Source organism: Aquimarina sp. AD1 (assembly GCF_003443695.1).
In the GTDB taxonomy this organism is placed as follows: Bacteria; Bacteroidota; Bacteroidia; order Flavobacteriales; family Flavobacteriaceae; genus Aquimarina; species Aquimarina latercula.
In genome coordinates this window covers 5,400,046-5,457,716 of the sequence record NZ_CP031966.1, presented here as the reverse complement: position 1 = coordinate 5,457,716, position 57,671 = coordinate 5,400,046, and the positions used below count along the sequence as shown (strand labels likewise).

Annotated in this window: 45 protein-coding genes (2 of these 45 only partly in view); 23 read left to right on the top strand and 22 right to left on the bottom strand. The window is 31.9% G+C overall.

What is annotated here, in order from left to right:
* The 4 genes from D1815_RS23490 to D1815_RS23475 form a co-directional block, all read left to right on the top strand.
* A protein-coding gene (locus D1815_RS23490) for a shikimate dehydrogenase (RefSeq protein WP_118389798.1) crosses the window boundary here: on the top strand, window positions 1–469 show its 3' portion. Its footprint begins 260 nt before the window's first position; 469 of the gene's 729 nt are visible here — the last part of the coding sequence; its start codon lies beyond the left edge, outside the window; its stop codon occupies window positions 467–469.
* Between the two features lie 139 nt (window positions 470–608).
* Window positions 609–2,639 carry a DUF349 domain-containing protein gene (locus D1815_RS23485; RefSeq protein WP_118389796.1) on the top strand — a complete coding sequence of 677 codons (2,031 nt, stop codon included), beginning with the start codon at window positions 609–611 and terminating at the stop codon, window positions 2,637–2,639.
* A 3-nt stretch (window positions 2,640–2,642) separates the two neighbouring features.
* Window positions 2,643–3,269: a class I SAM-dependent methyltransferase gene (locus D1815_RS23480; RefSeq protein WP_118389794.1), complete on the top strand. Its 627-nt coding sequence runs from the start codon at window positions 2,643–2,645 to the stop codon at window positions 3,267–3,269.
* A 266-nt stretch (window positions 3,270–3,535) separates the two neighbouring features.
* Complete coding sequence (locus D1815_RS23475) at window positions 3,536–6,982, top strand: starch-binding protein (protein WP_118389792.1); 3,447 nt, start codon at window positions 3,536–3,538, stop codon at window positions 6,980–6,982.
* Window positions 6,983–7,207: 225 nt separating this feature from the next.
* On the opposite strand, the gene D1815_RS23470 is transcribed toward D1815_RS23475, so the two are convergent.
* From D1815_RS23470 to D1815_RS23420, 11 genes are all read right to left on the bottom strand, one after another.
* On the bottom strand, window positions 7,208–8,572 hold the full coding sequence (locus D1815_RS23470) for a RagB/SusD family nutrient uptake outer membrane protein (protein ID WP_027392213.1): 1,365 nt from the start codon (window positions 8,570–8,572) through the stop codon (window positions 7,208–7,210).
* 12 nt (window positions 8,573–8,584) lie between these two features.
* On the bottom strand, window positions 8,585–11,593 hold the full coding sequence (locus tag D1815_RS23465; RefSeq protein WP_118389790.1) for a TonB-dependent receptor: 3,009 nt from the start codon (window positions 11,591–11,593) through the stop codon (window positions 8,585–8,587).
* Between the two features lie 494 nt (window positions 11,594–12,087).
* Window positions 12,088–13,494: a RagB/SusD family nutrient uptake outer membrane protein gene (locus D1815_RS23460; protein ID WP_027392215.1), complete on the bottom strand. Its 1,407-nt coding sequence runs from the start codon at window positions 13,492–13,494 to the stop codon at window positions 12,088–12,090.
* Between the two features lie 26 nt (window positions 13,495–13,520).
* A complete protein-coding gene (locus D1815_RS23455) occupies window positions 13,521–16,544 on the bottom strand; it encodes a TonB-dependent receptor (protein WP_118389788.1) in 3,024 nt (1,007 codons plus the stop codon).
* Window positions 16,545–16,892: 348 nt separating this feature from the next.
* Window positions 16,893–18,329 carry a helix-turn-helix domain-containing protein gene (locus tag D1815_RS23450; RefSeq protein ID WP_162144479.1) on the bottom strand — a complete coding sequence of 479 codons (1,437 nt, stop codon included), beginning with the start codon at window positions 18,327–18,329 and terminating at the stop codon, window positions 16,893–16,895.
* A gap of 509 nt (window positions 18,330–18,838) precedes the next feature.
* Window positions 18,839–20,350: an AraC family transcriptional regulator gene (locus D1815_RS23445; protein WP_118389784.1), complete on the bottom strand. Its 1,512-nt coding sequence runs from the start codon at window positions 20,348–20,350 to the stop codon at window positions 18,839–18,841.
* 228 nt (window positions 20,351–20,578) lie between these two features.
* Window positions 20,579–21,352 (bottom strand): nucleoside triphosphate pyrophosphohydrolase, encoded by a 774-nt coding sequence (gene mazG, locus D1815_RS23440; protein ID WP_118389782.1) that lies wholly within the window; start codon window positions 21,350–21,352, stop codon window positions 20,579–20,581.
* Window positions 21,353–21,670: 318 nt separating this feature from the next.
* Window positions 21,671–22,615, bottom strand: a complete 945-nt coding sequence (locus D1815_RS23435; RefSeq protein ID WP_118389780.1) for a nitronate monooxygenase family protein — start codon at window positions 22,613–22,615, stop codon at window positions 21,671–21,673.
* Window positions 22,615–22,788, bottom strand: a complete 174-nt coding sequence (locus D1815_RS24120; protein WP_118389778.1) for a T9SS type A sorting domain-containing protein — start codon at window positions 22,786–22,788, stop codon at window positions 22,615–22,617. The genes D1815_RS23435 and D1815_RS24120 overlap by 1 nt, the downstream gene beginning before the upstream one ends.
* 25 nt (window positions 22,789–22,813) lie before the next feature.
* A complete protein-coding gene (gene mnmA / locus D1815_RS23425; RefSeq protein WP_118389776.1) occupies window positions 22,814–24,001 on the bottom strand; it encodes a tRNA 2-thiouridine(34) synthase MnmA in 1,188 nt (395 codons plus the stop codon).
* A gap of 143 nt (window positions 24,002–24,144) precedes the next feature.
* Window positions 24,145–24,831 (bottom strand): toxin-antitoxin system YwqK family antitoxin, encoded by a 687-nt coding sequence (locus D1815_RS23420; RefSeq protein ID WP_118389774.1) that lies wholly within the window; start codon window positions 24,829–24,831, stop codon window positions 24,145–24,147.
* A 255-nt stretch (window positions 24,832–25,086) separates the two neighbouring features.
* Between D1815_RS23420 and D1815_RS23415 the strand changes: the two genes are divergently transcribed.
* Window positions 25,087–26,079 carry a fasciclin domain-containing protein gene (locus tag D1815_RS23415; RefSeq protein ID WP_118389772.1) on the top strand — a complete coding sequence of 331 codons (993 nt, stop codon included), beginning with the start codon at window positions 25,087–25,089 and terminating at the stop codon, window positions 26,077–26,079.
* A gap of 70 nt (window positions 26,080–26,149) precedes the next feature.
* Here D1815_RS23415 and yidC read toward each other — a convergent pair whose 3' ends face one another.
* From yidC to ruvX, 5 genes are all read right to left on the bottom strand, one after another.
* Window positions 26,150–28,033 carry a membrane protein insertase YidC gene (yidC, locus tag D1815_RS23410; RefSeq protein ID WP_118389770.1) on the bottom strand — a complete coding sequence of 628 codons (1,884 nt, stop codon included), beginning with the start codon at window positions 28,031–28,033 and terminating at the stop codon, window positions 26,150–26,152.
* A gap of 101 nt (window positions 28,034–28,134) precedes the next feature.
* Complete coding sequence (locus tag D1815_RS23405) at window positions 28,135–29,769, bottom strand: CTP synthase (RefSeq protein WP_027392225.1); 1,635 nt, start codon at window positions 29,767–29,769, stop codon at window positions 28,135–28,137.
* A gap of 205 nt (window positions 29,770–29,974) precedes the next feature.
* A complete protein-coding gene (locus D1815_RS23400; protein WP_027392226.1) occupies window positions 29,975–30,394 on the bottom strand; it encodes a DUF5606 domain-containing protein in 420 nt (139 codons plus the stop codon).
* Between the two features lie 103 nt (window positions 30,395–30,497).
* Window positions 30,498–31,088, bottom strand: a complete 591-nt coding sequence (gene def / locus D1815_RS23395; protein WP_027392227.1) for a peptide deformylase — start codon at window positions 31,086–31,088, stop codon at window positions 30,498–30,500.
* A gap of 45 nt (window positions 31,089–31,133) precedes the next feature.
* A complete protein-coding gene (gene ruvX, locus D1815_RS23390; protein ID WP_027392228.1) occupies window positions 31,134–31,544 on the bottom strand; it encodes a Holliday junction resolvase RuvX in 411 nt (136 codons plus the stop codon).
* 125 nt (window positions 31,545–31,669) lie between these two features.
* Between ruvX and D1815_RS23385 the strand changes: the two genes are divergently transcribed.
* Window positions 31,670–32,485 carry a 2,3,4,5-tetrahydropyridine-2,6-dicarboxylate N-succinyltransferase gene (locus D1815_RS23385; RefSeq protein WP_027392229.1) on the top strand — a complete coding sequence of 272 codons (816 nt, stop codon included), beginning with the start codon at window positions 31,670–31,672 and terminating at the stop codon, window positions 32,483–32,485.
* 72 nt (window positions 32,486–32,557) lie between these two features.
* Window positions 32,558–33,622 carry a glycosyltransferase family 9 protein gene (locus D1815_RS23380; RefSeq protein ID WP_118389768.1) on the top strand — a complete coding sequence of 355 codons (1,065 nt, stop codon included), beginning with the start codon at window positions 32,558–32,560 and terminating at the stop codon, window positions 33,620–33,622.
* On the opposite strand, the gene D1815_RS23375 is transcribed toward D1815_RS23380, so the two are convergent.
* Window positions 33,619–34,440: a glycosyltransferase family 2 protein gene (locus tag D1815_RS23375; RefSeq protein ID WP_027392231.1), complete on the bottom strand. Its 822-nt coding sequence runs from the start codon at window positions 34,438–34,440 to the stop codon at window positions 33,619–33,621. The genes D1815_RS23380 and D1815_RS23375 overlap by 4 nt on opposite strands.
* Before the next feature lie 66 nt (window positions 34,441–34,506).
* Here D1815_RS23375 and D1815_RS23370 point away from each other — a divergent pair, with 66 nt between their 5' ends.
* The 5 genes from D1815_RS23370 to D1815_RS23350 all read left to right on the top strand — a co-directional run bounded on the left by D1815_RS23370 (window position 34,507) and on the right by D1815_RS23350 (window position 40,489).
* Window positions 34,507–35,268, top strand: a complete 762-nt coding sequence (locus tag D1815_RS23370; RefSeq protein WP_118389766.1) for a glycosyltransferase family 2 protein — start codon at window positions 34,507–34,509, stop codon at window positions 35,266–35,268.
* A 176-nt stretch (window positions 35,269–35,444) separates the two neighbouring features.
* Complete coding sequence (locus D1815_RS23365) at window positions 35,445–37,820, top strand: TonB-dependent receptor (protein WP_118389764.1); 2,376 nt, start codon at window positions 35,445–35,447, stop codon at window positions 37,818–37,820.
* An 11-nt stretch (window positions 37,821–37,831) separates the two neighbouring features.
* Window positions 37,832–38,698: a DUF4249 domain-containing protein gene (locus D1815_RS23360; RefSeq protein ID WP_118389762.1), complete on the top strand. Its 867-nt coding sequence runs from the start codon at window positions 37,832–37,834 to the stop codon at window positions 38,696–38,698.
* A 10-nt stretch (window positions 38,699–38,708) separates the two neighbouring features.
* Window positions 38,709–39,746, top strand: a complete 1,038-nt coding sequence (locus D1815_RS23355; RefSeq protein WP_051336014.1) for a sensor histidine kinase — start codon at window positions 38,709–38,711, stop codon at window positions 39,744–39,746.
* A complete protein-coding gene (locus tag D1815_RS23350) occupies window positions 39,743–40,489 on the top strand; it encodes a LytTR family DNA-binding domain-containing protein (RefSeq protein ID WP_027392235.1) in 747 nt (248 codons plus the stop codon). The genes D1815_RS23355 and D1815_RS23350 overlap by 4 nt, the downstream gene beginning before the upstream one ends.
* A gap of 105 nt (window positions 40,490–40,594) precedes the next feature.
* Here D1815_RS23350 and D1815_RS23345 read toward each other — a convergent pair whose 3' ends face one another.
* From D1815_RS23345 to D1815_RS23335, 3 genes are read right to left on the bottom strand one after another with little or no spacing between them, the layout of a single operon-like run.
* A complete protein-coding gene (locus tag D1815_RS23345; RefSeq protein ID WP_158594499.1) occupies window positions 40,595–41,647 on the bottom strand; it encodes a glycosyltransferase family 4 protein in 1,053 nt (350 codons plus the stop codon).
* Window positions 41,648–41,680: 33 nt separating this feature from the next.
* Window positions 41,681–42,478: a lipopolysaccharide kinase InaA family protein gene (locus D1815_RS23340; protein ID WP_118389760.1), complete on the bottom strand. Its 798-nt coding sequence runs from the start codon at window positions 42,476–42,478 to the stop codon at window positions 41,681–41,683.
* Window positions 42,479–42,483: 5 nt separating this feature from the next.
* Window positions 42,484–43,134 (bottom strand): bifunctional 2-polyprenyl-6-hydroxyphenol methylase/3-demethylubiquinol 3-O-methyltransferase UbiG, encoded by a 651-nt coding sequence (locus D1815_RS23335; RefSeq protein WP_027392238.1) that lies wholly within the window; start codon window positions 43,132–43,134, stop codon window positions 42,484–42,486.
* Between the two features lie 210 nt (window positions 43,135–43,344).
* Between D1815_RS23335 and D1815_RS23330 the strand changes: the two genes are divergently transcribed.
* The 7 genes from D1815_RS23330 to D1815_RS23300 all read left to right on the top strand — a co-directional run bounded on the left by D1815_RS23330 (window position 43,345) and on the right by D1815_RS23300 (window position 50,186).
* On the top strand, window positions 43,345–44,274 hold the full coding sequence (locus D1815_RS23330; RefSeq protein WP_118389757.1) for a glycosyltransferase family 2 protein: 930 nt from the start codon (window positions 43,345–43,347) through the stop codon (window positions 44,272–44,274).
* A 1-nt stretch (window position 44,275) separates the two neighbouring features.
* The gene (locus D1815_RS23325) at window positions 44,276–45,382 is read left to right on the top strand and encodes a glycosyltransferase family 4 protein (protein ID WP_118389755.1); all 1,107 of its coding nucleotides are present in this window, start codon (window positions 44,276–44,278) and stop codon (window positions 45,380–45,382) included.
* A 107-nt stretch (window positions 45,383–45,489) separates the two neighbouring features.
* On the top strand, window positions 45,490–46,059 hold the full coding sequence (locus D1815_RS23320; RefSeq protein ID WP_027392241.1) for an L-threonylcarbamoyladenylate synthase: 570 nt from the start codon (window positions 45,490–45,492) through the stop codon (window positions 46,057–46,059).
* A gap of 8 nt (window positions 46,060–46,067) precedes the next feature.
* Window positions 46,068–47,489, top strand: a complete 1,422-nt coding sequence (locus tag D1815_RS23315; protein WP_027392242.1) for a CCA tRNA nucleotidyltransferase — start codon at window positions 46,068–46,070, stop codon at window positions 47,487–47,489.
* A 31-nt stretch (window positions 47,490–47,520) separates the two neighbouring features.
* Window positions 47,521–48,549, top strand: a complete 1,029-nt coding sequence (locus D1815_RS23310) for a heme A synthase (RefSeq protein WP_027392243.1) — start codon at window positions 47,521–47,523, stop codon at window positions 48,547–48,549.
* A gap of 56 nt (window positions 48,550–48,605) precedes the next feature.
* Window positions 48,606–49,115 carry a hypothetical protein gene (locus tag D1815_RS23305; protein WP_027392244.1) on the top strand — a complete coding sequence of 170 codons (510 nt, stop codon included), beginning with the start codon at window positions 48,606–48,608 and terminating at the stop codon, window positions 49,113–49,115.
* Window positions 49,116–49,127: 12 nt separating this feature from the next.
* Entirely contained in the window at window positions 49,128–50,186 is a 1,059-nt protein-coding gene (locus D1815_RS23300; RefSeq protein ID WP_027392245.1) for a nucleoid-associated protein, read from the top strand.
* A gap of 19 nt (window positions 50,187–50,205) precedes the next feature.
* Here the strand turns inward: D1815_RS23300 and D1815_RS23295 are convergent, their stop codons facing one another.
* Both D1815_RS23295 and D1815_RS23290 read right to left on the bottom strand, forming a co-directional pair.
* Complete coding sequence (locus D1815_RS23295) at window positions 50,206–50,901, bottom strand: hypothetical protein (RefSeq protein ID WP_118389753.1); 696 nt, start codon at window positions 50,899–50,901, stop codon at window positions 50,206–50,208.
* Window positions 50,902–50,973: 72 nt separating this feature from the next.
* Window positions 50,974–52,041: a hypothetical protein gene (locus D1815_RS23290; protein ID WP_027392247.1), complete on the bottom strand. Its 1,068-nt coding sequence runs from the start codon at window positions 52,039–52,041 to the stop codon at window positions 50,974–50,976.
* Window positions 52,042–52,181: 140 nt separating this feature from the next.
* Between D1815_RS23290 and D1815_RS23285 the strand changes: the two genes are divergently transcribed.
* The 4 genes from D1815_RS23285 to D1815_RS23270 all read left to right on the top strand — a co-directional run.
* Window positions 52,182–53,081 carry an ABC transporter ATP-binding protein gene (locus D1815_RS23285; RefSeq protein ID WP_118389751.1) on the top strand — a complete coding sequence of 300 codons (900 nt, stop codon included), beginning with the start codon at window positions 52,182–52,184 and terminating at the stop codon, window positions 53,079–53,081.
* Window positions 53,082–53,085: 4 nt separating this feature from the next.
* Window positions 53,086–53,925: an ABC transporter permease gene (locus D1815_RS23280; RefSeq protein WP_027392249.1), complete on the top strand. Its 840-nt coding sequence runs from the start codon at window positions 53,086–53,088 to the stop codon at window positions 53,923–53,925.
* Between the two features lie 27 nt (window positions 53,926–53,952).
* A complete protein-coding gene (locus tag D1815_RS23275) occupies window positions 53,953–57,372 on the top strand; it encodes a T9SS type B sorting domain-containing protein (RefSeq protein ID WP_118389749.1) in 3,420 nt (1,139 codons plus the stop codon).
* 77 nt (window positions 57,373–57,449) lie between these two features.
* Window positions 57,450–57,671: the 5' portion of a T9SS type B sorting domain-containing protein gene (locus tag D1815_RS23270; protein WP_118389747.1), read on the top strand. It continues 2,259 nt past the right edge of the window; the window shows 222 of its 2,481 coding nt (coding positions 1–222); the start codon lies at window positions 57,450–57,452; its stop codon lies beyond the right edge, outside the window.

The following is a 57,671-nucleotide window of genomic DNA, read 5'->3' as shown; positions in this document are numbered from 1 at the left end:
GTTTAACAAAGACGGAAAACTAACAGGTTATAACAGCGATTATTATGGTTTTACAGAATCTTTAAAGCCATTATTAAATGAAAAAATTAAAAAAGCTCTAATCCTAGGAACCGGAGGAGCATCGAAAGCAATTGCTTTTGCATTAAATAAATTAAATATAAAACACAACTTTGTATCTCGAAACCCTGATTTCAAAGAATTGAGCTACAATGATCTAGATGAAGATATTATTAGAGAATTTAAATTAATTATAAATTGTACTCCATTGGGGACACACCCTAATGTAGAAAGTCACCCAAACATTCCTTTTGAATATTTAAGCGAACATCACGTTTTATACGATCTTATTTACAATCCAGAAGAAACCACCTTTATGAAAAAAGGAAAAGAATATGGAGCGAAAACTAGTAATGGTTTACGTATGTTAATACTCCAAGCCGAGAAATCTTGGGAGATCTGGAATCAATAATTTTTCATTTCCTATATCAGAATTATTATATATTTCCTACAAATGTAATTCCTAAAACAGCTCATTTGCTTTGAGTTTATATAAGATGTTAGTATCTTAGTCAATCGTTAAGCTCAGACAAACAAAAACATTTTATATAATGTCCACACACGATAACCTGCCAGAAGCAGATGGAAACGAAGAGAACAATACAAAGGCTATAGAAGAAAAAACTGTCGCAGAAGTTACTGAATCACAGTCAACTCAAGACGATCAATCTGAAAAAGCTACGGTAAAAGAAAAGACTGCTACAGAAGAACTACCTGTAGAAGAACCATCTACCGAAGAAATTACAGCTACTGAAGAAATAAAAAAAGAAGAGGTTATCTCTGATTCTGAAAATGAGATCCAAAATGAGATGGATCAGGCAGTAGCAAAAGATAGTGAGGATGAAAGCAAGTTAGAGCGACACGATATAGAAAAGAAAGACTATCATGCAATGAGCAAAGATGAGCTCATATCTGAATTACGCCACCTGATTAAAAGCGAAAAGATCCAGGCAATAAAGGAGCATGTGGAGGAAATTAAAACTGAATTTAATGCTAAGTTTAATGAGGAAGTAGAGCAGAAAAAAGATGAATTTTTAGCAGATGGTGGCAATATAATTGACTTCTACTACTCAACACCATTAAAAAAAGAGTTTAATTCTGTTTATTTTGATTATAAAGAAAAAAGAAATGCATATTACCAAAATTTAAAGAAAGATCTACAAGTTAATCTTCAAAAAAGATTGGACATAATTGAAGAATTAAAAGGGCTATTAAATGTAGAAGAAAACATTAATACTACATATAACCACTTTAAGGAAATAAAAGAAAGATGGCATAATGCGGGTCCTATTCCAAGAGATAAGTATAATACAGTTTGGAACACATACCATCATCACACAGAGAACTTTTATGATTTTCTTCATCTAAACAGAGATTTTAGAGATCTGGATTTCAAACATAATTTAGAGCAAAAACTTAAGATTATTGAGCGTGCCACAGAATTAGCTCAGGAAACTGATGTAAATAGGGCATTTAGAGAATTGCAAATTCTGCATAAAATGTGGAAAGAAGATTTGGGCCCAGTAGCTAAAGAATATAGAGAACCTATATGGGAAAAATTTAGTGCTCTTACTAAAAAGATACACGAAAACCGTCAAGATTTCTTTAAAATACAAGATAAAGTTTACGAAAAAAACCTAGAAGTAAAACAAGAAATTATTTCTAAGATCATCAACGTAGCTTCCGATCATCCAAAAAATCATGGCGGATGGCAACAAAAAATCAAAGAAATAGAGGCTCTAAGGGAAGAATTCTTTCAAGCTGGAAAAGTACCTTCTAATGCTAATGAAGAAACTTGGAGTCAATTTAAAAGTGCGGTAAGAGATTTTAACAGAAATAAAAATGCATTCTATAAAAGTCTTAAGAAAGATCAGTTCGAAAACCTAAATAAGAAAATGGAACTCATCAAAATCGCTGAAGATAATAAGGATAGTGATGATTTTTCTATAACTACACCGCTAATGAAAAAAATTCAGGCGGATTGGAAAAAAATAGGTCACGTTCCTAGAAAAGACAGCGATAGAATATGGAAACGATTTAAAGATGCCTGTAATTCTTATTTTGATCGAATCCACGCTGAAAAAAATGAAGCTAATAAAGAAGAAGTTGCTTCTTATGAGAAAAAATTAGCGCACATAGAAGCACTTAAAGAACTAAAATTATCTGGTGATCCCGAAACTGATCTTACTACAATCAAAGAAAACATTAACGTTTGGAAGAGCCTAGGTAGAGTTCCTTACAAAAAGAAAAACATAGAATCTGATTATAATAAGGTCTTAGACACCTTTTTTGAACAACTAAATCTTAGTAGACAGCAAACTGAGATGATTAAGTATGAAAACAAACTTAGTTCTCTTGCCAATCAATCAGATGATAGAGCACTTAGAAATGAGCAAAACTTCATTCGTAAAAAAATAGATGAAGTTCATGGTGAAATTCGCCAATTAGAAAATAATCTACAATTTTTTAAACACGCAGATGATAACAACCCTCTGGTAATAGAGGTAAAGAAAAACATTGGAAAACATAAAGACAGTTTACAAGTCTGGAAAAACAAGCTTAAAAAAATTAAAGAATTATAATCTATGAATTGTGCTCTTTGTGGATCAGAAACCGTAGAATTTTCTGTTACCGAAAAAAGAGGCTATTATCAGTGTACTCATTGTGATGGGATTGGAATGTATCCATCATATTTTCTATCTAGTATAGAAGAAAAAAACAGGTATGATACTCATAACAATGATGTGACGGACGTTGGTTATCAAAATTTTGTGTCCCCCATAGTGAATTCCATTAGAGATGAATATAAAAAAGAACATAATGGTCTGGATTTTGGAAGCGGTAGTGGTCCTGTGATCACTTCGATGTTAAGAAATATAGGATACAATATCACTACATATGATCCATTTTTTGATCCAAATCCAAAAGCATTAGACCAAACCTATGATTACATTGCATGTTGTGAAGTAATGGAACACTTTTATAATCCAAATCAAGAGTTCAAATTATTACACTCCTTATTACAAGAAAAAGGAAGTTTATATTGTAAAACCTATCTTTATAACCGATCTATTGATTTTAATTCTTGGTGGTATAAAAATGATCCGACCCACGTATTCTTCTACACACAAAAAACTTTAAATTGGATTAAAACCAACTATCATTTTAATGATCTATCAGTTTCCGATAAATTAATATGTTTCAAAAAATAAGTTTTTAAAACATGTTTTGAAATTATTGGCACAGGGTGTTAGTATATAACCACTTCTAAATTTTATCAACACGAAAACGTTTAAGTAAAAAAACAATCAAATTAATACTCAATTATTCCTTAAATTAGTAAATCATCATTTTTTAAACTAAAAAAGTATCACTTCTTTAATAAAAATCACCTAATCAAATAAATATGGCAATATAAATCACAACTTCTGAAAGAAGTATAAAATTTCACACAAACACAATTCAAACACTAAAACTTATGAAAAACTCACTACCTAAACTTCTAGGCATAATATGTCTATGGAGTCTATTTCTCAATTCTAATATTCTAACAGCACAGACTGATTTTAGAGAAGAAACAATTTATTTTTTAATGACCTCTAGATTTTTCGATGGAGATTCTAGTAATAATGCAGCTACAGAATGGTCTTCGTACAATCCTGATCCAACAATAAATCCAACAATTACGGATCCAGAAGATGTAACTTGGAAAGGAGATTTTAAAGGGTTAATCCAAAAACTAGATTATATTAAAGATCTCGGGTTTACCGCTATTTGGATAACGCCAATTGTACACAACAGAAGCCCTTTAGATTATCACGGGTATCACGCGTGGGATTTTACGAAAGTAGACCCTCGATTAGAGTCTCCCGGAGCTACCTTTCAAGATTTAATAAATGAAATTCATGCTCGTGATATGAAGATTGTTCTAGATGTTGTAACCAATCACGCCGGTCGTTTTGGTATAAAGGATGTCGCTGAGATAAAATATAATACAGATCCAACAAAACCTTGGTACGCTCCGGATAATCCTAATTGGGAATATGACGGTTTAACTCCTAATCCAGAAGATGGTTTAATATGGAGTAGAGCGAATTTAGAAAAAATGCCTCCACCATATAATCAAGATCTGTCCGCTTACAATTTCCCTGGCAAAGAAAGCTATGTTGATACATCTGATCCGGATTGGTACCATCATTCTGGAAATGGTTTTGCGCAAGGATTTGATGATATAGAAAATTTACAAAACAGAGCACTAGCTGGTGATACGCCTGATCTTAATACAGGTAGTCAAGTGGTTAGAGATTATCTTGTAAATGCCTATGCCACGTATATAAATATGGGAGTAGATGCTTTTCGTTGGGATACCGTTAAACATATGAGCAGAGAGGATATTATTTATTTTTACGATGCATTTAAAGCTATCAACCCCGATCTATTTATTTTTGGAGAAGTAGCACAAAAACGTCACGAACTACATCCTGTTGATGAAACTAACCCACATTATTATACTTGGAGAGGAGAAGTTAATAATTCAGAACCTTTAGATCTTGCTGTAATAGATTTTTTCGGAGAAGCCACTTTTCACGGTACTTTTGAAGAAGGACAATCTTTTTCAACAGTAAAAGCAGCTGCAAGATATGATAATCTATATAGCGACCCTTCTACCTTAGTTACTTGGTTAGACAATCATGATTTTGGCCCAAATAATGACTGGAATAGACGTTATGGTGGATCTGATGAGAATTTAGCTGCTTGCATGAATTTCATGTTCACTTGGAGAGGAATCCCGACCGTATATTACGGAACAGAAATGCGATTTAAAGCCGGAGAGTTTAATGATATTCATGACGCATCTGGAATCGAAAAATCCATCAATGAAACCGGTAGAGCATACTATGGAGATGTTATTGATCAAGCTTCTAATCATCAGATATACCAACATATTAAAAAACTAAATGCGATTAGAAAAGCTGTTCCCGCTTTACAAAAAGGAAGTTGGGATTGGAAAGAAGCTCCCGGAAATGCTGTATCCTATCGAAGAATATATCAAAATAGTGAAGTTGCGGTAGGGTTAGCAAAAGATGGAGATGCATCATTCTCTATTTCAGGAATGACAAATGGTTTATATAGAGATGCAGTTACTGGTCGTGAAATTGCAGCACAAAATGGGATATTAAACTTTACAGTAACTTCTGGATCAGCAGGAATTTATGTGTTAAATGGACCTGGACTTATTGGAGGTTGCGGAGGTGGTTTTTTCGAAAATTGCGTTAATGGCCCTAGCAATCCTGTTGTTATTATTAATCCTAATATTACAAATTCTGAAGATCCTATTCAGGTTACTCTTGAAGGTGTAGGTGGTGCTGGAGCTCCTTATGCTATTTATTACACTACTGATGGTTCTAATCCTAATGTTTCTAGCATTGCTTATAATAGTTCATTTACTATTACCGAATCGACTACTATAAAAGCAGTTACTTTTGATAAAGATGGTACTGCTTCTGATATTATTACACAAAACTATCGAATTGGCCCCATAGAAGGATTACACGTTTATTTAAAAAAACCATCTTCTTGGTCTCAAGTAAATGTACATTATTGGAATGAATCGCCAGACGTTTTGCCTCCAAGCAATTGGCCAGGACCTCAGATGAATCGAATAGACAACTCTGAATGGTATGAATATATTTTCGAAGGAGTACAAAGCACTAACTTATTATTTAATGATAATGGTGGCACTAAAACAGATGATTTAAGTAGAGATAAAGATGGTTGGTATGATAATGGAATATGGTACGATACGGATCCAAGAATTACAGGAAATACGCCTCCAATAATATCCATGTCTCCTGAAGGTGGATCTTTTAATATTGGAGAAATCGTAAGTATATCATTAAGCGCTACAGATAATAATCCACAAGGAATAGAAATCTATTATACTTTAAATGGTGATGAACCTTCTATTTCTTCAGATAAGTATACTGCCCCATTAAGTATTACATCTGACACAACTATACGTGCTATTGCATACGATGTAGAAGGACTATCTTCTCAAATTATCAGTAATTCATTTACTTTTTCAGATAATACATCTGATTCAATGACAATATATTTTAAAGGTTCATTATCTAATCCAACTATTTACTACTGGAATACAACTCCAATTAACGCAACAGTTCCTTGGCCTGGTGTAACAATGAATAATATTGGTAATGAATGGTATTCTTTAAAACTTGAAGGAATTAATTGTTCTAATATAATTTTCAGTAATAATGGAATATCGCAAACACAAGATCTACAAAGATGCGGAGATGGATGGTATTACAATGGAACTTGGTATGATAGTAACCCTGAAGTAAGTCAAGACTTAACAGTGTACTTTAAATCAGACTCATATACATCTCCAACTATTTATTTTTGGAATGCTACTCCTTCTAACTCCACAACTGGTTGGCCAGGAGAACCTATGACATTAGCGACAGATGGTTGGTACCGATATACATTACCAAATACTTCTTGCTCTAATTTTATTTTTAGTAATAGTGGGGTTTCTCAAACACCAGATCTAAATCGTTGTCAAAATGGGTGGTATTATAATGGAACCTGGCACGATCAAAATCCAGATGCAATAAGGTTGAATGATACTAATATTAAAGATGAAACATTAGATAAGAATATTAAAATATTTCCTAATCCTATAACCGAAAACTCTGTATTACAATTAGAAATACTAAAGAATAGAAGTGACGTAAGGATAGAACTTATTAATTTATATGGAGCTTCTCAAACTATTATTAATACAAAAGTAAGCTTAGGAAAGCACCAATATAAACTGACAGAAAAATCTCTAGCAAGTGGTATTTATTTTTGTAAAATAACTATTGACGGTAAGTCTTCTACTAGAAAAATTTTAAAACAATAAAATTTCAAGAAAAATTCTTTTAAAATTAATTACCCGTTTAAAAAAATATTTAAACGGGTAATTTTTTGGGATATAAAAAGGATATACACAATCTTCGGTCTTATTTCCCTAAGAGATTAAAACTGCCCAGAAAATTATTTTGAATCAGATTATTGTTCATTCCACTCCGTAGATTTCGTCTGATTATATTTCCAGGCAGTTTTGAAAAATATAAAAACTCAACAATTAACTCCCATATCCTGGATTTTGTATTAAATTCGGATTCGCATCTCTTTCTCTTTGAGGAACTGGCATTACCAAAAAGTTATCATCATAATTCAACGGACCTACAGTACCTTGTAATCTTTTAATATCGTGCAAAGTAAAACCTTCAAACGCTAGTTCGCGTTTACGTTCATCAATTATATCTTGTAAAGTAACAACTCCAAGTGCTCCAGCATTTGACCTACCTCTAAGTGCATTAATCTCTACCAAAGGATCTAACCCAATTGCTGTTGTTAATCTGAGATTGGCTTCAGCTCTAATCAAGTGCATTTCTGCAATGCGTAAAAATGGAATATTAGCAAACTGTGATTGCCATTTGGTTGTAGCAGTCCCGCCAGAAGTTGTATAAAAAAATTGTGATCTATCATCATTTACATCATCAAAAATATCAAAAAACGAACTATTTATTGACACATCAGGGTTTCCTGATCTACCTCCAAATGCCTGGCCTGCCCAAAAAGTATTCATTTGATTTATACCATCTTGACTGGTAACTTGCCAGGCAAAAATATCTTCACTAGAGTCCCCATCATTGTTAAACGCTCCATCATATGTCTCTGTTAGAGAATGTCCGCTATTTTGTAAAACATCATCAGCGGCATCTCTCGCTCCTGTATAATTGCCTTGTTGCAAATATACTCTAGCTAATAACGCCTGTGCCGCATATCTATCAGCAAATACTCCATTAGAATCAGGAAGCAAATTGTAAGCATTTTGAAGATCAGAAATCACCTGACCATACATTTCTTCTACAGAATTTCTTAAAGGAGAAGTAATATCACTAGGGTTTAATATTGCATCTAATACAATCGGGGCGGCAAGTTGAGAATTGCCTCCAGCTGCATCATATGATTGTCCAAATAATCTCGCTAGATCGAAATAAACTAAAGCACGAAGAAACTTAGCTTCTCCTTCTACTCTATTTCTTTCTGATTCATCTTCAAATACACTTAAGTTTGCTAATACAATATTAGCCTGATTATTAACCTCATAAGCGTTTAACCAATAATCCCTTACGAAAGTATTGTCCGGTACTAGTTGTTTTTCTATTAATTGAGCTGGCTGTTCAAAAGTACCATTCCAAGAAAGATCTGTATCATTACCAAGTAATTCTGATGCTAAATTTATTTGACCACCGTATGAAACGGCTTGTCCAGCTTCATCATAAATACCTGTTAATATATTTTGCAAATTAGCAGGATTTGATGTAGCTACTTCTGGTAATAAACTTTGTTCAGGTGCTAACTCCAAATTATCCTCACACCCAAAAATCGAAACAATCAGTGCTGCGATCATTATCAGTTTTATATATTTTAATGTTTTCATATCAATACGTTTTTAAAAATCAATATTTATACCTAGTGTGTATGTTTTAGCAGGAGGAGCTGAATAAAAAGTCTCTCCTACTTGAATATTAGAATCTCCGTTAAAATCCGCAGTAGATTCTGGATCGTATCCATCATAGTCAGTAAAAGTGAGTAAATTAAAACCTGTGAAATAAACTCTTACTCGTTCCATATAAAATTTCTTTGTTACCTCTTGCGGTATGGTATATCCTAAAGTCAAATTTCTTAATCTTATGAAATCTGATTCCTGAAGGTATCTTGTAGATGCCTGCTGTCCATTTGTACTAAACAAACGAGCTTGTGGAACATCCGTGATATCTCCTGGTTGTTGCCATCTTCTTAATTGATCTGTAGTTTGGTTATCGAAAAATCTTGCATTTCCCGATTGAAACCGTCCGCCGTTATTATATATCGAGGCACCCCATTCTCCTTGAAAAGTAAATGCAAAATCAATTCCTTTATAAGATATATTATTAGTAAAACCAGCTATAAAATCAGGGTAAGGGCTACCAGCTATAATTCTATCTGCCTCATTAAAATTATTTGTAGTACTTCTATCAATTGAACCATCTGCATTCACAGTATTTCTAACAAATAAAGCATCTCCATTAGCCGGATCAGCACCTGCAAATTCTACTACATAAAATGAAGAAACCGTTTCACCTTCTCGTACAATGTTTCTCCCTGCTATAATATCTCCACCTGGCAATTTAGTTACTTCATTATCAATCGTAGAAAGATTTAATGATGTACTCCAACTACCATCTGCAGAAACAATATTTTTTGTATTAATAATGAATTCAAATCCTCTATTTTTCATTTCTCCTACATTTCTAGTAATATTAGGAAAACCTGAAGCTCCCGGAACAGGCTCATTTAACAGAAGGTCATCGGTATCTTTTACATAGTAATCAATTTCTCCAGAGATTCTATTATTTAAGAAACCAAAATCTAATCCTATATCCACCTGAGTTGTTTTTTCCCATTTAAGTGCTGGATTTCCTAACTGAGTAGGAGCTAATCCCGCTCTTTGATTATATGGAGTTCCTTGAAACAAACTCAAACTTGCAAAATTTCCAATACCTGCATTACCTGTAATTCCCCAACTTCCTCTAAGTTTTAGCAGTGAAACAACTTCTGAACTATTAAGGAACGATTCTTCTGAAACTATCCATCCCACTGATGCTGCTGGGAACCATCCAAATCTATTTTCATCCCCAAATCTAGAAGAACCATCATATCGTATACTTGCATTGAACAGATATTTATCGGCAATTGAAAGTGTAGTTCTACCAAAGTAAGAGAGAAAATTAAATCTAGTTCGGCTAGATCCACCTGCTGTAATTTCTGCTGCGCTATTTAATGTTTGTAAATCATCAGAAGGAAAACCTTGACCTTGGGCAAACTGCAATCTTCGCTGACTATCTTCATAACTCATTCCTAAGGTTCCTTCAAAATCAAAAGTATCATTAAACCTTTTATTGTAGGTGAAGTAGTTATTTAAATTATACTTTTCTGTTTGAACAGCATTTGCAGTTCCAAATCCACCAACCGAAGCTGACTCAGTAAGACTTCCGGAAAAACGTTCTGCTACCTGAGATAGAAAATCATATCCTATCTCTGATCTAAAACTTAATTCAGGTAGAATTTTATATTCAGCATACACATTTGCTAATACTCTCCAGATATTCGTTTTGAAGTTTCCATTAAATTCTTCTGTCAAAAAATTATAATATTCCGTAGATTCATTATTAGGAGTAACACCGTCTGCTAAATACGCAGGAGAAAGTGGTGATTGCGCTATTGCCTGAAGTGGGGTTGCAAATGCATTATCATTAGAAATTCTGTCTATTATAGATTTCGAAACACTTGAATTAGTTCCCACTCTAAACTTTTCAGAAAGTGTATGATCTATATTTGTTCTAAAAGAATATCTTTCTAATTGATTTCCACGAACAATACCATCTGTATTATTATATGCGGTAGACATAAAAAATCTTGTTTTTTCGCTTCCACCTGAAACCGATACTCCAAAATCTTGTACTGATCCATCTACCAAAGCTAATTCTTGCCAATCCGTATCGACTTCTCCATTTCTCCAATCTAATCCATTAGCATAAAAATCAAATTGCCCTTCTATTCCGGCTTGAGTAAAACCAGCGTTTAATGCAGATTCTGTTACTAATTCTACATACTGTTCTGCATTAAGCCAATCTCTAATATTCGTAGCACTACTAACTCCATAAGAAGAATTAAGTGACACTTTTGTTTTCCCTTGTTTCCCCTGTTTTGTTGTAATAATAATAACTCCATTCGTTCCTCTGGCTCCATAAATAGCGGCAGAAGAAGCATCTTTGAGAATATCGATTGATTCTATATCATTAGGATTTAATGCAATTAAAGGGTTAATTGGGGAATCATTAATAGATTCATCAGAATTAGTTATTGGAATACCATCTACTACATATAAAGGTTCCTGAGAAGAAGATATTGTAGATATTCCTCTAACTCTTACCTTTACTCCTCCTTCTACTTTACCGTTTAATTGTGTTACTTGTACGCCTGCTGCTTTACCTGTCAGGGTACTTTGTAAACTTGGAGTTGGTATTTCATTAATTTTATCAGAAGAAATAGAAGCTATATTAGCTGTAATTTTCCTTCTAGATTGTGTCCCAAAACCTACTACTACCACTTCTTCTAAAGCACTAACATCTTCTTCAAGGACTACGTCTATCATATTTTGATTGGTAATTATTATTTCTTGCGAAATATATCCAAGAAAAGAATACATAATAATTTCTTGATTTTCTGCTTCTATAGAATAGATTCCATCGAAATTTGTTTGGGTTCCTCTTTTTGTTTTCTTAATAATTATATTAACTCCTGGAATAGGTAATCCGTTACTGTCTGTTACAGTTCCAGATATGGATCTTTGTTGCGCTAATGCAATACTCGATATAAAAAAAACGAGTATTAATAATTTGTAATGGTTGATTTTCATAATTGAAATTTTTCAAGATTTATACTCCAATATTTAGTCATAACATAAAAGAAGGCAAGAGTATATTGAAGGCTAACTCAATAATAACATCACCAATATGATTAAACTACACAATTATTATTGGTAATCTCTTGCCCGTTCCTTTAATGATTGAGTGATAAAGGAACTTATAGAAGTCAAAAAAATGGATAAAGCCTATCAACGTTTACCTTGCCGATAAAAATTTACTTATGAAAATGAATAGTAGTGTTTTATATTTAATCAAGACGTTTCATTGTATTTCACTAAAGGGATTAATCAATTAAACGAAATGAACAATCTATACATCTAATAGCTATAAGTTAATAGTTAATCAAATTCAATTATACTATATGTTTACCTTTTATATCTAACCATCAAAATAATATGCTTCACAAATTTAAATCTTGAAATATGGAATAAAGAAAGGTCTACTTTTCAGTAGACCTTCCCTTTCCTTACATGTTTTATTATAATTAGAAACCAGGATTTTGTTCTATAAATGGAGATAATTCCCTAATCCCTTGAGGTATTGGATATATAGTTTTATCCATACCTGGAGCAGAAAGAGCTTCGTTTGGTTGATCCGGTCTTCTTAAACTCAAGTTGTTTCTTAAAAGATCCATTCGTCTTTGTCCTTCAAAAGCCAATTCTTTTCTTCTTTCATTTAAAATAATATCTAAATCAACACTTGTTAAATCAGATAATCCTGCTCTATTTCTTAATAGATTAATATCTTCCAGTGGTGTTGAACCCACAGAAGAACTTGCTCTAAAATTAGCCTCTGCTCTTATTAAATACATTTCTGTAATTCTTAATACAGGTGCGTCATCAGAGTTGTTAACGTCCTCCGGAAATTTATTAGTAAATATTCTATCCGCACCTTCAGCTCCAGGTCCAGTTTGAGTCAAGTTATCAAATCTTAAATCTCCAGGCTCTTCAGCATATGCATCTAACAAATTTTGAGAAAAAGGAACATCACCTCTTCCTCCAGGGACAGGATTACTTAATCCTGAAAATCCTTGCCCAGATGTCTGACCTGTTACTGCATCATTTATTAATGTAAATACATGTTCTGGTGAATCTGGAGAGTCATAAAAAGTATAATCAGGAGCTAAACTATAGAAGGAATCGTTAATTACATCGTTTGCAAAATTTGCAGCATCACCCCAACGTTCTTGATACAAATACAATTTCGCTAATAGCGCTTCAGCGGCTCTTGAACTAGCTCCTATTCTATTATTGGTTTCTAAATCAGGAATGATAGCTAATAATTCCGTTTCTACAAAATCATATATTTGCCCTAAAGTTACTCTAGGTAACTCTTGACCTTGTTCTGATGTAACTACAAGAGGTACGCTCAAATTATTTGCTCCTGCTCCAATTTGTAAAGGTTGTCCGAAAATTGTTGAGATATTAAAGTATACTAAAGCTCTTAAAAACCTAGCCTCTGCTATAGCTCCTGTACGTTGTTCTTCTGTAAAGCTCTCATCTGGTACTAAAGGAACATTATCGATAACTAGATTTGCAGCTCCGATAACTTCGTAACTATCATCCCATATACCAAATACCGCTCCATTAGCAGATAATGTAGCATAATCTCTTATCTCTCCAAATGTGGTAAAAGTACCTATGAAATCTACATTATCAGACTGCCACTCTGTAATAAATTGTAATGTTCCGTTAAGTACATTATCCTGTTGTGCTCTATTATATATACCTGTTACAGCTCCTAATGCTAAGGAACCGTTTGAAAACACAACCTCATTAGCCGTATCATCCTCTGGTAATAATTCTATTCTATCTTCGCAAGAAGTCGTTAGTATTACCAGTAAAATTACTAGTAAACTAAACTTATTATTTTTATTTATACTTGTTTTCATACGTGTATATTATATCGTTAAATTGTTTAGAAGGACAAATTAATACCAAAAGTATATGTTGAAGCTTGTGGTAAAGTAAAGAAATCTTGTCCTATAGCACCAGCACCATTAGATCCATTTGATACTTCTGGATCATAACCATCTAACCCATCACTTTTAAAAGTCAATAAGTTTGTAGCAGTAGCATATAACCTTACTTTATTAATAAAAATCTTATCTAAAAAATTATCAGAAAGTGTATATGCTAAAGTTACATTCTTTAATCTAAGGAAAGACCCATCTTCTAATTGAGCTGTAGAATTTTGATTAAATGTATTTATTGTTGGGCTATCGGGACTAGGTATTAGAGCCTGATCTCCTGGTTGTTGCCAAACACTTAAAACTCTTGATGATTTATTAAAACCGCTTATTGGGTTTTCTGTAAATGTTCTAGAAGTTAATAATATGTCATTACCTACAGAGAAGTTAAATAATGTATTTAACGACCAATTTTTATATGTAAACACATTCGAAAATCCTCCAACTACATCAGGATTTGCTTGACCAACTATTCTTCTATCTGCATCCGTTGGGGTTGTTGTAGGATTACCATCAGCATCAAGCCATTCAGCATCACCTGTTTGAGGATTAACTCCAATATATGGAATCAAATACCATGAATTTGCAGAATGTCCTTCTATTGCTCTCTGTCCTGAAAATGCAAGTGACCCACCTGCTTGAGCAACAAACCTATTTCCATTCTCATCTACGCTTGCTGATTCAGGAAGACTTGTAACTTCATTCTTGTTAAATCCAAGATTTAGACTAGAGGTCCATTTAAAACCGTCATTAGCTCCTTTAAAAATCACAGCGTCCATAGAAAAGTCTACACCCGTATTCTGTAATTCTCCAATATTTTCATTTCTTCCATTCAGTCCAAAATTAAATGTAGGATCCACAGGAACAAATAAAATTAAATCATCTGTAACTCTTTCATAATACTCTACATTAAAAGACAATCTTCTATTAAAAAAAGCGGCAGTTAACCCTACATCCCAAGTCGTAGTACTTTCCCAACGTAAATCTGGATTTGCCAAAGTGAATGGAGTTAACCCTGAATTACCATTAAAGTTATTTCCTGTAAACAATCCTAAAGAAGGGAAGTTTCCTATTCTATCATTACCAGTTGTACCATAACTCCCATTTAATTTTAATCCTTGAATCCAATCAACGTTCTGCATGAATGATTCATCAGAAACATTCCATCCTACTGCCGCCGACCAAAATGTACCGAACCTATTGTTTGCACCAAATCTTGAAGAACCGTCTCTTCTTACAGTACCTTCAACAATATACTTACCATTTGCGTAGTCATAAGAAGCTCTACCTAAATAAGAAACTAATCTAGTTGCATCTCCGCTTGAAGAAGTAACAGGAAATGTCGAAGCTGATTCAATATTCAATTGAGCATCAGATAAGAAACCTGTACCTTGAGCTTGTACATTTCTAAAAGCATTCTCTTCATAAGAGAATCCTCCAAAAACATTTAAATTATGTGAATCACCGAAACTCTTATTATAGGTAAGAATACTATTAAGTATATATCTATTTTGTTGGAAAACGGAGTTTGCCGCAGATCCACCTGGAGTTAATAGATCAACATTTCTTTGTTGGTTTTCTGTAAACACCCTATCTATTCCAAAATCTTGTTTAAAACTTAATCCATCTAATAAAGACGATAAATTAAAATCTAAAGATCCATTTCCAACGATTCGTGTAGTTGTCGATAAATTTAGATTTAATAGTTCTTGAGCTATTACATTGCCCCCACCTACGTTACCAGCTGTCGTAAAATTACCTTCATCATCAAATGGTTCTACATCTGGTCTTTGTAATAATGCAATAGTATATGGAGAAGCAAAAGCATTCTCTGCTGGTACTCTATCAAATCTGTTATGAGAGATATTTGCATTTAATGTTGCTGTCAACCAGTTACCTGCTTTCGCTTGGACATTTGATCTAAAACTAGTTCTCTCTAAATTATCACCTACTCTAATACCTTCTTGGTCTTCTCTTGTTGCGCCAATAAAATAGTTTCCATTTTGATTACCACCTCGCACACTAAAATTATATGATTGTGTCGAAGCAGTTCTCAAAACCGCATCTAAAGCATCAAACTCTCCTCCAGCACTAGTCAATGGACTTGCTCCTACCGCTGAACCATTTCTAATAAGTGTTGTAAAATCAATGAATTCTTGAGCATTTAATAAATCTGGCGAATCTGTAATAGATGCAAAAGATGTGTTAATGTCTATATCCACCGTAACTTTTCCATCTTTTCTTCCGCTCTTAGTTGTAATCAATACAACTCCATTGCCTCCACGTGAACCATATAATGCTGCTGCTGCTGCTGATTTTAAAACAGAAATACTTTCAATATCATTTGGGTTTATATTAGCCAAAGGATTAATCCCTTGTCCCGAACCTTGTCCAAAAGTAGTAAAGTTATCACCTAGTACTATTCCGTCGATAACAAATAATGGTCTTGTGTTACTACCAATTGAATTAGTACCTCTAATATTAATTGTAGGAGAAGCTCCTAAACCTCCAGAACTAGAAAAAACCTGTACTCCTGCCGCTTGTCCTTGTAGTATATTTTGTGGAGAATCGGCAACAATATCCTGTATATCATCACTTGAAACTGTAGTAATACTGGTAACCAATTTTTTTTCGATCTGCGATCCATAAGCAACTACTACAACTTCCTCCAACTCAGCTGCCGAGGCTTCTAATTGCACATTAATATTATTTGAATCGCCTACCACGATTTCTTTGGTAGCAAAACCCACATAACTAAACGATAGTACAGCTCCTCTATTTGCCTTTATACTATAATTTCCATCAAAGTCCGTTTGCGTTCCGTTGGATGTGTTTTTAACAATAACATTAACTCCCGGTAAGGGTAAGTCTTTATTATCCGTTATTAATCCAGTGATCATTTTTTCTTGTGCTAAAGAAATACTGGATACAAAAAATACAAACAACAGTAATTTGTAATTAATTTGTTTCATAAATTAAATTTCATAAAATTAAACCTCCGTTAGAAATTGCAAAAAGAGAAAAAGAATATGATAATGATGGCTAATTCAATCTATCTATTGACTTTTTATAAAATGTATAAGGCATTCTGTAGATTAAAAAATTCTCCTTCTCTTTCTAGCAATATTTGACAAAACAAGTGATTATGGGACTTCAACTAGTTAAAAATGATCAAGCTTTACCTTTTTACCGATGAAATTTTACTTATTTACTTAGCTTTCTATTGTAAGGGTTTGATTTTAACAAAAATCAAAAACAAAAGCATTTTACATCTTTAATTATAATACTAAAAAATAAAAATGAGAGAACTATTTTTTTAGTTAGACACTAAAACTTCTTAAATATTCGGATGGAGTAATCTGATTATACTTTTTGAAAGATTTATTAAAAGTAACTTTATTATTAAACCCTACTTCATAGGCAACATCAATAATATTGACAACCCCAGATTTGTTCTTTTTTAAAATTGACATAGCTTCGTTAATTCTATATGAATTAATTAAATCAAAGAAATTTAGTCCAAAATGTTCATTTATAATCTGCGAGGTATTATGCCTATTTGTGTTTAATAGATCGGCTATTTTTTGCAAAGTAATATCATTCTTTCGATATACTTTTTCTTTGTCCATAAGCTTAACAAGTTTATCTTTTAATTCTATCGACAATTCTGTTGTTAAACTTGAAGAACTATATTTAAAAGGATTCAATTTATTAATGTTATGAGTTTTTAGAGATCTATTTTTATTATCTCTAACAAGTGCTAGATTAAAAAACGTATTATAACTTATATATAACACTAACAAATTCATTAGAAAAATTTGAAGATTAAATAATAAACTTCCCATTTCATATTTTCTGAAAATAAATGTATATGTTCCATAAAATGCAGCGTAAAGACTATAAAACATTATTAAGTTTCTTTGCCAATTCTTTTTTGATATATCCAAAGTCTTCTCTTTCTTTCTTTTATTAAAGTGTTCCATTACTAACAACAATCCATAAATCATTAATGAAATTAATTTTGCTATCATTATTAAAATAACATAAGGTCTTTCGTTATGAATAATCATATATAATTTTTCTTCACTCGATAAAGAATATATAGGTATCATAAAAATCAAAAACAAAAGCGTTGGTAGCAAATGCAATAAATCAACTTTTCGAAATTTATGTTGTTGATTGATTCTTTTAAAATAGAAATAAATAAACGGGCCATATAAAAAAGAAAAAGACGCGGATATATATAATGTATGTGGTAAATAAAATTCATAATTAGTAATAAGAATACTAACTCTAAGAATAAAAAGAGAATGGAGTAATAAAAAACAACCAATTAAAAGATTGCCTAATCGATCTTTAGTAGGTTTAAATATTAAAATAGTAGAAATAAAAACACCAATAAATCCTACATATAAACAAAATAAAGCCCATCCGTTAATTTTGCTTTGGTATTTTTTTTGCAATATTTTAAATTTATCATATGTTTTGATTGAATCGAAGTAACTATGATTTACAAATGATACATCAAGTGTACCTAGAATGTATTTTTCAATAAAAACACTAGCCTCATCTGGCTGATCAGATTTAGCATAAGAAAAGGCTAACCTTTTATGTAAATAATTAGGATCCTTATAATCATCAATTAATAACGTTTTGTATATCGAAATTGCCAGATCATATTTTTTTAAACTAAAAAGCGTATCAGCTTTAGCTAAAGCATGCGTGGTGTCGGAAATAAAATCTACCACTAAGTTCACATTGTTATTCTTTGCAAATAGACCACCGCTAAAAAGAAAACAAAGTAAAAATATACAACAATAAGCAGATTTTAGGTTTAATTGAGTTTGTAACATAATATGCTGAAAAATCTGTGTAGATAAAAATACTATATGTTTATTATTATTTTCATAAAACTAATCGAACATCCCATTGGTCGAAAAACAAGTTTAAAAATTACATAAAAATAATTTAAAAAACTTAAAACCAATATATTAATACTTTAAATACAATTAAATTTAATCATTAAAACGAAAATAATGTAACCATAATGAGATGGCAATAATGAATATCTTCATGGCTAACTCAAATATTACATTTCATAAAACTTGAACAAAGTCTTTATAGAAAATGTACATCCCTTTTATGATTACAATGTAAAAGAAAGGATAGAAAATATAAAGTCGGGTAACCCTTATCAAGGTTTACCTTTACCGAATAATGTTTACTTAATTCCGAAGAATGTTTACTAAAACGTACCCTAATTAAACTAAGCTACAAATGTTTTTAGATATTCCGAAGGTGTGATTTGGTTATACTTTTTAAAAGACTTATTAAAGGTTACTTTATTATTAAAACCTACTTCATAAGCGATATCAATAATATTAAATTTTTTATGCTTTTCACCTTGTAAAAGCTCTTTTGCTTCTTCGATTCTATATTTATTAATTAACTCAAAAAAGTTTAAATTAAAATGTTCATTTATTATCTGAGAAGTATTATGCCTCGTTGTGTCCATTAACTCTGAGAGCCCTTGAAGGGTTATATTATTTTGTTTATAGATTTTTTCTTCGTTTAATAAATACAGTAATTTTTCTTTTAATTCTGCTGATAAGCTTTCCGTAAGTCCAGATTTTACATACTTAGTAACAGGTAATTTATTTTGTGGCTTAGTCTTGATCACCTTTAGGCTTCCGAAAATACTAGGTTGAACAAAAGCAGTATAACTTACATACAATACTAATAACGCCATTAATCCAACCTGCATATTGAATAGAAAACCACTGTAAATTTTAGAAATAATTAAAAATGCATAAATACTATATGTGACTATATATACAGAACAAAAAATTACAATATTTCTTTGCCAAACAGATTCAAAACGTAAAACTGATCTCTTGTCTCTAATTGACTTAATATAAATTTTTAAAACCAATCCGCCATAAATCATAAGTGACATCAATTTCACAATAGTGATTAAAGCACCATGCGGAACGGTACCATTTAACATCATTTTTAATTTTTCTTCTGCTGATAAAAAATATACTGGCAACAACAAGAATACAATTAATAATACAGTAGGAACTAAATGTAAAAGATCTATAGTTTTAAAAACATATTTATTAATAACTCTTTTAAAATAAAAATAAATTAAAGGACCATATAAAAATGAAAAAGAAGTAGATATGTACAAACTATGTGAAAAATAATATTGATAATTTGTCAATAGCGCGCAGATATGTAGAATAAAAAAGGAATGTAGTAATACAAATAAGCTCATTAAAAGATTAGCCACTTTGTCAGAACGTTTTCTAAGATTTAAAACTATCGCAACAAAAAAACCAATGAAACCAACATACAAACAAAAAATCGACCACAAATCAACTTTTTTGAGATACCTATCTGTTAATAGCTGATAAGATTCTGAGTCACTTATATTATGAAAAAAACTATGACCAGCAAAAGAAACATCCGAACTTGCTTTCACATACCTATCAATATATTGTACAGCAAGTTCCGGTTCTCTCATTTCAGAATATGTAAAAGCCAATTTCTGAAATACTGATAAAGAATCCGCTTGGTTTTCTTCTAAGGAATTAAGATATTTATCAATTACAAATTGATATTGCTCTTTAGTATCATATCCACCCTGAGTGTAGGATAAAGTATTATCCTTATCTATTTTCCCATTACTACTAAAGCAATAAACGGTTGAAGAAATAGAAAATAAAACAAAGACACCTAGTAAAGATATTTTTATATTTTTTTTTGAGTTAGCCACACAATTATTACTAAATAATTATTGATCCTAATTTACGATAATTTTTTCTTATTTTTTTCAAAATACAGCATCTCCCGATAATATCTTACCCAAAAACTCAATAAAATCAATAGTTTTAAAACAAAAAATTATTCATAAATCATATGGTATTCCCGTAACTAACTTGCGAAATATCAATAAATCTTACATTTTAAATATCAAAAAAATGGAGAAAAAAGCGTCATTATATCATATTTTTTTTGCTTCTTCCCAAAATACATCCATTTCGGCAAGTGTCATATCCTGTAAACTCTTGCTCTTTTCTTTTGCTTTTTGTTCCAAATACTGAAACCGTTTTATAAACTTTTTATTGGTTCGTTCTAATGCGTCTTCTGGATTAACATTTAAGAAACGAGCATAGTTGATCATCGAGAATAATACATCGCCAAACTCAGATTCTATCTTATCAGTATCCTGTTTTCTAATCTCGTCTTGAAGTTCTCTCAACTCCTCCTCCAGTTTTTCGAAAACTTGTTGTGGTTCTTCCCAATCGAAACCAACTCCTGCAACCTTATCTTGTATTCGGCTTGCTTTGACTAAAGCGGGCAAAGATTTAGGAACACCTTCTAAAACACTATTTTTACCTTCTTTAAGTTTTAAATTCTCCCAATTTCGTTTTACATCTTCTTCATCTATTACTTCTACATCACCATAAATATGAGGATGACGACTAATTAATTTTTCACATATTTCATTGGCCACGTCGGCAATATCAAAATCTTTAGTTTCGCTTCCTATTTTAGCATAAAAAACTATATGTAATAATAAATCTCCAAGCTCTTTTTTAACCTCATCTAAATTATTATCTAATATAGCATCACCTAGTTCATAAGTTTCTTCAATAGTAAGATGTCTAAGTGACTGTAATGTCTGTTTTTTATCCCATGGACATTGCTCTCGCAATTCATCCATTATAGTAAGCAACCTATCAAAAGCTTTTAATTGATTTTCCCTAGAGTTCATTGTATAGTTTTATTTCAAAAATAAGGATAATATTAGGCTCCTTATAATTTAAGAATAAAAGTAATTTTTTATAAAAAAACTATAGATTTGAAGTTCTCTTAACAGTAAAATACTTTTTATGTACTCCATTAAAATTCTTTTTGCTTGTATATACGCTGACGGACATTTTAATCCGATGACTCAATTAGCAGTGCATCCAAAAAAAAGCGTGATGTAAGATGGTATACAGGGAATACTCATGAAAAAATTAAACTCCTATGATACTTAAATATTTGTAAGAAATACATTTTGGATTTAGTATTTTCTAAAACCAAGTAATCAAAGTTGAATTTCACTCATTGTTTTCTGTATTTCTTTAAAATTAGACACTAGATCTTTCACTATTTCATCAACTGGTTTGATATTATTAATCAAGCCTGATACCTGTCCTATTTCAAGTTCTCCTTCTATCAGATCTCCTTCGAACATTCCCTTTTTAGCTCTTGCACGACCCAATAATACTTTTAACTCTTCTAATGATGTTCCTTTATCATACAATGCCGCAACATCATTATAAAATTTATTTTTCAACATTCTTACAGGAGCTAACTCCTTTAATGTAAGCTGTGTATCACCTTCCTTAGCATCAACCACCATTTGTTTAAAGCTATGATGAGAAGAAGCTTCTTCACTTGCGACAAACCTACTACCAATCTGAACTCCATCAGCTCCCAATGCCATTACAGCAAACATAGAAGAACCTGTGGCAATACCTCCAGCCGCAATTAAAGGAATCTTAATCTTTTCCTTTACCATGGGAATTAATGCCAAGGTAGTTGTCTCATCTCTTCCATTATGACCTCCTGCTTCGAAACCTTCAGCTACAACAGCGTCTACTCCGGCATCTTGTGCTTTCATAGCAAATTTCAAGCTACTTACGACATGTACCACAGTAATACCTTTCTGTTTAAGATAAGAAGTATATGTTTTAGGATTACCTGCAGATGTAAAAACTATCTTAACTTCCTCTTCAATTATAATCTCTATAATTTCTTGAAGATTAGGATATAACATAGGAACATTTACGCCAAAGGGCTTATCCGTTGCTTTTTTACATTTCTGAATATGTTCTCTTAATACATCTGGGTACATAGAACCTGCTCCAATAAGTCCCAAACCTCCAGAATTACTAACTGCACTTGCAAGTTTCCATCCACTTGCCCAAATCATCCCTCCTTGAACAATAGGATATTCGATTTTAAAAAGTTCTTTGACCTTATTCATTAGTTTTTAGATATCTTCATTGTATGACGCGAGGTACCAGAAATCAATTCTATTAAATATAAACCGCTTGACAAATCATTTAGCCCAATAGATTTTCCACTTTTCAAACTTTCTGATTTGACTAATTTGCCCTCAGCGGTAAAAATCCGAATTTTAATAGATAAAATAGTAATGGAATTGGAAAATAATTGAAATAATTTACGAAATTACTCCAGACCCAACTAATTCTTCATCAATATACCAAGCAACAAATTGTCCTTCCGTAATTGCACTCTGAGGGTTTTCAAAAACAATATACATACCTGAATCTACTTGATATAAAGTTGCCTTATCAAGAGGTTGTCGATATCGTATTCTTGCCATTACATCTAATTCTTGATCTATCTGCAATTTAATATCTGATCGAACCCAGTGTAATTCTTCATTACTAATAAAAAGAGCTCTTCTATATAAACCGGGATGTGCTTTACCTTGTCCAGTATAAATCACATTAGTATTCACATCAGTTTCGATAACAAACAATGGTTCTGGAGTGCCTCCTACTGCCAAACCTTTTCGTTGTCCTTTGGTATAATAATGTGCCCCTTGATGTTGCCCAACAACTTTCCCATTAGCGATATCGTATTGATATTTTAAAGAAAGAAACTCTAATTCTTCTTTTTTAGAATTAAAATTCGGAATCGTTCTATTATACATTTCTTCTGTACAAGAAATCTCAATAATATCTCCTTGTTTTGGTTGTAATTTTTGTTGAAGGAATTCTGGGAGTCTTACTTTTCCTATAAAACATAGCCCTTGTGAATCTTTCTTATCCGCGGTAATAAGATTTTGTTCTTTTGCAATCTCTCTTACTTCAGGTTTTAGTAATTCACCAACCGGAAAAAGGGTTTTTGATAATTGATCCTGTGATAATTGGCATAAAAAATAAGATTGATCTTTATTAGGATCTTTTCCTGCCAATAAGCGATGCACCTCTTTTCCTTCTTTTATTATTGTATCTTTTCTACAATAATGTCCTGTTGCAACATAATCCGCACCTAAAGACATTGCTATTTTTAAAAAAACATCAAACTTAATCTCTCGATTACATAGTACATCTGGATTTGGTGTTCTTCCTTTTTCATACTCGTTGAACATATAATCCACGATACGTTCTTTATACTCTTCACTAAGATCAACTGTCTGAAAAGGTATACCTAGTTTTTCTGCTACAAGTAAAGCATCATTACTATCATCTAACCATGGACATTCGTCAGAAATAGTAACAGAATCATCGTGCCAATTTTTCATAAAAAGACCTATCACTTCATATCCTTGTTCTTTTAAAAGATATGCCGCTACACTTGAATCTACTCCTCCTGATAAACCTACAATAACCCTTTTCATTACCAACGCTTTCTTTACTTAATATCTTCAAAAAATGAAGAAATCTTTATTTTAAAAATTATCTGCAAAAATAATAAATAAAAAAAGCAATGCTTATGCATTGCTCTAAGGTTTTATCTATCTATCGATTCTAAAAATTGATACTATGAACCTGTTTTTCCAAGAGGGAATGTTTTCTGTTCTAATAACTTCCCATTTTCATAATAATTCCACACTCCATCTTTACGGTCCCTTTTATAAGTACCTTCTATTTTAACTTTCCCCTTTACATCATAGTACTTCGTAATTCCATGTAATTGGTCATCTACATAAGTAAACTCCTTAATTAAAACTCCTTTCTGGGAATATACTATTCGTTTACCTTGCTTTTTACCTTTAGTATAAATTATTTTTTCGGTTAGCTGACCGTTTTCAAAATATGTTTTCTGTTCTCCATCTAATTTTCCAGCTTTATATTCTTCAGTCATCATTATTTCAGAGGATCCTTTATGATAATAAGTCCATACTCCAACTCTTTGCTTACCAAACATTTTTCCTTTACTAATAACCTTTCCTTTAGCAGTAAAGTATTTTATTTGCACACTATCACTATTGGAAGCAAAAACTTTAATAGCTGTTGGCATTTTTCCACTATTTGGTTTATAAAACTTAAACTCTCCAACTTCTTTGCCGTGATCAAAAGTCCCTTCATAACGAAGTTGATCACTATTCTCATATTTCTTTTGCCATTTTCCATGTCTCTTACCATCTGCATCAAAAGAGTTAAACTTCTGAGCATATCCTATAGCGGTTATGTAAGTAAAAACGAAAAACAAAAATCTATTTCGCATGGTTTTATTTCATTTTTAGTAATTTGATAGTCCAAAAAACATACCAATATTCATCAAAAATATAATCAAAAGAAAATATTTTATTTTTTTATCTAAAAAAATCTTACAAAAAAAACATTAAAATTTCTAAAAAAACAACTAACTAATCTCAAAACCATACCTTGTTAACTTTTGTTTAACAAATTGTTGAAAATATATGAAATAAATACTCCGTTAGCTTATCTGAACAAATTTTAACTTTTAAAACTCAAAAAAATGAAAATTATTTCAAAAATCACCAATGCTATTGTTATAACAGCATTAATTTTAACAGCTTCATCTTGTGGCGATGATGATGATGGTAATGTTATCATACCCACAGATGATAATATAGTTGCTATCGCAACTGCAGACTCAGATTTATCTTTATTGGTAACAGCTCTTGCTGCTGCAGATGGAGATTTAGTATCTGTACTTAATGGTAGTGGACCATTTACTGTTTTAGCTCCAACAAACACAGCTATACAAGCCTTTCTAACCGCGAACAATTATGCAGATATTAGCGCTGTGCCAACAGATGAATTACAACAAATCTTATTAAATCACGTAATTCCTGGAGAAGTTAGTTCCACTACACTTACTAACAATGTAGCTGGTTATACTGAAACTTCTTCAACCGCTGGCCCTAATGGATCAACTATTAGTATGTACTACAATACTACAAATGGTGTTGTTTTTAATGGAGGTGCAACTGTAAGCACACCAGATATTGCAGCATCTAACGGTATAATTCATAAAATAGACGCAGTAATTGGTTTACCTGATGTAACCACTTTTGCTACAGCAGATCCTAATTTCTCAAGATTGGTAGAAGCTTTAACCGCTTATAGTTTTGACTATGTTACTACTTTACAAGGAGATGGTCCTTTTACAGTTTTCGCCCCAAATAACACTGCTTTTGATACTCTATTAGATACTGATGCTTCTTGGAATACTCCTAGTGATATTCCAGAACTTATTTTAGAGAATTCATTAAATATTCATGTTATTCCTGATTCTAACTTTAGAGAAATAAATTTAGTTGATGGCAATCTTTCCGGCATAACTGGAGAAATAACTATAGATGCTACAGCAAAAACTGTGCGTCCTGAAGGAACAGATACTGTAAATGCCAGCAATATTACCACAACAGATATACAAGCCACTAATGGTGTTATACACGTGATAGATCAAGTTATGGTATTATCACCCGTTATAATTCCAAACTAGAGATAAGTAGATGAATAAAAGCCCTTTTTCTAATTAGAAAAAGGGCTTTTTTTAAATATTAAAGTTTTTATTACTTTTTACTAGCTTTTTGTTGTTCTGCCTGCTCCATTAATTCTTTCATCTTCTTCTGAAACTTACCTTGTTTTTTAGGTTTTTTCTTGTTCTCTTGAATCTTAGCATGAATTTTATCTTCGTCTATAATCACATTCTTAATAACTAACATAATACCAATAGTAATCAAGTTAGAAATAAAATAATATAGAGAAAGTCCACTTGCATAGTTATTAAAGAAAATCAACATCATTAAAGGAGACAAATACATAATAAACTTCATATTAGGCATCCCAGGTTGTTGTTGCTGCATCGTTTGCCCAGTTGTCATCATCATATAAATAAATATAGCAATAGAAGCTAATATTGGAAATAAACTAATATGATCACCATAAAATGGTATTTCGAATGGTAATTTTGCAATAGTGTCATAACTTGATAAATCATCAGCCCACAAGAAACTCTTCTGTCTTAAATCAAAGGCACTCGGAAAGAAGTTGAACAACGCATAAAACACAGGAATCTGCATAAGCGCTGGTAGACAGCCACTCATAGGACTCGCCCCAGCCTTACTATATAAAGCCATAGTTTCCTGCTGCTTTTTCATAGCATTATCCTTATACTTCTCATTAATCTCTGTAATCTCAGGCTTTAATATTTTCATTTTCGCTTGAGAAACATAGGATTTATATGTTACTGGAGACAATACAATTCTCACCACGATTGTCATTACTACTATAGCTATACCATATGGTAGAAAACCACTTAAAAACCCAAAAAATGGAATAAATATATATCTATTTATCACTCCAAAAATCCCCCATCCTAGCGGCACAATCTCGTCTAAGTTACGATCATAAGAACTTAAAATCTTATAATCCGTAGGACCATAATACCAGTTCATATTATAGTTTAACTCACCACCTTTAAGTTCTAGAGGCATAGAAGCTGCAAACTCTTTTGTAACTTTAATGTCTTTATCATCTAATTCACTAGTATTAGCAACATTTTTCGAAGCAAATGTTGCTGTTTTAAAAGGAGTATCTGTTAATAAAACAGAAGTAAAGAAATGTTGTTTAAATCCTACCCAAGTTACTTCTTCTTCAGTGTCCTCTGCAAAATCTCCTTGTCCAGTATAATCATCTTTCCCTCCATCATACTCATAAAGAATCTCCGTATATCGATTTTCGTAAGAAGCACTTTTAGCTTGTCTTATAGCCTGTAATTTCCAATCTAAATTAACTACCTGACTTGAATTAAACACCTGTTGTAATCCTTGTGATTTAATTGAAAAATCCAACATATAATCATTAGGTTTCAATTCATAACGGTATTCTAAAAACTTAGAATCAGAAACTTTAAGTTTCATGGACAAAACAGTATTATCCCCATTTTTAGTAACAGTTGGTTCAAAAAACAGGTCCTTCGTATTTAAAATTCTATTATCCGTTGTTCCGAAATTAAGATTAAATGAAGCGTTTTTGCCATCTTTAATTAGATATAAAGGAACGGAATCATACGTTTTGAAGTTTTTTAATAATGCTTCTTGAATATAACCTCCTCGATTATTAATCTTTAAAGTTAAAACTTCATTTTCAATTTTAGTAACATTTTCTTTTGCAGAAGGCAAACTAGCAGAATACGCAAATGCACCTAATTGAGATTTAGCAGCAACTACCGCAAGGGAATCTTGTGGATTCGCCACAATAGCTTCACTTTCTTTTACAAAATCTGTCGTCTTATTATCTTGAGTTTTTTCTTGAGCTTCAACTTGTTCTTGTTCAGCCTTTTGAGCCTCAATCTCTTCTGGTGTTGGTTTATTAACCCAAAACATCCACGCAAAAATTCCAAATATCAGTACAAATCCAATTACTGTATTAAGGTCAAACTTTTTTTCTTCCATTGATATGTGTATAAAAAAACCTCTATCCTTTTAGGTTAAAAAAGAGGCTTTCTAAAATTATATTACTTTTCTTTTGTCAATTATCTAGCCAGTTAGAGATACTATGACACTTTGACATCTTTATTACAGTTAGAATATGCCACTGCTGCTTTTACAAAAGCTACAAAAAGCGGATGAGGATTAGCTACTGTACTTTTATATTCTGGATGATACTGCACACCTACAAACCAAGGGTGTTCAGGAATTTCCACAATTTCTACTAAACCTGTTTTAGGATTTATTCCTGTTGTTTTAAGCCCTGCTTTTTCTAATTGTTCTTTGTATTGATCATTATATTCATAACGATGACGATGGCGTTCGGTAATTAAAGGTTTTCCATAGGCTTCGGACACTTTGCTATCGTCAACTAATTCACAATCCCAAGCACCAAGCCTCATAGTTCCCCCCATATCTGTGATATTCTTTTGTTCTTCCATCAAACTAATCACTGGATACGCTGTGTTTTCATCTACCTCTACTGAGCATGCGTCTTTTAATCCTAAAACATTACGTGAATACTCTATAACTGCCATTTGCATTCCTAAACAAATACCGAAAAAAGGCAATTTGTTTTCTCTTGCATATTGTACTGCTTTTATCTTTCCTTCTATTCCTCTTTCTCCAAAACCTGGAGCAACTAATATACCATCAAGATGCGCAATTTTAGTAGCTATAGTCTTATCATCTATATATTCAGAATGTATACTTTCTACATTTATTTTTACCTCGTTTTCTGCACCAGCATGAATAAAAGCTTCTAAAATAGATTTATAAGAATCTTGTAATTCTACATATTTACCTATTAAACCTATTGTTACTTCACACTTAGGATTCTTATGTCGTTTTAGAAAATCATTCCATTTATCCAAATTAGGAACATTATCGTCTCTAAGTACAAGTTGTTTTAATACCACAGCATCTAACCCCTCTTCCAACATCAAATTAGGAACATCGTAAATAGTAGATGCATCAATCGACTGAATAACCGCCTCTTGCCTTACATTACAGAACAATGCCAGCTTTCTCCTCAGATCTTCTGACAACTCATGTTCTGTTCTACACACCAAAATATCTGCTTTTATACCGCTTTCCATTAATGTTTTCACACTATGTTGTGTAGGCTTAGTTTTTAATTCTCCAGCGGCAGAAAGGTATGGTATTAATGTAAGATGAATCACTAAAGCATTCGTATCTCCTAATTCCCATTTTAACTGCCTAACAGCTTCAATATATGGTAAGGATTCAATATCACCAACTGTTCCACCTATTTCAGTAATTACAATATCATAATCCCCGCTCTTGCCAAGAATCTGAATTCTTTCTTTTATTTCGTTCGTTATATGAGGTACTACCTGAACAGTTTTACCAAGGAATTCTCCTCGACGTTCTTTCTCAATAACACTCTGATATATTCTTCCGGTAGTTACGTTATTCGCCTGAGAAGTTGGTGTATTTAAAAAGCGTTCATAATGTCCTAAATCCAGATCGGTTTCTGCACCATCATCGGTTACATAGCATTCTCCATGTTCATATGGGTTCAATGTTCCAGGATCAACATTGATATACGGATCTAATTTCTGAATTGTAACTCTGTATCCTCTAGCCTGTAGCAATTTTGCCAATGAAGCTGCTATAATCCCTTTTCCTAAAGAAGAAGAAACGCCTCCAGTTACAAAAACATATTTGGTATTAGCCATGTAAACTTAACTATTTGTTCGGTTGTGTTTAAATTTTGCGCAAAAATACAAAGAAGAACCCAAACTAGGTATCGAAAATAAAGCAATATTTCTGCAACTTATCCATAATTCTTTAACAGTGTAAAAAACTGATAATGAATTATTAAAACTCTAAAACAAAAAACCCATCTAAATGAGATGGGTTTTTTGTTTATCTAAAAACTTTTTATTCTTCTTCATCAGAAGTTACTTCTTCTGGCTCTTCAAAATCAGTAATTCCTTTAGCTTGTAAAATATTATACCACTGTATCACTTTTTTCATATCACTTACATATACTCTGTCTTCATCATAATCAGGTAATACTTCGCTAAAATAAGCTTCTAACTTATTCTTAGACTCTTTGTGACTAATTGCTTTTTCTCCATTCTCTTTTTCCTGGATTCTTTTAAAAATTTCTCTTAAAGGAACTTCTTCTGTAAAAGTATAGATTGCAATTTCACTAAGAATACTAACGTTATTTTGAATACTAACAGAAAGTTTTTTTCCATCCGCTAATGATTCAGCCACAAAACCACTTCTGGTCTGCGCCTTTAATTCATATAAACCTGGTTTTCCAGAAATTGATAATATTTTGTCTAAGCTCATAAATTTATCTTCAAAGTTGGCAAATATCAGTAGTTCATTTTTAAAAATCAAACATTAACCAACATAAATTGTATTGTAATTCTATGTAAATTCTAAAAATCGATTAACGTCCTTTTTTAGCTAAAGGGAACTTCATCCTATAATCAGCACTAATCTTTCCTTTAGATATATTAGTAAGTTTTCCTTTAATTAAACGTTTTTTAAGACTTGATAATTTATCTGTGAACAAAACTCCTTCAATATGATCATACTCATGCTGGATCACTCTAGCAGCTAGACCACTATATGTTTCTGTATGTTGCACAAAATTTTCATCTAAATAATTAATCTTGATCGTTTCTTTTCTAAAGACATCTTCTCTAACCTCTGGAATGCTTAAACATCCTTCTGTAAAAGCCCATTCATCTCCAGTTTCTTCTATAATTTCAGCATTTATAAAAACTTTTTTGAACCCTGTTAATGTTTTTCTCTCTTCTTCAGAAAGTTCTTCATCATCCGCAAAAGGTTCTGCATCTACTAAAAATAAACGTATTGGAAGTCCAATTTGTGGAGCCGCAAGACCTACTCCATGAGCATTGTACATCGTTTCGAACATGTTTTCAAGCAATTCCGAAAACTTAGGATAATCCTTAGAAATCTCCTTTGCTTTTTTCTTTAATACTGGATCGCCGTACGCTACAATGGGTAAAATCATATTATTAATATTCTCTGTTTTTATTCTCTATTTTTAAATTTACCTTTACAAATTATAAAGGTAATCCTGAAGGATGATGGTAGCACTAATCTGATCTACCAATGCCTTATCTCTTCGTTTCTTTTTAGATATTCCACTGGCAATCATTGTATCAAAAGCCATTTTAGAAGTAAATCGCTCATCTATTCTTTTCACAGGAATATCAGGTAACATTTTTGACAACTTCTCCAAAAACGGCTGTATCAATTTCTCACTTTCAGAAGGATCTCCGTGTAAGCGTTTTGGTTCTCCCACTACAAATAACTCTACATCTTCGGCTGAAACATATTCTTGTAACCAATTCAATAAATCCTTAGTATCTACAGTAGTCAATCCAGAGGCTATAATCTTTGACTCGTCTGTAACAGCAATTCCACATCGCTTTCCTCCATAATCTATTGCTAAAATCCTTGCCATATTATATTTTGTGCAAAAGTATGACATTATTATAAAATAGTTCTAATTATTAAGAGTATCCTAAAATATTCAATGAGCATATGATTTTCGAATGAAGCTGTTATCTTTACGAAAATTTTTAATAAATGAACCAACTAAAGGAAACCATAGAAAAAGCTTGGGATAATAGAGAGCTTTTAAAAGAGTCAAACACTCAGGATGCTATAAGAAAAGTAGTCGACTTATTAGATGCTGGTGAACTTCGCGTAGCAGAACCAACTAAAGATGGATGGCAAGTAAATGAATGGGTAAAAAAAGGAGTTGTGCTCTATTTTCCTATTCAGAAAATGGAAACACTTGAAGCTGGTATTTTTGAATACCACGATAAAATTCCATTAAAAAAAGGGTATAAAGAAAAAGGAATTAGAGTCGTTCCTAATGCCGTAGCTCGTCATGGAGCTTATATTTCTCCAGGAACCATACTAATGCCTAGTTACGTAAACATTGGTGCATATGTAGATGAAGGTACCATGGTAGATACTTGGGCAACGGTAGGTAGTTGTGCTCAGATTGGAAAAAATGTTCATCTAAGTGGTGGTGTTGGAATTGGTGGTGTCTTAGAACCACTTCAAGCGGCTCCTGTTATCATAGAAGATAATGCATTTATCGGATCTAGATGCATCGTAGTAGAAGGAGTACGCGTAGAAACTGAAGCTGTACTTGGTGCCAATGTGGTATTAACTGCATCTACCAAAATTATTGATGTAACTGGTGATACACCTGTAGAAAGAAAAGGAGTCGTACCTGCAAGATCAGTAGTTATACCAGGAAGTTATACTAAAAAGTTTGCTGCAGGAGAATATAATGTTCCTTGTGCCTTAATTATTGGTAAGCGTAAAGAAAGTACTAATAAAAAGACTTCCCTAAATGATGCCTTGAGAGAGCACGATGTAGCTGTATAATTAGAAATGAATATGTATACTTGTGAGCTTGTCTTTTAGGCAAGCTCATTCTTTTAATCAATAGTTAGGTAAATGAAAATATTAGTCATTCAGCAAAAAATGATCGGTGATGTACTTACAAGTACAATTATTTGTGAGGCACTAACTAAAGAGTACCCTAATGCAACGATTGACTATTTAGTAAATTCTAATACAAAACCAGTAACTCTAGAAAACCCTTTTTTCAACACAATTATTGAATTTAAAAATGAATATCGCGATAGTAAAAAAGCATTTTATTCATTTCTAAAAGAAATCAAAAAGGCAAAATATGATTTGGTTATAGATGCATACGGAAAATTAGAAAGCAATCTTATTTCTTTCTTTTCGAAAGCCCCAAAAAAAATATCTTTTTATAAATGGTACACTAAATTTATTTATTCTGAAGTAGTACATAGAAAATCAGACCCTATTACTAATGCTTCTATTGCAATAGAAAATCGACTTCGGTTGGTATATCCTGAAGACAGACTTACTTCCAACATAATTCGTCCTAAAATATTTTTGACAAAAAAAGAACAGGAAACTTCTAAAGCATATCTAACTACCAACGGAATTTCTTCAGAGACACCGCTGATAATGATAAGTGTTGTAGGTAGCGAAATTAGAAAAACACTACCTTTCGAATACATGTCCAAAGTTATTGATGAAATTGTGACAACAACCTCAGCCAATATTCTTTTTAACTATATACCTAGTCAAGAAAAAGATGCCAAGACTATTTATGATTTAACAACAAAAAGCACACAACAACATATTCATTTTAATGTATTCGGAAAAAGTTTACGTGAATTTATAGCTATATTATCTCATTGCGATGTTTTAATTGGAAATGAAGGCGGAGCTGTAAATATGGCAAAAGCCCTAGACAAACCAACTTTTACTATTTTTTCGCCTTGGATTATTAAAAAGGACTGGAATATGTTTGAAGATGGTATTACACATGACTCTGTACATCTTTATGACACCAAGCCCGAATTATATGGAGATAAAACTCCAAAAGAAATGAAAGATCATGCATTAGAATTATATAAAAATCTTTCTTCAGAATTAATAATCCCAAAACTTAAAACGTTCCTTAAAAATTTAAATCTTTAGTCCTTTTCAATTCCAAAAGGAGTTCTAATCACTTGATCTCGTTTTGTAACTTTTCTTATAGCCTTATTCCTTGTAATCATTTCTGGATGAACATATCCTCTTTCGTGATATAGATGTACACAAATTGCACTATATCGTATCTGTTTAGCCTTTATTCCTAGATTAAATAAACGTTCTCCTATCTCTCTATCCTCTCCTCCATATTGCATTCGCTCATCGAAACCATTTACCAATAAAACATCTTTTTTCCATCCAGAGACATTCATACCATCCCAAGTAGCTTTAGTGGGTGTACTAAAATTAAGAAAACGTTCTTTCCATCCATCAGCTGTTAATTTATTTAGCTTAAAAGAAGATTTTAGCCCTTTACTTATTAACCATTTAGCATCAAAACATTCTTGATTTTTTATATGCTGTTCAGAAATCAATTCAGAAATATCTTTTGGCAACTTAAAATACCCTCCTGACAAAAAACAACCGAGTTTTCTCATCCGCAGGTGAGTTTCAACAAAATCCTTTCTAGGAATACAATCACCATCCGTAAATAATAGGTAATCAGAATCTGCTACTGTAATAGCTTTATTTAAAATTACTGTTTTTCTAAACCCTTGATCTTCGTGCCAAATATGTTTTAAAGGATAACTAACTCTTTTAGAAAACTTTAAAACTAATTCCTTTGTATCTTCTGTTGACCCGTCATCTGCAACAATTACTTGAAAATTCTTTATACTTTGGCATTCATATCCAAATAGCACTTTACTCAACCATTCTGGTTGATTGTAAGTACTTATGATTACTGTTATTTCTAGTGATTGCATTGCCGTAAAAATAACTATTTTTGCACGATACATTTATAAATAAAGCATCAATCTTAAAGTATCCGAATGGTTAAACTCTCTGCTGTTATTATCACTTACAATGAAGAAAAAAAAATAGAGCGATGCCTCTCATCTTTAGTGGGTGTGGTTGATGAAATCGTTATTGTCGATTCTTTTTCTACAGATAGAACAGAGGAAATATGTAAACAGTTTGATGTAAAATTTATTAAGCAAAAGTTTTTAGGATATATAGAACAAAAAAACTTTGCTATTACTCAAGCTTCTAATGATCATATTATATCATTAGATGGTGATGAGGCTTTATCTTGTGAACTTCAGAACTCTTTGATAAAATTAAAATCCAATTGGATTCACGATGGATATTATATGAATCGATATAATAATTTTTGTGGGCAATGGATAAAATACTCTGATTGGTATCCAGATAAAAAATTAAGGGCTTTTATAAAGGGAAAGGGAGAGTGGAAAGGTATAAATCCTCACGATTCTTTTAAACTGACAGCCCCTAAAGCTTCCTCAAAACTAAAAGGTGATATATTACATTGGAATTATGCGACCTACCAGGAATTTAATCTTAAAACAGATAAGTTCTCTACAATATCAGCACAATCTTACTATCAACTAGGAAAAAGAGCTCCTATTTGGAAGATTATTCTTAATCCAACTTGGGCATTTTTAAAATCTTATTTTCTAAGATTTGGATTTCTAGACGGATTTAATGGCTTTGTTATATGCATACAAACTGCGAACATTACTTTTCTAAAATACTCTAAGCTAAGGGAATTAATTAAACAACAAAAACAATAAATCAGCATTCTAACCTAACTAAACAAAGGCTTTTGATAATAAAACCTGCTATTCTATTTTTATTCACGTAAAAAAATAATGGCTCATCGGGTTTTTTCAAGGTTTATCCATATTTCTAAAATCCAAGAAAGCTTCTCATATAGTTTTGAATAAAAAATATTTAAAACTATATGCATATGATCAAAAAAATTGTATACCTGCTCTTTTTATGCACACTTGGAACAATTGGACAAGAACAATTTACCATAAGTGGATATATAAAAGATGTTAGCTCTGGAGAGAAATTACTAGGAGTTAATATCATTATTGATAATTCCATAGGAACCACAACAAATGATTATGGTTTTTATTCCATGAACATAGAAAAAGGAACCCATCAAATAGAAATCAGTTATTTAGGATATAAAACTATTCTTAAAGAAATTCAAATTACAAATAATCAAAAAATAGATTTTAATCTAACAGAAGAGTTAGCTCAATTAGATGAAATCATCATTTCATCTAATAACACAAGAAAAAAAATCGAATCAACAGAAATGAGTGTTATTTCATTACAAGGAGAAACTATTAAGAAAATGCCAGCTATCCTTGGAGAACCTGATGTACTAAAATCATTACAACTATTACCAGGAGTATCCAGTGTAAACGAAGCCTCTTCTGGATTTAATGTAAGAGGTGGCTCTGTAGATCAAAATCTAATATTACTGGATGAAGCTACTATATATAACGCTTCACATTTATTTGGTTTCTTCTCTGTATTCAATTCTGACGCCATCAAAAATGCTAAATTATACAAAGGAGGAATTCCAGCTATATATGGAGGAAGATTATCTTCTGTACTGGATATAAAACAAAAAGAAGGGAATACTAAAAAATTTGGAGGGAACATCGGAATAGGTCTTATCTCTGCCAAAGCATTAATTGAAGGACCTATTCTAAAAGGTGATAAAGAAGAAGCTTCAGGTAGTTATATGTTAGCAGGTAGAAGATCATACATAGACCTATTTTCATTCCTTCTAGAGGATTTTGAAGATAGCTCTTTATTTTTCTATGATTTCAATCTAAAAGCGAACTATGACTTGAATAAAAACAATCGATTATTTCTTTCAGGATATTTCGGTAGAGACACATTTGAACTTGATGGATTATTAGGAACAACTTGGGGAAATACATCTGGAACATTAAGATGGACAAGCGTTATCAACGAGAAATTATTTCTACAGACTTCCGCTATTTTTAGTAATTACGAATACAACTTAGATAATCTAAGAACAGGTTCCGAGTTTAGATGGAAATCCAGTATCACCAACTACAACCTAAAACCAAAACTGTCTTGGTACATTAATAATAACAACACACTTAAAACAGGAGTAGATATGACATATTATCAATTTAAACCTGGAAAAATATCATCTCTAAATGGATCCAGTATCAATGGAGAAGAATTTAGTGATAAGTTTGGTTTAGAAAACGGGGTTTATGTTGATCTAAAACAAAAATTATCAAATAAACTTAGTGTTCAATATGGGCTAAGATGGTCCAACTTTTTTCGACTAGGGTCCCAAGAAATAAACCAATATGAAACAGGAACTCCTTTAACCTATTATGCCGAACAAGATATTTATGAAGAAAATGAAGTAATAGGAACTACACAATACGGTTCTGGAGATAATATAAAATCATTTAACGGAATAGAACCTAGAGTATCCGCAAGATATTTACTAAATGATTCTAATTCTTTTAAACTAAGTTATAATAGAATGTATCAGTATTTACATTTAATTTCCAACACTACCTCTCCTACTCCTCTGGACGTATGGTCTCCAAGTGGTCCCTATATAAAGCCACAATATGCTGATCAATTAGCGTTAGGATACTTTACATCATTCAATAAAGGAAAATATGACTTAAGTCTCGAAACATATTACAAGAAACTTAATGATGTTACTGATTTTATTGATGGAGCGGATCTAATATTTACTGAAGAGATAGAAACGCAAATTGCACAAGGAGAAGGAAGAGCATATGGATTAGAAGTACAACTAAATAAAAATGAAGGTAGATTAACTGGATGGTTAAGCTATACACTTGCTAAATCAGAAACTAAAGTTCTCGGAATCAACAATAACGAATACTACCCATCTAACAGTGATCAATTACACAAATTAAATCTAGTTGGATTCTATAAACTAAATAAAAGATGGGATTTTGGAGCCAATTTTGTTTTTGGTTCAGGAAGACCTGTAACCTATCCTACAGGGCGATATGAACAAAATGGATTAGTAGTCGCGGATTACAATAATAGAAATGGAAATCGATTACCTGCCTATCACAGATTAGACATATCAGCTACTCTAAATCCTAAAAAAGGAAAAAACGGTAAATGGGTATTCAGTCTTGTAAACGTGTATAACAGACAAAACGCAGCTTCTATCTACTTTAATGAAGTTGGAGAGGTTGGAGATCAAGAAATTGCGACCGGAATGACGCAGGCAACCAAGCTATCATTCTTTGGTATCGTTCCAAGTATATCTTATGAATTCAAATTTTAAAAAAACATCAAATGAAAAATATATTTATAACATCCATACTAATCATCTCATTACTTTTCATATCGTGTGAGACAGATGTAACCAGTGACATCACCTTAAATGAGAGTACTCCGAGGTTAGTTCTTAATGGCGGATTAGAGAGAAACACTGTAACTCCACTAGCAACACAGAGAATTCAATTAACCACCACTGCTTCGTTTTTATCTACAGAAGATCTTCCTTTTGTCGATAACGCAGTAGTTACAATAACAGATGGAACTAATTCTTGGACATTTAATCATTCAACAAATGGAATTTACGAAAACTCGGATATAATTCCAGAAATCGGAAACACATATACCATTACAATAAACTGGAATGAAGAAACCTACGAAGGATCAGATTCTATAAGTGAAGTACCTTCATTTGATAATTTCTATTTTGAATTTGAAGAAGAAACAATCGCAACAGATGCAGGATATTTTGTTAAATTTGATACTACAGACCCTATAGATATTGCTAATTTTTATTATTATCGCCTTTTTAAAAATAATGAATTTATTATAGTTCCGGATCCAGGAAATAGCGAGGTTTTAATTGTTTCAGATGAATTCTTTGATGGTAGACAACGTATTGGTGTAAATCCAAATGATGAAGTGCCTTTTGAAATCGGAGATATTGCTACAGCACAACAATTATCAATATCTGAAGACTATTTCGATTTCTTAAACGAATTGTTTATACAAACAGGAAATTTAGGTAATCCAATAATTGGTAACCCGCCACCAGCTTCAATACGTGGAAATTTAATAAATTTAAGCAACCCCAATAATAGAGCATTAGGGTTCTTTTATACAGTAGATATCGAAGAAGATACCATAACAATCATAGAAAATTAAAACTAATAAATTGAAAACTAACAGGATTTATTTTTATTTATTCATTATTCTTCTGTTTAATGCTTTTCACCTTATTAGTGAAATTTATACTGCTGATCTAAAAGAAGGGCTTTCTGAAACTATTATATTATTACCTGTAAGTTTCATTTATACTTTGTTTATTTTTTGGTCTAGAGTTTATTTAAAAAACAAACTAATTCCAAAAATAATAGATATAGAAAATAGATCTCAGTTCTTAAGTGTTTGGACTACCGTTATTTTAACAAAAACAGTTACACTAACATTTATCTGGCAGACAGTTGCTTATACATTTGAAAATGATAAAGAACTTGAAAGATCTTTTTTTGATTTGGTGTTCTGGCTAGTTTTATTAATCAATTTCGCAGTCATTGCTTTCGTATATTTTATTGAAATTTTCTTAGAATCTCAGCAAGAGAAACAGGACATCAAAATTAAGCTCACGCAATATCAAAATGAAAAATCAGTAGCTCAATACTTGGCCTTAAAAAAACAATTAAATCCTCATTTTCTTTTTAATAGTTTTAATAGTTTATCTGGCTTAATAAGTATTGACACTAAAAAAGCAGAACACTTTTTACAAGAATTATCTAATATTTACCGTTATAACTTAACTCAGAGCGAAGAGGTAGTAGTACCGTTAAAAAAAGAATTAGAACTTATTAATTCATACATGTCATTGCAGAAAATTCGATTTGGAGAAAGTATCATTTTTCAAAATGATATCGAAGAATCTAAACTACACCTTCTACTACCTCCTATGACTTTAGAATTACTTTTTGAAAATGCTATCAAACATAACAGTGTGGACATCAGTAAACCTTTAAAAATAACTATTTCAATTGATAATTTAAGTCTTAAAGTCGTGAATAACTTCCAACCTAAAAATAATGATTATGAAAAATCGCTTGGTATTGGACAAAAGAACTTAGTAAATCAATACAAGATGTTGCATTCCGAGATTCCTGTTTTTAACATACTTAACAACAATTACATAGCCTCTATACCACTTATTCAACCTGAAATATGACCAAAGCTATTATTATAGAAGATGAGAGTATTGCAGCTATTAGATTACAAAATCTAATTCAAGAAGTCAATAACCAAATAATGATTGTTAAGGTTCTGACCTCCATAAATGAATCAATACAGTATTTATCGACAGAGAGTCCTGACTTAATTTTTTTGGACATCAATTTATCCGATGGATATTCTTTCGAAATCTTTAAAATATTAGAAATAAATACTCCAATAATTTTTACCACCGCATACTCAGAATATGCAATTAAAGCATTCGAACAAAACAGTATTGATTATTTATTAAAACCAGTCGCTAAAAACTCATTATCAAGGAGCATCGATAAATTCTTTGGACTTAATAAAAACAAGTTGCCTGAATACAAAGACTTGTTTCTTCACAACGGAAAAGATTATAAAAAACGATTTTTAGTAAAAATGAACAATAGTTTAAAGACTATCGAAATTGATCAAATTGCATATTTCTATACGGAAGAAAAACTAACTTTCATTCAACTCTGGAATGGTAAAAAGATTCCTATAGATTTTTCTTTAAAAAAATTAGAACAAGAATTAGACCCTTCCAATTATTTTAGGATTAACAGAAAATACATAATTCATCTAAAATGTATTGAAGAAATGTACTATACATCCAAATCTAGAATAAAAGTATCATTAACTCCTATTGCTTCTGAAAGCAACATTTTTGTTGCGATCGAAAAAATAGGAAAGTTTAAAAAATGGCTTTCTCTATAGTTTCTTACATACCGAATCTCTGTGTTTATGATACTGATTTTCAAACAGTAGCATTGAGGCTAATACATAAACACCCTACACTATAAAATAAAAGACAAGATCAGATCAATTAATAAACAAATCATCTATTTTTTTAGAACAATTCTCCCAAGTATAAGGCAACACGGTTTCTCTAACATCCGTTTTAATTAAAAATGCTTTTTCTATTAAGGTAATTACTTCTTTATAATCGGCATCTACATCAAACAAGAAACCATTTTCTCCTTCTGTAATAAGATCTGGACAAAAACCAGTTCTTGATGCTACGGGAACACAATTAGACATCATTGCTTCTAGCACAGGTACAGGACCTCCTTCGATCAAAGATGGAGATACAAAAACATCTATTTTACTATACAAATCTGGATAAGAATCATAAGGTTCTTCTTCAAGGTACTTAAAATTAGGCAAGTCAGATATCTCATTAAACCTATCATATTGTTGCCAATGACGACCAATTAAATAAAACTGTCGATCAGGCATATTTTTCACTAAATCAAGAACTAAGTCTGGGTTTTTTCGATCACTAAATGTTGAACAAAATCCTATACCTCCAGAACCTCTTTCGTGCGAATAAAAGAAAGAAGAAGAGGTAGCAATATGCATTACTTTAAGAATATCAGGTTTTACACCTAGATCTATCAAATACTTCTTAATTTCAGAATTTAAACAAATAACATAATCCGCTTTATTGAGGCACCAAACTACATGAGTTTTAGAATATTTTTTGGACCAAGTGGGATGTGTGAACATCACTACATTTTTTTTAAACAAAATACTTGGAGTACTCCTTAAGCATCGACAAAAATAGTTTTGGTAAATAAAATAATACGCATCTGCTTTTGGCAAATTCTTTAACTTATTATGATAAAATGTAGTTGCATTTAAAGATGAATATTTAGATAACCGTCTTACTTTAGCTCCAAAAATCCAATCTTTATCCTTTTCTCTAGCGATATAAACTGCTTTGTTTATTATCCTTCTAGATTTATTTTTTCTTAAGACAGAAAATAATATAACAACAATATATTTCCATTTATGAATTAGTGAAAAATATAATTGCTCTTTTAAGTTACTTTTTCCTGACATAACTACTTCTCTTTTTAATCTTCTCTTCACATGAAAAAACAACTAACTTTTCACAAAAACTAACTAAATAGGACTTTTAGACACTCTTTCTTTGTATTTTTTCTTCCAAAAAAATATTCTCTTTTTAATACGTATTTTACGATAAAAACGATGTTGAAAATCTTTGGTATATCCCCACATAAGATCAAATACCTTTGCCTTATCTTCTCCACTACATTTTGCATATTCATCACTCATAACTTCTATCATAGATTTATGAATAGTTAAACGTGCAAAATTTTTAATACGAGTTTCAAGATTCATGTTACCAAACTCCATGCGATTAAGATCTACTAAATAAAAATCATAACCGTTTTCCTTTCTTTTTATTAAAGTATTTCCAGGAGAATGATCCAGGAAGTTCACTCCATTCTTATGTAAAGTATATGTAAACCTAGTAAAAGCTCTTAGTATTTCTTCATGATCAGCAATACTAAAATCAGTAGTTAATTCTCTATAGGTAAGATCAGCTTCTACTAATTCACTTATATAAAAACTCTTTTTAAATAGAAAAGAAGTACTCCTTATTTCATAGGCAATTGGAAAAGGAGTCTTAATTTCAAAATCTAATAGTTTATTAGCATATCTATATGATCGCTCCGCCTTTGACTTTCTAAAAAACTTGTAAACAATTTGGTTGACAATATTAGGGATTTTAAAAGATTTGATAGCAAATTTCTTATTCCCTACAGTAACTATCTTTATGACATTTCGTTCAGCATCTCCTAAAATTTCTTTATGATTATCAAAATCAACAATTGCTTTTTCAATAGCCGGAGTCAAATCAGTATGATCTGGATGTACAACCAAGTTTTTTTTCATGGTCGTTAGGTGTTTTCGAATTTTGCTACAGTTGCGTATTGAGGATACCTAATATCGAGCTGAGTAAATAACACCGGAATGTTATACAAGTACGGTTTTATAGATCTACTTCGGTTGATGCCTGTATGCACTAAAACCTCATAACCCAGATCTTCATACATTCTCTGAATGCTCTTTTTTGTAAAAAAGCGTAAATGCGTTCTATCCATCACACCAAAATCCTCGTACTTCCAATCTTTCTGAACAAGAACTTTCATAAAGGTATTGTGATATCTAACATTAGGAATAGAACTAATCAACACACCATTTGCAGTTAGTTTATGCTTTATCTTATCTAAAACCTCATAAGGATCTACCAAATGCTCTAATACATCATTAAAATAAATTGCATCAAAATACTTATCTGGCAATTCATCTATATAATCTTCACATTTGCCAGAATAAACTTTGTGTAATTTGCTCTTGGCTACCTGAGCTTCTTTGTCCATATATTCTATACCCCAAACCTCTGCGCCTGTTGTATTTTTTAAGACTTCAGCAAAAGCTCCATTTCCACAGCCAACATCAATAATAGTTTTTGGGTTTTCCGGCAAATACTGAATCATTTCGTCTCTAATATTGTCGTAGTAACCACTAGGTTTATTTTCGTAATCCATTTGTTAAGTTATTCTGCAAATATATTTAAAATTAAACGATATAATTTCCATCAAAAAAACCTATTTAAATATTGTTGACATTGGTATTCTCGCAATCAGGTAATATATTATTCGTTAAGAACATTATTAAAACAAAAACTAAACAAATTCCAATTGCTTGTTTTATCGAAATGCAACCTTTACTTTTGATCCTTAAGCGCATAAATTATTATGAAAGATATTTCGATTATACTAATCAATTACAATTCTTCTTCTTTTACTATAGATTGTATTAAGTCAATTATAGAGAAGACATCAAACGACATATCTTATGAATTTATTGTAGTTGATAACGCCTCAGAATTAGATGATTATCTACTACTGGATAAAAAGATTAAAGAATTACAAGTCTCAAATCTAAAACTAATCCGAAGTAAGTATAATACTGGTTTTGGAGGAGGAAATATGCACGGAATACAATTTTCTAATGGAAAATATTACGCTTTCGTTAATAACGATACCATCCTACAAAATGATTGCCTAAATATTGTTTTTAATTTTCTAGAAAAAACGGAAGATGCATCAATATGTGCTCCTCAACAGTATAATGAACAAGGAGAGGTACAAAAATCATTTGATCATTTTCTTTCTTTACGCAGAGAACTATTCGGAAGAAAAGTATTAGAAAAAATTAATCCAACAAAATATCCTAAGAGAAAGAAAATCTATGACGCTTCAGTTAAAGTACAAAGTGTACCTGGATCATTTTTAGTTGTTTCGGCAGATGCTTTTGAAAAAGTTGGAGGTTTTGATACTAATATATTTTTGTATTACGAAGAAACGGATCTTTGCTATAGAATTTCGAAGAACATATCAAATGGTCATTGTTATCTTGTTCCGCAAGGTCGTTACACTCATTTTAAGGGACAAAGTACCCAGAAAAGTATAGCCATTAAAAAGGAATTAAAAATTTCACTATTATATGTTCTTAGAAAAAACTCAGGATACCTAGCTTATCAGGTATTAAGATCTTGGTTAACCTTTAAGTTCTTTTTTAAATCTATTATTAAACCCAAAAACTTTTCTCTTTTTATACTTTTTCTAAAAGGCGCTTCTTTATCAGAGTCATTAAAATTAAAACAAACAATTGCAAGAAAGTAGTATGCATATTTTACATTTATCTGCTGTTAAAAACTGGGGTGGTGGCGAAAACCATATAGAAAACTTATGCTCTGAGCTAGCTTTATCAAATCCTGAAGTAAGGAATACAATTTTTTGTGTAAAAAATGGTGCATTTCATAAAAGATTAAAAAAAACCAACTTAAATTTTATTCCTGCCACTCTATGGCCAAAATTTGATCCTAGATTTTTCATAAAACTAGGTCGAGTATGTAAAAAACAGAAAGTAGACATCATCCATATTCATGATCCTAGTGCCATATTACTAGCGATTTTAGCAGATAAATTTTACAAACTACCTCCTTTTGTTTTTAGTAAAAAAACTTCTTTTCCTATTAAACAACGAAAAAAGACGTTGTACAAGTACAACTACCCTAAAATTAAAAAAGTACTTTGTGTATCCAAAGAAACTCAGAAAATTGCTTCTGCAGGAATCGAAAATCAGGAAAAACTAATTACTATTTACCATGGAACAAATCTAAAAACCAAAAGTACAGAAACACCTTTCTTACTTAGAGAGAAATACAATCTAGCAAGTGACAAAATTATCATAGGAAACATAGCTAATCACATCAGAGCTAAACACTTAGACACCTTAGTTGATATTGTAGATATTATTATTAACAAACAAAAAAGAAAAGAATTCTTCTTTATACAAATAGGTACGTTTACTGACAGAACTGAGGCTTTAAAAGAACGAATCAAAGCATTAAATTTAGAAAACCATGTAGAGTTTTTAGGATACACTCCCAATGCATCCAATTTTTTACCACAATTTGATGTAAGCCTTGTCACTTCTCAAAGCGAAGGTGTCCCACAAGTAATCTACGAATCTTTTTATCATAAAACTCCAGTAATAAGTACTGATGTAGGTGGTATTCCAGAAATTGTTGACCAAGATATTAATGGCTTATTAAGTCCTATGCATACTCCTAAAAGCCTTTCTAAACATATCATAGAACTTTCAGAAAACCCTTTAAAACAAAAGAGTTTTGTTGATAAAGGATATGAAAAGCTTATTACAAAATTCACAACCGCTAATATGGCACAGCAAACTTTAGAAGTTTATAAAAATATAATACTAGATTAATAAGTATCATCTAACTATAATTATCAACACAGTAAGATCAGAATATCTATAAACGATAATTTTACAGTGCATTGACATAGAAAATATAATTCTAAAATTCAACAAGAATGGAAGATCAAAGAGAAGAAATACAAAAAACAATAGATACTCTTAAAAAAGGAGGACTTATTCTATATCCAACAGATACTGTATGGGGAATTGGATGTGATGCAACCAATGCTGAGGCGGTTGACAAGATATACGCTTTAAAACAAAGAGCAGATAGTAAGTCCATGTTATGTCTAGTTAGTGATTTCAAGATGCTTCAACAATATGTAGAAGAGGTTCCTGAGGTTGCTTATGACATATTAAAATATGCATCTAAAGCGACAACAATAATTTATGACAGACCACTAAGAGTGGCAGAAAATTTAATTGCAGCAGATAATACACTCGGAATTAGAGTCGCTCGTGATCCTTTTTGCGGAAAGTTAATCCGAAAATTCAAAAGACCAATCGTTTCTACTTCTGCTAATATTAGTGGAAAATCCACTCCTCGCAACCTAAAAGAAATAAGTAAAGAGATTTTGGAAGGCGTTGACTATGTTGTAAATTTGCCGTTGAAAAATAAAGATGCTAAACCTTCTTCAATTATAAAAATAGGTGGTGATAGCACAGTGAAAATTATCAGGAAGTAAATTGATTCATGTCGGAAGAGAAAAATTATAAAAAAGCATTACAACATTCTGTTTTTAATACTATTACCAAAGCAGCAGCTAATCTTCAATTAGAAAGCTACGTTATCGGTGGTTTTGTTAGAGATCATATTTTGCAAAGAGGAACCGCAAAAGATATCGATATTGTAGCTGTAGGTAGCGGAATTGAATTGGCAAAAGAAGTTTCTAAATTACTTCCGGGAAATCCAAAAATTCAAATCTTTAAGACCTACGGAACGGCTATGTTAAAAGCTAATGACATAGAGGTCGAGTTTGTAGGTGCCAGAAAAGAATCTTATCGAGAAAATAGTAGAAACCCAATTGTCGAAAATGGGACATTACAAGATGACCAAAACCGAAGAGATTTCACTATTAATGCCTTAGCACTAAGCCTTTCTGAAGATACATTTGGAGATATTTTAGATCCTTTTAATGGACTAGAAGATCTAAAGTCTAAAATTATTCGTACACCATTAGATCCAGATATAACCTACTCTGATGATCCTCTTAGAATGATGAGAGCAATCCGTTTTGCTACGCAACTCAATTTCAAGATTGAACCAACATCATTAGAAGCGATAACGAAAAATAAAGACCGAATTAAAATCATCACCAAAGAACGCATTGTTGATGAGCTTAATAAAATATTACTTAGCGAAAAACCTTCAGTAGGTTTTCTTTTACTAGAACAGACAGGATTACTACCATACATTTTGCCTGAATTAATGGCTCTAAAAGGCATTGATGAAGTAGAAGGACAAAAACATAAGGATAACTTCTATCACACCTTAGAAGTTGTAGATAATATATCCGAAAACACAGATGATCTTTGGCTTCGTTGGGCAGCGTTATTACATGATATAGGAAAAGCTCCTACAAAAAGATTTAATAAAAAAGTAGGATGGACTTTTCATGGTCACGAATTTGTAGGTTCTAAAATGGTATTTAAACTATTTAAGCGCCTAAAGATGCCTTTGAATGACAAAATGAAGTTTGTTCAGAAAATGGTATTAATGAGTTCTCGCCCGATTGTTATTGCCTCAGATGTAACAGATTCTGCAGTAAGAAGATTGGTATTCGATGCTGGTGATTATATAGACGAATTAATGACGCTTTGCGAAGCTGATATTACTACCAAAAACCCTAAACGCTTTAAAAAATACCACAACAATTTTAAAATTGTACGTCAGAAAATGGTCGAGGTAGAAGAGCGAGATCATGTTCGTAATTTTCAGCCCCCAGTAAGCGGAGAAGAAATTATGAAAACGTTTAACATTAAACCTTCTCGCGAAATTGGAATTATAAAGGAAGCCATTAAAGAAGCTATTTTGGAGGGAGAAATACCAAATGAACATGAAGCTGCTTATCAATTTATGATTAATAAAGGAGAAGAACTAGGGTTAAAAAAATAACTAAGACACTCATAATCTTTAGTATAAACATATGAAAAAATATTTCAGGCCACTTGTCATTACATCGGTTGTACTTATATATTTAATCATAATTGCTGGAGCAGTTGTTAGAATGACAGGATCCGGAATGGGATGTCCAGATTGGCCTAAATGCTTTGGGTATTATATTCCCCCTACAGATGAAGCTCAGATCCAATGGAAAGCTAATTATGAATATGAAAAAGGGTTTATAGTCATATTGGATAAAGAATTAAGAATCGCAACTAGAGACTTCTCATCTGCTTCCACATACAATCCTGATAATTGGGAACCCTACACCAAACATGATTATGCTAAGTTTAATGTATGGCATACTTGGATTGAATATATCAATAGACTTGTTACAGTACTTTCTGGAATTCCAATTTTATTGATGTTTATCCTATCGTTACGATTTTGGAAAGAAAATCGTAAAATACCCATATATGCGTGTATTACAATTATTGCAATGGCCTTTCAGGCTTGGTTAGGGAAAATTGTAGTCGATTCTAATTTACTACCACTTAGAATTACTGTCCATATGTTGGTTGCTTTCATTATTCTAGCAATATTGTTATATGTATTATTCTTAACAAGAGAAAAAATCACATCCATTAAGTTCGGAACTACATTTAAAAACATATTACTTTTTTCTACTATACTTACACTAATACAAGTGGCGTTAGGAACTCAGGTAAGACAATATGTTGATGAACAAATTAAAATTGTTGGAGAGCATACAAAATCCGAATGGTTAAGCCCTCCTACTTTCACCTTCTATATACACAGATCATTTTCCATATTGATTGTTTTAATAAATACTTGGCTTCTTTGGTATAACAAAAAAATGCAATTAGGAATATCTAAATTAAATTGGGTTATAGGATTAATCGGTTTAGAAGCATTAACAGGAATATTAATGTATTATTTTGATTTCCCTTTTCTATCACAACCCTTGCACTTGGTTATATCATCCTTATTATTTGGTGTACAGTTTTATATCATATTAGAGGTGTTTAAAAATAAAGTTATTGAAGCTTAAAATTTTAAAATAGTCACGAACAAGTTTGTATCTTTGCCAATCCAAATTAATCAAGAATGATTTACCGTTTCAGAATTATCCTGGATACAGAAGAAGATGTATTTAGAGATATCGAAATCGAACAAGATGCTACTTTAGAGCAGTTCCATAATGTCATCAACCAATCTTTTGGTTTTGATGGTATGGAAATGGCATCTTTTTACACTAGTGATGAGCAATGGAATCAAGGAGAAGAGATATCTCTTTTTGACATGAGTGATGGCAATCAGCCAGTAAGATTAATGAATGAAACAACACTTAATGATGTAGTTCATGAAGCTTCTCCAAGATTGATCTACATATATGATTTTTTAAGTATGTGGACATTTTTGGTAGAGCTTGCCGAAATTGCAGAATATGAAAATGGACGAGAGTACCCGAATGTTATGTTCGTTCACGGACAAATTCCTGACAATGCTCCCGATAAAGAATTTAAAGCTGATGATTTAGACCAAAATAGTGATGATGAAGGTTTCTTAGACCTTGATGATTATGATGAATTAGGATTTGACGAACATTGGAATTAAAACTAAAAGAATATGATCAACTTATATAGCACCCAGATTGAATCTCTTTCGATTCATAAAATAGGAAACAAAAGTAGAAACGAGAACATATTTCTTTCTGATGCTCCGTATGCACTTAATGATGAATTAACTGCGCTATTAAAGGAGTATTTCTTTAAGCCTTTTAGAGAAAAAGAAGAGAATTATTTTCAGTTTGTTAATGAAGTTGATGTGGAGTTTAATCCGCTATATAAGATAGTGACCGAAATTTTTAACAATCCAGCATCGGCACACGAAAAATCCAAAAGAATTGCTTCTTTATTATACGAGCAATCGCAACACCCACATATCAAAAGTGGTGAAGTATATGTTGTTTATCTAGATAATCTTACCATAGATAATGAAAAAACTTCTGCTGTTGGAATTTTTAAATCAGAATTAAAATATGATTTCCTTCAATTTGAAGAAAAAGGAACTAACATAGCACTGTTACACCAACAAGGAGTTAACCTTAATAAACTTGATAAAGGTTGCCTTATTTTCAATCATAAAAAAGAAGAAGGATATAAAATTCTTTCTGTAGACTCTAACCGTTATGATACTAAATATTGGTTAGAGCATTTTCTTGGAGTAGAAGCATTTGCCGATGAAAACTTCTACACAAAAAAATACATGAAGTTCTGTCAGGATTTTGCAAAGGACGTAGTATTACCAGCAGAAGACAAAAAAGAAGAAGTGATGTTTATGAACCGAGCTGTAAATCACTTTGCTAAAAATGACACCTTCGAAGAATCCGCTTTCCTTAATGAAGTTATAGATAATCCAGATCTTATCCCAGAATTTAAACACTACAAAACAGAAAAAGCTCCAAAATATCATATCGAAGATCTTACTGAGTTCCCAATTGCCAATACTGCAGTTTCTGCAGCAAGAAAAAAGATTAAAAACACTATTAATTTAGATACTAACATCCAAATTAAAATGGATTTTATCAATCCAGAATCTGCAGAAAAATTTGTAGAAAAAGGTTGGGATGAAGAAAAACAGATGTACTATTACCTGGTATATTTTAATAAAGAACAGAAGGATTAATATAGCGCTGGGTTAAGTATTATCTCGAACTTTTTATACTAAAAATAAGGCCTGTATTTACTTCTATAATTGATTCATCTGGATTTTCAATAAAATCACTTAGGAAGATTTTCTCATCATCTTTGTTAATAGGTTTTGGTTCTTCTATTATAGAATCCCCTACCAATCTATTTTGATAATAAATTAATGGTGATAATTTAATTACTCCACTTTCTTTAATATATGTTCCAGTAGTTTTGATAAAACGTTCACCGTATTCTCCATAGTCCTCATAAGTAAATATATTTTCTCTTAAATCCAATGCCTTATATCCATTAGGTTTTGTATGCAGAAAACTTTTTACAAACCCCTCAGGTCTAGGTTTACCAGAAACGTTATAGCAGTATAGAATAGGTTTTGTTCTTTGCGGATTATTAATACTATATTCAACTAGTAATGAATCTCCTGAACGTTGAAATTGCCCAGTTTTATGAGCTCTATACTTTGATACATAAGTTATGTTATCCACTTGATAAACAAATTTCACCATTAGATCATTTACTCCACCTCCAAAATCAGGAAGCCTTGGCTGGACTGGTCTTGAATGAAAAACTACCGCCTCTACTTTTGCCGTTTTTTCAAAAGGATAAAATTTCGGAAGTTCAAAGTTATTCCACATCCAGATACCGGATATTAACAAAAATAAGCCTCCAAAAGCCCAAGGATTTATTTTCATAATTAAGAACTTTTTACTAATAACTAGAAACCATTAATCAAATATTAAAACAATAGAAAAACTATAATTAAATCAGCCCTCCAACAATCGTTTCATATTTACATTTTCATAATTACGCTTCACGAAATCCAACGCTGTTTTTAAAACTTCTCCCATCGACTTACTTCGCCTAAATTTTAAGTCTAGTGTAAAATTATATAAATGCTCTCTTAATTCTTTTAAGTTTTTTTCTGTAGAAATAGTGTCTTCGCACATACATTTCACAAGGGTTTCATAACGGGATCTAGAATTCAATATTCGCTTTGCAAGAATAGAACGTTCTTCTTTTTTATACTGCTCTATAGAACTAGGTTGAAGTTTATTCATCACAATATCTACCATATCAAAATTCTCTTTAAAAAACTGTGGTTGGTATACTTTTAATTTCCCTTCAAAACATTGTTGATCAAAATCTATAGCCCTTATTTTATATTCTACATGATCAAAATCATGGATAGGGATAATAACATAATTATATGATCTCATATCTCCTAATAAACGCATCTGGCAACGTTCATTAAACTTCACAAACTCTTTTGCTATTTGGGATTTAGCCTGATCACTTAAATCCGGCAGAAAATCTTTAATAAATACATCTCCAGGAATACCTGCAATATGCTCCTCTATGAGTGTGTTTTTATATACTAAAAAGTTAATTCTATTGGGCGAAAACATATGCTCTAATTCCAGTCCGTAGATACGCGAAGCATCTGCTTTCTTAACATAAATATATGTATAATTATCATTAAGGATATTCCGAACTCGAACTCTAAAAGGCTTTGAATTTCCAAAGGTACAATAGTCAATTGCATCGATATTAAGAAACTCTATAGCATCTTCATTTCCATCAGAATGTAATATCGTATATACTTTTTTTAAACTAGATTCAATCTCTGGCCGCTCATGCTCTTCATAATACACGCGAACCCACAAAGTATCTTCATCATTACTATCATAAACAACTATGGAACCCGAAAACCTCAACAAATCATCATAAAATACTGGAATCTTAATTTTACGATTACATTCTTTTAAATAACGATCCAAACTATCATTAATCGGATAGGTAGGTTTCTTTTTAGACATTAACTTTTCTTCCATATTCAGCTGCTTTCGGATAGCAATTTACGAAAGAAAAGGTTTCGAAATACAATATTCAATTACTAACAAACCACAACTTTATTGTAACAAAACTTAATACCGGTCGTCTAGTTTAATATAACCACCAAAAATAATCACAATTGGAAACCATTCTAACTTTAAAGAATCTTACCAAAAGATTCGGACCAATAACAGCCGTCAATGATCTTTCCTTTACAATTAAAAAAGGAAACGTATATGGTATTTTAGGACCTAACGGAAGCGGTAAATCAACTACTTTAGGAATTGTTCTTAATGTTGTCAATAGAACTTCTGGAGATTTTACCTGGTTCGACGGATCGTCGTCCACCCATGAGGCACTAAAAAAAGTAGGAGCAATTATTGAGCGTCCTAATTTTTACCCCTATATGACTGCTGCTCAAAACTTAAAGTTAGTATGTCAAATAAAAGAAGTAGCGGCTGATAAAATTGATGAAAAACTAGAACTTGTTGGTCTTTTAGATAGAAAAGACAGTAAGTTCAGAACTTTTTCTTTAGGTATGAAACAACGATTAGCAATTGCTTCTGCATTGCTAAATGATCCAGAGATCCTTATTCTGGATGAGCCTACAAATGGATTAGATCCACAAGGGATTCATCAAATCAGAGAAATTATTAAAGTAATTGCATCTCAAGGTACTACAATTCTTTTAGCATCTCACCTTTTAGATGAAGTAGAAAAGGTATGTAGTCACGTGGTTATTATTAGAAAAGGAGTGAAGTTATATTCTGGACCGGTTGATGAAATGAATGCAAGTCATGGTTTCTTTGAATTAAACAGTAATCAAAATAGCATATTAAAGAAGTGGTTATCTGAACAAAGTACTTTTGGTAATATTAAAGAAGAGGACGGCAAACTGATCGCTTTTTTAAATAATGAATTAGATGCCGAAAGTCTAAACAAGCAACTGTATGACGCTGGTATTACTCTGACACATCTTGTAAAGCGTAAAGAAAGTCTAGAAGAACAGTTCTTACAATTAACCAACAACTTAAACTAAAGCCATGTTACGATTACTCAATATAGAATTTCAGAAATTACGATATAATAAGTCTGCGAAAGTACTGACTATAACTTATTTTGTATTAATACTCCTTATTTCTCTTATAGCATCTTATGAATTTAGTTTTGGAGGAGTGAATTTTCGTTTAGCGGATCAAGGGATCTTTAATTTTCCATATATATGGCATTTTAATGCTTGGATTGCTGCTTGGTTAAAGCTTTTCTTAGCCATAGTTATTGTATCTATTATGGCGAATGAATACTCTAATAGGACATTAAAACAAAACCTAATAGATGGCTTAAGCAAAAAAGAATTTCTTGCTTCTAAGTTTCTTACCGTTGTTGTTTTTTCATTAATATCTACCATTTTTTTATTCTTAGTATCTCTAATTCTAGGATTGATATTTTCTGATTACAATGAGATTTCAATTATATTTTCGGATTTAGAATTTATTTTTGCTTATTTCATAAAATTAGTTGGTTTCTTTTCTTTTTGTATGTTTTTAGGAATACTTATCAAACGTTCAGCTTTTGCTCTTGGTTTTCTTATTTTTTGGCAGCTAATTGAAGGCGCTTTTAGATTATTTTCTGGTTTAATTAAATGGAAATTTGATTCTGATATCATAGATAAAATTATACCTTTTTTACCTTTAGATAGTATGTCTAATCTTATTAACGAACCAATAACTAGATTAAATTTTATACAATCTGCAGCTAATCAACTAGGAGAAAACTTTCAAAGAGACTATGCTGTACACTGGTATGAGATACTAATTGTGTTAATCTGGACTGTAATATTTGTTAGACTTTCGTATTATCTTCTTAAAAAGAGAGATTTATAATATCTTTGGGTTTTTGGAACTCAACTCATGAAACACATATCGTTCATCTTTTTCCTTTTATTAGGAGCTTCAGTATTTTCGCAAGGAGAAGCTAATAACTGGTATTTTGGACAAAATGCGGGAGTCAACTTTAGTACTACACCTCCTACTCCACTTACAGATGGTAGGATAAGTACTTTAGAAGGATGTACAACAATATCTGATGCTACTGGAAATCTTCTTTTTTATACAGATGGTTCGACTATTTATACGCAGAATCATAGTATCATGTTAAATGGAGAAGATCTAAGAGGAGATACTTCGAGTACCTCATCTGCATTGATTGTCCCTCAGCCAAACACTCCTAATATTTATATTGTTTTTACTGTAGATGAGCCTCATCATTTTAATGCAGATGGAGATTCCAACACCAATGATGGAGATGGAGTAAATGATGGACTATTATATTCGGTAGTAGATATGTCGTTAGATGGAGGAAATGGGGCTGTAATTTCTGGTCAAAAAAATCTTCCGCTAATAACGTATGATACTTCTGATTCTTTAGAAAGCTTATACAGATGTTCAGAAAAAATAACAGCGGTAAAAAGTGACGATTGTGATTCTTTTTGGGTAATTACTCATTTTATTGATACCTATTATGCATTTAGTGTTGATCAAACAGGTGTTAACACTACTCCCGTTACATCACAGGTTGGAGTTACTGTTCCTATTTCTGGATACCGTCGTAATGCATTAGGTTACCTAAAAGCCTCTCCAGAAGGTGATAAATTAGCTGTAGTTCATTTTGGATTGACTACTGTAACTGGAGGTGATGGGCCTGGCAAAGTATTGTTTTATGATTTTGATAATAGTACAGGAATTGTAAGTAATGAGATAGAATTATATGATGGTGATGCACCTTACGGTATTGAATTTTCACAAAGTGGTCAACGTTTATATACTACAGTTGGTATTGGAGACGGAGGATTTGGCAATGGTTTTCTTATGCAATTCGATCTTACATTACCCGACAACCAAATCGCCGCTAGTGGCACTCGAATTTTAAATGAGAACGGACAAGACAATTCTAATTTTAGTGCGGGAGCATTGCAATTAGGACCGGACGGTAGAATCTACAGAGCTTTATATGATTTTGATTCTGGAACTGGAAATTATCTTGGAGTTATAGAAAACCCCGAAGAATTAGCAACAAATATCAACTATAGTGATAGAGGGTTATTAGTTAACACAGATGGAAGAAGAGGATCCAGAATAGGACTTCCTCCTTTTATCCAATCTATTTTTGCCCAGTCAATTGATATCATAAATAATGGTGACGTAAATAATGTAAACCTTTTACTTTGTGAAGGAGACACATTTAGACTTGAATATCAAGATATCTCTACAGCCACATATACTTGGTATATCAATGATGTAGCAGTCACAAACACTCCTTATTTTCTAGACATTACAACCACTGGTAATTATAGATTAGAAGTTGATCTAAATGATGGAAGTTGCCCTTTAATTGGTGTTGCTAATGTGACATTTTTTGAAGTTCCTACCATTCAAAACACACCAATGAATGAAATCATCTGTGATGATAATAATGATGGAGTAACAAGTTTAGATCTCTCTATTTATAACTCTTCGATTCTCGGAATGCAGGATCCTAGTCAGTTTCAAATTCGTTATTTTAGATCGATTACCGATGCTGATGCTGATATAAATGAGATATCTGGAAATTTCGAAACAGAAAACAACCCACAAACTATTGCTATTAGAATTGAGAATATAGAAAATATAGTCTGTCATAATACATCTAGTTTTCAGGTACAGATTTTTGATGGACCCACAGCTTTTAATACTAGTCCAATAGTTGCTTGTGATAATGCAGATGATGGAGATGACACCAATGGAATGATTACATATGATCTAACCACAATCAATTCTGACATTTATGGCAGTCAAAATATTTCTGATTACAACCTTAGTTATCACGCTACATTAATTGATGCCGAGAATAATACGAATCCATTTTCGGATCCAACAAATGTAGTATTATCAAGCGCAATGACTTCTATATTTGCCAGACTTGAAAACATCTTGAACACAGCTTGTTTTGATACTACAGAAATTCCTGTAACCGTTAATATATTACCCGTTGCCAATAATTCTTCTCTATCACAATGTGATGAATATCTGAACACAAATGACGGAATAACATCATTCAATTTAAATCAAAATATAAATCAAATTACTGGTGGATCAACAGATCGTACGGTATTATTTTTTGAGGATATGGTATCTGCCGAAACTGGATCCCCTGTTATTTCAAATACAAATACTTTTATAAATACAATTACTAATCAACAACTATTCGTAAGAGTAATAGATGATATTACGGGATGTTTTAGAACAACTACCTTAGATTTACTAGTAAGTACTACATCCGCGAGTGATGCTGTTTTAGCAGTTTGCGATGATGACGGCATAGAAGATGGTTTTAGAGAATTTGATCTTACACAAGCAAACCCTCAAATCTTGCTCGGAATAGCAAGTCCCAATCTTTCTGTTTCATATTATGAAACTAATGAAAATGCGCTAAGTGAAACTAATGAAATTGTATTTTATACCAATACAACTCCAGGAACTCAAGGACAAGACATTGTTTACGCCAGAGTAGAAGACAATCAAAATCAGTGTTATGGTATTAATGAAGTGCAATTATTTGTAAATCCTCTGCCAGATATTGAAGAATTAGCTGAAGCTTTTTTATGTGAAGGCACTAATGTTACTATTAACTCAGGATTACAATCCGGAAACTCAAGTAATTTCGATTATTTATGGTCTCCAAATGGCGAGACTACAGAAAGTATCAATGTATCTCAAGAAGGAACATATACTGTTTCAGTTACAAATCAAACCACAGGATGTTCTAAAGATAGAATGGTAACTGTTACAAATTCTTCTCCAGCCACTATTATACAACCTATTGAAATTAATGATGCATCGGACAACAATACAGTAACGATAAATGTTTCAGGATCTGGAGACTACGAATATGCAATTGCTTTTAACGATGCTAACATCCGAACGTATCAAGATAGTCCAATCTTTACAGATGTTCCTCCAGGATTCCACACGGTATATGTTAGGGACAAGAATGGTTGCGGACCAGAAGCCTCTCAAGCTATTTCCGTAGTTGGTTTCCCTAAATATTTTACCCCAAATGGAGATGGTTTTCACGAAACTTGGAACGTAAAGGGAATATCTGCTCAGGTACTTGGCAACTCTATCATTTATATTTTTGATAGAAGTGGGAAATTATTAAAACAATTAGTTCCATCTGGAAATGGTTGGGATGGAACATATAGCGGCTCGTTAATGCCTTCCAGCGAGTATTGGTTTCGTGTAGAATTAAGTGATGGAAGAATTCGGAAAGGAAGTTTCTCTTTGATAAGATAATACATCTACAAGCCTTTTCTTCTTCTATAAAGCTATGGTATATTATTAGTATATTCGTGGCCTAACAGAGATTGTAGATGGTAAAAAAATTACACTTCACTTTATTACTTTTTATATTATGCTTTAATGGATATGCTCAAAACGAGCCTACGGATTGTATAAATAGCATTATTGTTTGTGGAAATACAAATTTAGAGCTTAATTCAAACGGAGTTGGTACTAATGATTTTGCTTTACCCGGCAATTTCCCTCCAGATTGTGCATTTGTGGAAAGTCAAAGCTTGTGGATTAAAGTGAAT

Bases quoted from the DNA above. Each gene is read 5' to 3' on its own strand.
- D1815_RS23485 (WP_118389796.1), top strand. From the start codon at position 609: ATGTCCACACACGATAACCTGCCAGAAGCAGATGGAAACGAAGAGAAC.
- D1815_RS23480 (WP_118389794.1), top strand. From the start codon at position 2,643: ATGAATTGTGCTCTTTGTGGATCAGAAACCGTAGAATTTTCTGTTACC.
- D1815_RS23475 (WP_118389792.1), top strand. From the start codon at position 3,536: ATGAAAAACTCACTACCTAAACTTCTAGGCATAATATGTCTATGGAGT.
- D1815_RS23470 (WP_027392213.1), bottom strand. From the start codon at position 8,572: ATGAAAACATTAAAATATATAAAACTGATAATGATCGCAGCACTGATT.
- D1815_RS23465 (WP_118389790.1), bottom strand. From the start codon at position 11,593: ATGAAAATCAACCATTACAAATTATTAATACTCGTTTTTTTTATATCG.
- D1815_RS23460 (WP_027392215.1), bottom strand. From the start codon at position 13,494: ATGAAAACAAGTATAAATAAAAATAATAAGTTTAGTTTACTAGTAATT.
- D1815_RS23455 (WP_118389788.1), bottom strand. From the start codon at position 16,544: ATGAAACAAATTAATTACAAATTACTGTTGTTTGTATTTTTTGTATCC.
- mazG (WP_118389782.1), bottom strand. From the start codon at position 21,352: ATGAACTCTAGGGAAAATCAATTAAAAGCTTTTGATAGGTTGCTTACT.
- D1815_RS23435 (WP_118389780.1), bottom strand. From the start codon at position 22,615: ATGAATAAGGTCAAAGAACTTTTTAAAATCGAATATCCTATTGTTCAA.
- mnmA (WP_118389776.1), bottom strand. From the start codon at position 24,001: ATGAAAAGGGTTATTGTAGGTTTATCAGGAGGAGTAGATTCAAGTGTA.
- D1815_RS23420 (WP_118389774.1), bottom strand. From the start codon at position 24,831: ATGCGAAATAGATTTTTGTTTTTCGTTTTTACTTACATAACCGCTATA.
- D1815_RS23415 (WP_118389772.1), top strand. From the start codon at position 25,087: ATGAAAATTATTTCAAAAATCACCAATGCTATTGTTATAACAGCATTA.
- yidC (WP_118389770.1), bottom strand. From the start codon at position 28,033: ATGGAAGAAAAAAAGTTTGACCTTAATACAGTAATTGGATTTGTACTG.
- D1815_RS23405 (WP_027392225.1), bottom strand. From the start codon at position 29,769: ATGGCTAATACCAAATATGTTTTTGTAACTGGAGGCGTTTCTTCTTCT.
- D1815_RS23400 (WP_027392226.1), bottom strand. From the start codon at position 30,394: ATGAGCTTAGACAAAATATTATCAATTTCTGGAAAACCAGGTTTATAT.
- def (WP_027392227.1), bottom strand. From the start codon at position 31,088: ATGATTTTACCCATTGTAGCGTACGGCGATCCAGTATTAAAGAAAAAA.
- ruvX (WP_027392228.1), bottom strand. From the start codon at position 31,544: ATGGCAAGGATTTTAGCAATAGATTATGGAGGAAAGCGATGTGGAATT.
- D1815_RS23385 (WP_027392229.1), top strand. From the start codon at position 31,670: ATGAACCAACTAAAGGAAACCATAGAAAAAGCTTGGGATAATAGAGAG.
- D1815_RS23380 (WP_118389768.1), top strand. From the start codon at position 32,558: ATGAAAATATTAGTCATTCAGCAAAAAATGATCGGTGATGTACTTACA.
- D1815_RS23375 (WP_027392231.1), bottom strand. From the start codon at position 34,440: ATGCAATCACTAGAAATAACAGTAATCATAAGTACTTACAATCAACCA.
- D1815_RS23370 (WP_118389766.1), top strand. From the start codon at position 34,507: ATGGTTAAACTCTCTGCTGTTATTATCACTTACAATGAAGAAAAAAAA.
- D1815_RS23365 (WP_118389764.1), top strand. From the start codon at position 35,445: ATGATCAAAAAAATTGTATACCTGCTCTTTTTATGCACACTTGGAACA.
- D1815_RS23360 (WP_118389762.1), top strand. From the start codon at position 37,832: ATGAAAAATATATTTATAACATCCATACTAATCATCTCATTACTTTTC.
- D1815_RS23350 (WP_027392235.1), top strand. From the start codon at position 39,743: ATGACCAAAGCTATTATTATAGAAGATGAGAGTATTGCAGCTATTAGA.
- D1815_RS23340 (WP_118389760.1), bottom strand. From the start codon at position 42,478: ATGAAAAAAAACTTGGTTGTACATCCAGATCATACTGATTTGACTCCG.
- D1815_RS23335 (WP_027392238.1), bottom strand. From the start codon at position 43,134: ATGGATTACGAAAATAAACCTAGTGGTTACTACGACAATATTAGAGAC.
- D1815_RS23330 (WP_118389757.1), top strand. From the start codon at position 43,345: ATGAAAGATATTTCGATTATACTAATCAATTACAATTCTTCTTCTTTT.
- D1815_RS23325 (WP_118389755.1), top strand. From the start codon at position 44,276: ATGCATATTTTACATTTATCTGCTGTTAAAAACTGGGGTGGTGGCGAA.
- D1815_RS23320 (WP_027392241.1), top strand. From the start codon at position 45,490: ATGGAAGATCAAAGAGAAGAAATACAAAAAACAATAGATACTCTTAAA.
- D1815_RS23315 (WP_027392242.1), top strand. From the start codon at position 46,068: ATGTCGGAAGAGAAAAATTATAAAAAAGCATTACAACATTCTGTTTTT.
- D1815_RS23310 (WP_027392243.1), top strand. From the start codon at position 47,521: ATGAAAAAATATTTCAGGCCACTTGTCATTACATCGGTTGTACTTATA.
- D1815_RS23305 (WP_027392244.1), top strand. From the start codon at position 48,606: ATGATTTACCGTTTCAGAATTATCCTGGATACAGAAGAAGATGTATTT.
- D1815_RS23300 (WP_027392245.1), top strand. From the start codon at position 49,128: ATGATCAACTTATATAGCACCCAGATTGAATCTCTTTCGATTCATAAA.
- D1815_RS23295 (WP_118389753.1), bottom strand. From the start codon at position 50,901: ATGAAAATAAATCCTTGGGCTTTTGGAGGCTTATTTTTGTTAATATCC.
- D1815_RS23290 (WP_027392247.1), bottom strand. From the start codon at position 52,041: ATGGAAGAAAAGTTAATGTCTAAAAAGAAACCTACCTATCCGATTAAT.
- D1815_RS23280 (WP_027392249.1), top strand. From the start codon at position 53,086: ATGTTACGATTACTCAATATAGAATTTCAGAAATTACGATATAATAAG.
- D1815_RS23275 (WP_118389749.1), top strand. From the start codon at position 53,953: ATGAAACACATATCGTTCATCTTTTTCCTTTTATTAGGAGCTTCAGTA.